Source organism: Corynebacterium lehmanniae (genome assembly GCF_043161975.1).
GTDB classification, from domain to species: domain Bacteria; phylum Actinomycetota; class Actinomycetes; order Mycobacteriales; family Mycobacteriaceae; genus Corynebacterium; species Corynebacterium lehmanniae.
Genome location: NZ_CP170998.1, coordinates 1,415,807 through 1,472,300, shown reverse-complemented (window position 1 = coordinate 1,472,300; position 56,494 = coordinate 1,415,807). Strand labels below are relative to the sequence as shown.

General features: G+C 63.8%; 51 protein-coding genes, 3 rRNA genes and 1 other RNA gene (2 of these 55 cut by a window edge). 34 read left to right on the top strand and 21 right to left on the bottom strand.

Annotation, left to right across the window (positions count from 1 at the left end; genetic code table 11):
- Positions 1–886, bottom strand: partial view of an MFS transporter gene (locus tag ACF3NP_RS07065; RefSeq protein ID WP_392399137.1) — the 5' portion only. 419 nt of this gene lie to the left of the window's left edge; 886 of the gene's 1,305 nt are visible here — the first part of the coding sequence; it begins with the start codon at positions 884–886; the stop codon falls past the left edge of the window.
- A gap of 391 nt (positions 887–1,277) precedes the next feature.
- On the opposite strand from ACF3NP_RS07065, the gene ACF3NP_RS07060 reads away from it, so the two are divergent.
- The 4 genes from ACF3NP_RS07060 to ACF3NP_RS07045 are packed head-to-tail and all read left to right on the top strand — an operon-like array spanning position 1,278 to position 5,711.
- Positions 1,278–2,834 (top strand): pyruvate carboxylase subunit B, encoded by a 1,557-nt coding sequence (locus ACF3NP_RS07060; RefSeq protein ID WP_269951463.1) that lies wholly within the window; start codon positions 1,278–1,280, stop codon positions 2,832–2,834.
- A 3-nt stretch (positions 2,835–2,837) separates the two neighbouring features.
- The gene (accB, locus tag ACF3NP_RS07055; RefSeq protein WP_392398546.1) at positions 2,838–3,392 is read left to right on the top strand and encodes an acetyl-CoA carboxylase biotin carboxyl carrier protein; all 555 of its coding nucleotides are present in this window, start codon (positions 2,838–2,840) and stop codon (positions 3,390–3,392) included.
- Positions 3,393–3,399: 7 nt separating this feature from the next.
- Positions 3,400–4,785: an acetyl-CoA carboxylase biotin carboxylase subunit gene (accC, locus tag ACF3NP_RS07050; RefSeq protein ID WP_181890001.1), complete on the top strand. Its 1,386-nt coding sequence runs from the start codon at positions 3,400–3,402 to the stop codon at positions 4,783–4,785.
- Positions 4,785–5,711 carry a DMT family transporter gene (locus ACF3NP_RS07045; protein ID WP_392398545.1) on the top strand — a complete coding sequence of 309 codons (927 nt, stop codon included), beginning with the start codon at positions 4,785–4,787 and terminating at the stop codon, positions 5,709–5,711. The genes accC and ACF3NP_RS07045 overlap by 1 nt, the downstream gene beginning before the upstream one ends.
- Before the next feature lie 21 nt (positions 5,712–5,732).
- Here the strand turns inward: ACF3NP_RS07045 and ACF3NP_RS07040 are convergent, their stop codons facing one another.
- Positions 5,733–6,857: a PDR/VanB family oxidoreductase gene (locus tag ACF3NP_RS07040; RefSeq protein WP_181890003.1), complete on the bottom strand. Its 1,125-nt coding sequence runs from the start codon at positions 6,855–6,857 to the stop codon at positions 5,733–5,735.
- A gap of 248 nt (positions 6,858–7,105) precedes the next feature.
- Between ACF3NP_RS07040 and ACF3NP_RS07035 the strand changes: the two genes are divergently transcribed.
- The 8 genes from ACF3NP_RS07035 (at position 7,106) to ssrA (ending at position 14,630) form a co-directional block, all read left to right on the top strand.
- Entirely contained in the window at positions 7,106–8,485 is a 1,380-nt protein-coding gene (locus ACF3NP_RS07035) for an oxygenase MpaB family protein (protein WP_236883599.1), read from the top strand.
- 38 nt (positions 8,486–8,523) lie between these two features.
- Positions 8,524–9,750: an oxygenase MpaB family protein gene (locus ACF3NP_RS07030; RefSeq protein WP_181890004.1), complete on the top strand. Its 1,227-nt coding sequence runs from the start codon at positions 8,524–8,526 to the stop codon at positions 9,748–9,750.
- A 46-nt stretch (positions 9,751–9,796) separates the two neighbouring features.
- A complete protein-coding gene (locus tag ACF3NP_RS07025; protein ID WP_181890005.1) occupies positions 9,797–11,170 on the top strand; it encodes an NAD-dependent succinate-semialdehyde dehydrogenase in 1,374 nt (457 codons plus the stop codon).
- A 221-nt stretch (positions 11,171–11,391) separates the two neighbouring features.
- Positions 11,392–12,084: a cell division ATP-binding protein FtsE gene (ftsE, locus tag ACF3NP_RS07020; protein WP_181890006.1), complete on the top strand. Its 693-nt coding sequence runs from the start codon at positions 11,392–11,394 to the stop codon at positions 12,082–12,084.
- Between the two features lie 2 nt (positions 12,085–12,086).
- Entirely contained in the window at positions 12,087–12,989 is a 903-nt protein-coding gene (ftsX, locus tag ACF3NP_RS07015) for a permease-like cell division protein FtsX (protein WP_181890007.1), read from the top strand.
- A gap of 16 nt (positions 12,990–13,005) precedes the next feature.
- Positions 13,006–13,503 (top strand): SsrA-binding protein SmpB, encoded by a 498-nt coding sequence (smpB, locus tag ACF3NP_RS07010; protein ID WP_063937186.1) that lies wholly within the window; start codon positions 13,006–13,008, stop codon positions 13,501–13,503.
- Positions 13,504–13,523: 20 nt separating this feature from the next.
- Positions 13,524–14,174 carry an SDR family oxidoreductase gene (locus ACF3NP_RS07005; protein ID WP_181890008.1) on the top strand — a complete coding sequence of 217 codons (651 nt, stop codon included), beginning with the start codon at positions 13,524–13,526 and terminating at the stop codon, positions 14,172–14,174.
- Between the two features lie 64 nt (positions 14,175–14,238).
- Positions 14,239–14,630: a transfer-messenger RNA gene (ssrA, locus tag ACF3NP_RS07000) on the top strand.
- 49 nt (positions 14,631–14,679) lie between these two features.
- On the opposite strand, the gene rhuM is transcribed toward ssrA, so the two are convergent.
- Positions 14,680–15,747, bottom strand: a complete 1,068-nt coding sequence (rhuM, locus tag ACF3NP_RS06995) for a RhuM family protein (protein ID WP_181890009.1) — start codon at positions 15,745–15,747, stop codon at positions 14,680–14,682.
- Between the two features lie 114 nt (positions 15,748–15,861).
- A complete protein-coding gene (locus ACF3NP_RS06990; protein WP_181890010.1) occupies positions 15,862–16,929 on the bottom strand; it encodes an LLM class flavin-dependent oxidoreductase in 1,068 nt (355 codons plus the stop codon).
- A 231-nt stretch (positions 16,930–17,160) separates the two neighbouring features.
- Here ACF3NP_RS06990 and ACF3NP_RS06985 point away from each other — a divergent pair, with 231 nt between their 5' ends.
- The 4 genes from ACF3NP_RS06985 to ACF3NP_RS06970 all read left to right on the top strand — a co-directional run bounded on the left by ACF3NP_RS06985 (position 17,161) and on the right by ACF3NP_RS06970 (position 19,291).
- Positions 17,161–17,454, top strand: a complete 294-nt coding sequence (locus ACF3NP_RS06985; RefSeq protein ID WP_181890011.1) for a hypothetical protein — start codon at positions 17,161–17,163, stop codon at positions 17,452–17,454.
- Between the two features lie 4 nt (positions 17,455–17,458).
- Entirely contained in the window at positions 17,459–17,827 is a 369-nt protein-coding gene (locus tag ACF3NP_RS06980; protein WP_181890012.1) for a hypothetical protein, read from the top strand.
- 105 nt (positions 17,828–17,932) lie between these two features.
- Positions 17,933–18,490, top strand: a complete 558-nt coding sequence (locus ACF3NP_RS06975) for an META domain-containing protein (protein WP_181890013.1) — start codon at positions 17,933–17,935, stop codon at positions 18,488–18,490.
- Between the two features lie 201 nt (positions 18,491–18,691).
- Complete coding sequence (locus ACF3NP_RS06970; RefSeq protein WP_392398544.1) at positions 18,692–19,291, top strand: META domain-containing protein; 600 nt, start codon at positions 18,692–18,694, stop codon at positions 19,289–19,291.
- A 74-nt stretch (positions 19,292–19,365) separates the two neighbouring features.
- On the opposite strand, the gene ACF3NP_RS06965 is transcribed toward ACF3NP_RS06970, so the two are convergent.
- Together ACF3NP_RS06965 and ACF3NP_RS06960 are read right to left on the bottom strand one after the other, a co-directional pair.
- Positions 19,366–20,004, bottom strand: coding sequence for a CoA transferase subunit B (locus tag ACF3NP_RS06965; RefSeq protein WP_181890015.1), 639 nt, complete (start codon positions 20,002–20,004; stop codon positions 19,366–19,368).
- A complete protein-coding gene (locus ACF3NP_RS06960) occupies positions 20,004–20,747 on the bottom strand; it encodes a CoA transferase subunit A (protein WP_392398543.1) in 744 nt (247 codons plus the stop codon). Before ACF3NP_RS06960 ends, ACF3NP_RS06965 begins: the two co-directional genes overlap by 1 nt.
- A 75-nt stretch (positions 20,748–20,822) precedes the next feature.
- Between ACF3NP_RS06960 and ACF3NP_RS06955 the strand changes: the two genes are divergently transcribed.
- The 10 genes from ACF3NP_RS06955 to ACF3NP_RS06910 all read left to right on the top strand — a co-directional run bounded on the left by ACF3NP_RS06955 (position 20,823) and on the right by ACF3NP_RS06910 (position 33,892).
- The gene (locus tag ACF3NP_RS06955) at positions 20,823–21,608 is read left to right on the top strand and encodes an IclR family transcriptional regulator domain-containing protein (protein WP_392398542.1); all 786 of its coding nucleotides are present in this window, start codon (positions 20,823–20,825) and stop codon (positions 21,606–21,608) included.
- Positions 21,605–22,825, top strand: a complete 1,221-nt coding sequence (locus ACF3NP_RS06950) for an acetyl-CoA C-acetyltransferase (RefSeq protein ID WP_392398541.1) — start codon at positions 21,605–21,607, stop codon at positions 22,823–22,825. Before ACF3NP_RS06955 ends, ACF3NP_RS06950 begins: the two co-directional genes overlap by 4 nt.
- 85 nt (positions 22,826–22,910) lie before the next feature.
- On the top strand, positions 22,911–23,948 hold the full coding sequence (locus tag ACF3NP_RS06945; RefSeq protein ID WP_392398540.1) for a siderophore ABC transporter substrate-binding protein: 1,038 nt from the start codon (positions 22,911–22,913) through the stop codon (positions 23,946–23,948).
- 10 nt (positions 23,949–23,958) lie between these two features.
- On the top strand, positions 23,959–24,933 hold the full coding sequence (locus ACF3NP_RS06940) for an ABC transporter permease (RefSeq protein ID WP_392398539.1): 975 nt from the start codon (positions 23,959–23,961) through the stop codon (positions 24,931–24,933).
- On the top strand, positions 24,926–25,927 hold the full coding sequence (locus tag ACF3NP_RS06935) for an iron chelate uptake ABC transporter family permease subunit (protein ID WP_392398538.1): 1,002 nt from the start codon (positions 24,926–24,928) through the stop codon (positions 25,925–25,927). The genes ACF3NP_RS06940 and ACF3NP_RS06935 overlap by 8 nt, the downstream gene beginning before the upstream one ends.
- Positions 25,924–26,679 (top strand): ATP-binding cassette domain-containing protein, encoded by a 756-nt coding sequence (locus ACF3NP_RS06930; protein WP_181890022.1) that lies wholly within the window; start codon positions 25,924–25,926, stop codon positions 26,677–26,679. The genes ACF3NP_RS06935 and ACF3NP_RS06930 overlap by 4 nt, the downstream gene beginning before the upstream one ends.
- A 590-nt stretch (positions 26,680–27,269) precedes the next feature.
- A 16S ribosomal RNA gene (locus ACF3NP_RS06925) occupies positions 27,270–28,786 on the top strand.
- A 400-nt stretch (positions 28,787–29,186) separates the two neighbouring features.
- Positions 29,187–32,269 (top strand): 23S ribosomal RNA (locus tag ACF3NP_RS06920).
- 171 nt (positions 32,270–32,440) lie between these two features.
- A 5S ribosomal RNA gene (gene rrf, locus ACF3NP_RS06915) occupies positions 32,441–32,558 on the top strand.
- The 16S, 23S and 5S rRNA genes sit together here, the layout of an rRNA operon.
- 617 nt (positions 32,559–33,175) lie before the next feature.
- Positions 33,176–33,892, top strand: coding sequence for a hypothetical protein (locus ACF3NP_RS06910; RefSeq protein WP_392398537.1), 717 nt, complete (start codon positions 33,176–33,178; stop codon positions 33,890–33,892).
- 891 nt (positions 33,893–34,783) lie between these two features.
- Here ACF3NP_RS06910 and ACF3NP_RS06905 read toward each other — a convergent pair.
- Both ACF3NP_RS06905 and ACF3NP_RS06900 read right to left on the bottom strand, forming a co-directional pair.
- The gene (locus tag ACF3NP_RS06905) at positions 34,784–35,437 is read right to left on the bottom strand and encodes a DUF3239 domain-containing protein (RefSeq protein WP_392398536.1); all 654 of its coding nucleotides are present in this window, start codon (positions 35,435–35,437) and stop codon (positions 34,784–34,786) included.
- Between the two features lie 11 nt (positions 35,438–35,448).
- A complete protein-coding gene (locus ACF3NP_RS06900) occupies positions 35,449–37,089 on the bottom strand; it encodes a DNA repair helicase XPB (protein WP_392398535.1) in 1,641 nt (546 codons plus the stop codon).
- Positions 37,090–37,134: 45 nt separating this feature from the next.
- Between ACF3NP_RS06900 and ACF3NP_RS06895 the strand changes: the two genes are divergently transcribed.
- Positions 37,135–37,389 (top strand): type II toxin-antitoxin system ParD family antitoxin, encoded by a 255-nt coding sequence (locus ACF3NP_RS06895; RefSeq protein ID WP_181890024.1) that lies wholly within the window; start codon positions 37,135–37,137, stop codon positions 37,387–37,389.
- Positions 37,373–37,666: a type II toxin-antitoxin system RelE/ParE family toxin gene (locus ACF3NP_RS06890; protein ID WP_181890025.1), complete on the top strand. Its 294-nt coding sequence runs from the start codon at positions 37,373–37,375 to the stop codon at positions 37,664–37,666. Before ACF3NP_RS06895 ends, ACF3NP_RS06890 begins: the two co-directional genes overlap by 17 nt.
- Here the strand turns inward: ACF3NP_RS06890 and ACF3NP_RS06885 are convergent.
- From ACF3NP_RS06885 to ACF3NP_RS06870, 4 genes are read right to left on the bottom strand one after another with little or no spacing between them, the layout of a single operon-like run.
- Positions 37,663–38,865, bottom strand: a complete 1,203-nt coding sequence (locus tag ACF3NP_RS06885) for an ABC transporter permease (protein ID WP_392398534.1) — start codon at positions 38,863–38,865, stop codon at positions 37,663–37,665. The genes ACF3NP_RS06890 and ACF3NP_RS06885 overlap by 4 nt on opposite strands.
- Complete coding sequence (locus tag ACF3NP_RS06880; protein WP_392398533.1) at positions 38,865–39,743, bottom strand: ABC transporter ATP-binding protein; 879 nt, start codon at positions 39,741–39,743, stop codon at positions 38,865–38,867. The genes ACF3NP_RS06885 and ACF3NP_RS06880 overlap by 1 nt, the downstream gene beginning before the upstream one ends.
- Positions 39,740–40,189: a hypothetical protein gene (locus tag ACF3NP_RS06875; protein ID WP_239307654.1), complete on the bottom strand. Its 450-nt coding sequence runs from the start codon at positions 40,187–40,189 to the stop codon at positions 39,740–39,742. Before ACF3NP_RS06875 ends, ACF3NP_RS06880 begins: the two co-directional genes overlap by 4 nt.
- Positions 40,186–40,443, bottom strand: a complete 258-nt coding sequence (locus ACF3NP_RS06870; protein ID WP_239307653.1) for a helix-turn-helix transcriptional regulator — start codon at positions 40,441–40,443, stop codon at positions 40,186–40,188. Before ACF3NP_RS06870 ends, ACF3NP_RS06875 begins: the two co-directional genes overlap by 4 nt.
- An 84-nt stretch (positions 40,444–40,527) precedes the next feature.
- Here ACF3NP_RS06870 and ACF3NP_RS06865 point away from each other — a divergent pair, with 84 nt between their 5' ends.
- Complete coding sequence (locus ACF3NP_RS06865; RefSeq protein ID WP_392398532.1) at positions 40,528–43,344, top strand: FAD-binding and (Fe-S)-binding domain-containing protein; 2,817 nt, start codon at positions 40,528–40,530, stop codon at positions 43,342–43,344.
- 60 nt (positions 43,345–43,404) lie between these two features.
- On the opposite strand, the gene ACF3NP_RS06860 is transcribed toward ACF3NP_RS06865, so the two are convergent.
- From ACF3NP_RS06860 to ACF3NP_RS06850, 3 genes are all read right to left on the bottom strand, one after another.
- Positions 43,405–43,626 carry a hypothetical protein gene (locus tag ACF3NP_RS06860; RefSeq protein WP_392398531.1) on the bottom strand — a complete coding sequence of 74 codons (222 nt, stop codon included), beginning with the start codon at positions 43,624–43,626 and terminating at the stop codon, positions 43,405–43,407.
- Between the two features lie 330 nt (positions 43,627–43,956).
- Complete coding sequence (locus tag ACF3NP_RS06855; protein ID WP_392398530.1) at positions 43,957–45,534, bottom strand: purple acid phosphatase family protein; 1,578 nt, start codon at positions 45,532–45,534, stop codon at positions 43,957–43,959.
- Between the two features lie 100 nt (positions 45,535–45,634).
- Positions 45,635–47,692, bottom strand: a complete 2,058-nt coding sequence (locus ACF3NP_RS06850; RefSeq protein ID WP_392398529.1) for a helicase-associated domain-containing protein — start codon at positions 47,690–47,692, stop codon at positions 45,635–45,637.
- 53 nt (positions 47,693–47,745) lie between these two features.
- Here ACF3NP_RS06850 and ACF3NP_RS06845 point away from each other — a divergent pair, with 53 nt between their 5' ends.
- On the top strand, positions 47,746–47,940 hold the full coding sequence (locus ACF3NP_RS06845; protein WP_034999421.1) for a hypothetical protein: 195 nt from the start codon (positions 47,746–47,748) through the stop codon (positions 47,938–47,940).
- Between the two features lie 126 nt (positions 47,941–48,066).
- On the opposite strand, the gene ACF3NP_RS06840 is transcribed toward ACF3NP_RS06845, so the two are convergent.
- Together ACF3NP_RS06840 and ACF3NP_RS06835 are read right to left on the bottom strand one after the other, a co-directional pair.
- Positions 48,067–49,245 carry an IS1249 family transposase gene (locus ACF3NP_RS06840; protein ID WP_392398528.1) on the bottom strand — a complete coding sequence of 393 codons (1,179 nt, stop codon included), beginning with the start codon at positions 49,243–49,245 and terminating at the stop codon, positions 48,067–48,069.
- Between the two features lie 334 nt (positions 49,246–49,579).
- On the bottom strand, positions 49,580–50,302 hold the full coding sequence (locus ACF3NP_RS06835) for a resuscitation-promoting factor Rpf1 domain-containing protein (RefSeq protein WP_392398527.1): 723 nt from the start codon (positions 50,300–50,302) through the stop codon (positions 49,580–49,582).
- A 253-nt stretch (positions 50,303–50,555) separates the two neighbouring features.
- Here ACF3NP_RS06835 and ACF3NP_RS06830 point away from each other — a divergent pair, with 253 nt between their 5' ends.
- Positions 50,556–50,939 carry a cold-shock protein gene (locus ACF3NP_RS06830; protein ID WP_181890031.1) on the top strand — a complete coding sequence of 128 codons (384 nt, stop codon included), beginning with the start codon at positions 50,556–50,558 and terminating at the stop codon, positions 50,937–50,939.
- On the opposite strand, the gene ACF3NP_RS06825 is transcribed toward ACF3NP_RS06830, so the two are convergent.
- Positions 50,936–51,439 (bottom strand): DUF2771 family protein, encoded by a 504-nt coding sequence (locus tag ACF3NP_RS06825; protein ID WP_392398526.1) that lies wholly within the window; start codon positions 51,437–51,439, stop codon positions 50,936–50,938. The two genes, ACF3NP_RS06830 and ACF3NP_RS06825, sit on opposite strands and share 4 nt — an antisense overlap.
- 11 nt (positions 51,440–51,450) lie before the next feature.
- Positions 51,451–52,245 carry a glutaminyl-peptide cyclotransferase gene (locus ACF3NP_RS06820; protein ID WP_392398525.1) on the bottom strand — a complete coding sequence of 265 codons (795 nt, stop codon included), beginning with the start codon at positions 52,243–52,245 and terminating at the stop codon, positions 51,451–51,453.
- Positions 52,246–52,284: 39 nt separating this feature from the next.
- Here ACF3NP_RS06820 and ACF3NP_RS06815 point away from each other — a divergent pair, with 39 nt between their 5' ends.
- From ACF3NP_RS06815 to ACF3NP_RS06805, 3 genes are read left to right on the top strand one after another with little or no spacing between them, the layout of a single operon-like run.
- Entirely contained in the window at positions 52,285–52,965 is a 681-nt protein-coding gene (locus tag ACF3NP_RS06815) for a DUF3027 domain-containing protein (RefSeq protein ID WP_392398524.1), read from the top strand.
- Between the two features lie 58 nt (positions 52,966–53,023).
- Positions 53,024–54,493: an NCS2 family permease gene (locus ACF3NP_RS06810; RefSeq protein ID WP_392398523.1), complete on the top strand. Its 1,470-nt coding sequence runs from the start codon at positions 53,024–53,026 to the stop codon at positions 54,491–54,493.
- Positions 54,494–55,294 (top strand): TrmH family RNA methyltransferase, encoded by an 801-nt coding sequence (locus ACF3NP_RS06805; RefSeq protein WP_392398522.1) that lies wholly within the window; start codon positions 54,494–54,496, stop codon positions 55,292–55,294.
- Here ACF3NP_RS06805 and ACF3NP_RS06800 read toward each other — a convergent pair.
- A complete protein-coding gene (locus tag ACF3NP_RS06800) occupies positions 55,291–56,136 on the bottom strand; it encodes a DUF6928 family protein (protein ID WP_392398521.1) in 846 nt (281 codons plus the stop codon). The two genes, ACF3NP_RS06805 and ACF3NP_RS06800, sit on opposite strands and share 4 nt — an antisense overlap.
- Before the next feature lie 18 nt (positions 56,137–56,154).
- Positions 56,155–56,494: the end of a septation protein SepH gene (sepH, locus tag ACF3NP_RS06795; RefSeq protein WP_392398520.1), read on the bottom strand. It continues 662 nt past the right edge of the window; only the last 340 of its 1,002 coding nucleotides appear in the window; its start codon lies beyond the right edge, outside the window; it ends in the stop codon at positions 56,155–56,157.

Here is a 56,494-nt window from a genome sequence, read left to right as displayed (position 1 = left end):
TCAGGCCACAGGTCTGCGCGAACACGGAGACCCAGTACGCGCCCTGAGTGGACATGCCGGCGTGCGTGATGGCGTAGGTGGAGACGTAGGACGTCCAGGTGTAGTGCGCGGCAGTGACGCCGGAAACCATGCCGATGACCAGCAGGATGTTCACCCAGTTGGAGCGCACCGGGGTCTGTGGGCGGGTGGCCGACAGGTCGTCGTAGGACTCGGCGCCGCCTTCTTGGATCTCGTTGAAGTGCTCGGACTCCTGCATGTGGCGGCGCAGGTACAGGGCCACGAACGCGGCAGCGGCGCCCAGCCAGAAGGGGATGCGCCAGCCCCATGCGCCGATCTGTTCGTCGCTAAGCACAAGCGAGATGATGCCGCCGAGGGTGTAGGCGATCACTGAGCCGCCGAAGATGGACATGTAGACCATCGAGCCCCACTTGCCGCGGCGGTCGCGCGGGGCGATCTCCGGGATGTAGCTGTTGGCCGTGGCGGATTCGCCGCCGTGGGCGAAGCCCTGGATCACGCGCACGAGCAGGAGGCCTACGGAGGCCCAGATGCCGATCTGTTCGTAGGTGGGCATGACACCGATGACCACGGCGGACAGCGCCATGATGATGATCGTGATCATGAGCACGTTCTTGCGGCCGACGCGGTCAGCGATGCGGCCGAAGACGATGCCGCCGAGCGGGCGGACAAGGAAGCCGACGGCAAAGACGCCGAAGGTGGCCAGCAGCGCTGAGGTGGGGTCGGATTTGTCGAAGAAGGCAGCCGCGATGAACGGGGCAAACACGGCGTATGAGCTCCACTCGAACCATTCGAGCAGCTGGCCGATGAGGCTGGCGCCGAGGGACTTCTTGTCGGCTGGGCGTTCGGCCGTGATATGGGTCGTGCCCATTGTGGAGCGGGGTTTTGTACTCACTGTTCCTCCTTCGGGGACTGTTGTTTGACCGAAAATGTATTGCCTAGATCACGTTGTTGGGTGCGGAATGATCCGAAGCACGTCGTTTTTTAGCGCTCGATTTCTGGGGCACCGGAGAGAAACTGCAGCTCGTTGCGGGTTTCCGGGATGGGTGGCACGGGAGCGGTGTTCGGTATGCGAACGTGCGTGCTTTATGCGCACCCTAGAACGGGGGGAGTGGTTTACCGCGCATAAGTGCACTCAAGGTGCGGTTTCACAAGTTTGAACTGAAATGAGTCGCGCTTCACACTTTTTCGGGCGTACATTGTGCGCAACGGTGGCTAGCCACTCGGCAGTTGCCACGGTCTGGCGTTTCTAAGGAGGAACAATGGCACTTAGCCCAGAAGAGCTGAGCACAGAGAGCCTCGCTGAAATCTTCGCCGCGGGTGGTCGACCAGCGGACAGTGAGCGAGAAATCAAGATCATCGACACCACGCTGCGCGACGCGCACCAGTCCATCTGGGCGACCCGCATGCGCACCGAGCACATCATGGACCTGCTCGACGACGTCACCAACGCCGGCTTTGAGCATGTTGACCTGGTCGCTCCGATCCAGTTCGACGTGCCGGTGCGCTACCTCAGGGAGGACCCCTGGGAGCGCGTGCGCAAGGTGCACGAGGCCGCACCGAACACGAAGTTCCGCTCCATGGTCCGTTCCCGCAACCTCGCGTCCTTCGACTTTCTGCCTGACGACGTCATCCACGCGTGGGTTGAGCGCCTCTACGCCAACGGCTTCCGCGTCATCGGCGCTTTCGACGGTCTCAACGACATCGACAACATCGCCGACACCCTCATCCTGGCCAAGGAGCTCGGCGCCGAGACCTACGGCTGCCTGTCCTACTGCTTGAGCCCGGTGCACACCGACGAGCTCTACATCGACAAGGCCCAGGAGCTGGTGGAGCGCACCGACGTCGACCGCATCATGCTGAAAGACGCCGGCGGCCTGCTTACCCCGGACCGCATGAAGACGCTGATCCCGGCGATCCGCAGCGCCATCGGCAACGACCTGCCGCTGGAGGTCCACACCCACTCGCTGACCGGCCTGTCCCCGCTGACCTACATCTACGCGGCCGAACTCGGCGTGGACTCCATCCACACCTCGATCGCCCCGCTGGCTAACGGCCAGGGCCAGCCCGCCACCCAGGCGCTTGCCCGCGACCTGCGCGCACTGGGCTACACCGTCAACATCGACGACGAGCGCGTGGACAACGCAAGCAAGAAGCTCCAGGAGATCGCGGACCGCGAGGACAAGCCGGTGGGCAAGCCCCGCGCCTTCGACGGCGTGCACTACATGCACCAGCTGCCGGGCGGCATGCTCACCAACTTCGAATCCCAGCTGGCCACCGCCGGCCTGTCGGACCGCTTCGAGGACCTGCTCTACGAAACGGCCCGCGTGCGCGAGGAGCTGGCGTACCCGATCATGATCACCCCGTTCGCCCAGTTCGTGGGCACCCAGGCCGTGATGAACGTGATCTCCGGCGAGCGCTACTCCGTGGTGCCGAACGAGATTAAAAAGTACGCGCTCGGCCACTACGGCGAGCCGCTCGCGCCGATCGACCCGGACGCGCTGGAAAAGATCAAGGCCAACGGATCCTCCGAGATCAAGGAGGGCCGCCCGGAGCTCGAGCCGCGCCTGCCTGGCCTGAAGGAGCAGTACCCGGACGACGACATCGACACGCTGCTGCTGCGCGCCAACATCCCCGGCAACAACGTGGACGAGATGCGCCGCTTCGTCGCCGAAGGCCGCGCAGGCCAGGGCGAAGGCGTGCCGGGCGGCGAGCTAACCAAGCTCGTGCAGAAGATCTACGAGACCACCACCTCCGGCGAATTCCACCTCAAGACCGACGACCTCGAAATCAACCTGACCAAAAAAGGAGAGCAGTAAACCATGTCTGACAACACCAACTTCAACGAACTGAAGTCCCTGCTTGAATGGGTCAACCAGTCCGGCGACATCGAAGAGCTGAGCATCAAGTACGGCGACATCGAACTCGCCCTGTCCAAGACCCCGGGCGGTCTGAGCCACCTCAAGGCGGCCCCGGCTGCCGCCCCGGCACCGGCCCCGGCCGCACCGGAGGCGCCGAAGGCTGAAGCACCGGCACCGGAACCGGCTCCTGCTCCGGCCGCGGCCCCGGCGCCTGCGGAGGCTCCGAAGGAAGATGCCCCGAAGCCGGAAGCTGCTGCTCCGGCAAGCTCCGGCACCGGCATCGAGGTCAAGTCCCCGATGGTGGGCACCTTCTACGCCGCCCCGAAGCCGGGCGCGGACCCGTTTGTGAAGGTCGGCGACACCGTCGAGGTCGGCCAGGTGCTCTGCATCGTCGAAGTGATGAAGCTGATGAACAACATCGAAGCGAAGACCGCCGGCACCGTCACCGAGATCCTCGTGGACAACGAGGACGCCGTCGAGCACGGCCAGCCGCTGATGGTCATCGAGCCGAAGTAGGTACCCCATGGCTAAATCTGAAAAGCTGCTGGACAGCGTCCTCATTGCCAACCGCGGCGAGATCGCGCTGCGCGTCATCCGCGCCTGCAAGGAGCTCGGCATCAAGAGCATCCTCGCGTACTCGGAGGGCGACCGCGACTCCCTGCCGGTCAAGGAAGCCGACCAGGCTGTGTGCATTGGCCCGGCCAACGCCGCCAAGAGCTACAACAGCCCCGAGCTGATCGTCTCCGCCGCGATGGCGTTCAAGGCCGACGCCATCCACCCCGGCTACGGCTTCCTCTCCGAGAAGGCCGATTTTGTCAAGATGGTCGAGGACGAAAACATCGGCTTCGTCGGCCCCTCGTCGGAGCACATCCGCCGCATGGGCGACAAAATCGAGGCGAAGAAAATCGCGCAGGCAGCCGGCGTTCCCACGGTGCCCGGCTCCGACGGTGTGGTGACTGAGTTCGGGGAAGCTTTAGACGTCGCAAAGCAAACTGGCTTCCCGCTTCTGATTAAGGCCGCCGCTGGCGGCGGTGGCCGCGGCATGCGAGTGGTGGAGTCCGAGGACACGCTGGAAAAAGACCTCAACGAGATCATGAACGAGGCGCAGTCCGCGTTCAACGACTCGTCCGTCTACATCGAGCGCTACCTCACCGACATCCGCCACATTGAGATCCAGGTGCTCGCGGACGGCGAGAACGCCATCGCCCTCGGCGAGCGCGACTGCACCTCGCAGCGCCGCAACCAGAAGCTCATCGAGGAAGCGCCCTCGCCTGCAATTGACGACGAACTGCGCGCCGGTCTCCAGGAAGCAGCCATCAACCTCTGTAAAGAGGTGGGCTACAAAAACGCCGGCACCGTCGAGTTCGTTTTCGACAACATCGAGCGCAAGTACTACTTCATCGAGATGAACACGCGCATCCAGGTGGAGCACCCGGTCACCGAGATGATCACCGGTGTGGACCTGATCCAGGAGCAGCTGCGCATCGCCTCCGGGCAGAAGCTGCGCCTGACGCAGGACGACGTCCAGATCCGTGGCCACGCCATCGAGTGCCGTATCAACGCCGAGGACCCGAACGAGAACTTCGCCCCGCGCCCCGGCAAGATCGAGCACTACCGCACCCCGGGCGGCTTCGGTGTGCGCATGGACACCCACATCGAGACCGGCTACACCATCCCGCCGTTCTACGACTCCATGGTGGGCAAGCTGATCTGCTGGGCCGAGACCCGCGACGAGGCCATCAAGCGCACCCTGCGCGCGCTCGACGAGCTCAAGGTCGACGGCGTGGTCACCACCGCGCCGTTCCAGGCCCAGCTGATCAACAGCGACAAGTTCCGCTCCGGCGAGTTCAACACCGGCTACGTGGCCAAGATGCTGGAGAACATGGACACGATCCCGACGGACGAGTAGTGCTGCTGCTCTTCGCCATGCTGGTGGGCGCGATCGTGCCCGTCCAGACCGCGATTAACACCCGGCTGCGGCAAAGCGTCGGCTCGCCGATCGGCGCGACGTTTGTGTCCTTCATCATTGCGGTGGTGGTCGCCTCCGTTATTTCTTGGGGTGCGAGTGGGGCACTGGTGCCAGACTTATCGACGGCCGCCTCGCAACCGTGGTGGGCATGGCTCGGCGGGTTCATGGGCGTGATGTTCATCGCCGGCAACATCGTCCTGTTCCCCAAACTCGGCCCCGTGCAGACCGTGATCCTGCCGATTCTGGGCCAGGTGATCATGGGGCTGTTAATCGACCGGTTCGGGCTGTTCCAGTCGCCGCAGGTGCCGGTGGGGCCACTGCGTCTTCTGGGCGCGCTGATCGTGGTCGGCGGCATCGCCATGGTGCTGGAGATCGGGCGCACGCGAACCATCATCCACGGCACCGCCGAAGGTGCCACGCTGTGGTTGTTGCGCGCCTTCGGCGTGGTCATGGGCATGGGCTCGGCCACCCAAACCGCCGTCAACGGTCACCTCGGCCGCGCGCTGGGTAGCTCGCTGCAGGCCGGCCAAATCTCGCTGGTGGTCGGTCTTGTGCTGCTGGCAGTGATGTCCGTGGTGCTGTCCGGGCCGCGCCGGGCGCTGGCCACCGGGATCGCGCCAGGGCCGTGGTGGATGTGGCTCGGCGGCATGCTCGGTGCGTTCTTCGTGTTCGGCGGCGCTGCGCTGTCGCCGATCCTGGGCACCGGCACCACCGTGATTGCGGCGCTGGTAGGCAACATCATCTGCGGCCAGGTGCTGGAATCGCTCGGCGTGGGCACCGGCGGGCGCCGCAGTGCGCCCACGCCCTACCGCCTCACCGGGCTTGCCATTGTGCTGGCGGGCGTGGTGATGGTGCGGATGCTTTAGACGTCGATAGGCAATGTGCACCTAGCCCCGAAGATTCCTCCACCGCTCCAGGGTGAGGGTGGGGGACAGCGAGCGAGAGACGCACGTGGCAAAGGCGCCGTTTTCGTGCTGCTCCTCGGTGAAGATGCTGTCGCGGTGGTCCGGGGTGCCGTCCACGACGCGCATGATGCACGTGCCGCACGTGCCCTCCGAGCACTGGGACAAAATTGGCACGTCCTCGTCCTCGAAGACTTCCAGGACGCTCTGGCCCTCCGGCACCTTGTAGGTGTCGCCGTTGAGGACGACCTCGAAGGGGCCGTCCGCGTCGTGGTTGCCGGCGAGGGTTTCCTCCGAGGCGCGGAAGGCCTCGAAGTGGATGTTGGCTTTTGGCAGGTGTTGGGATGCGACCTCCATGACGCCGTCCATGAACCCCTGCGGCCCGCACACGTACAGGTGGGTGTCCTCCGGGGCGCTGTCGGATGCGGCGAGGGCTTCCTCGATGTAGCCGGACTGCTTGTCGCGCTCGCCGGTGGCGAAGATGCTCTTGGTCTGTCCATGGAGGTAGGTGTCAATGAGGTGACGCATCAGCGCCCGCTCCTGGCTGGATGCGAAATACAGCACCGAGTAGTCCGCCTGCTGGATCTGCAGCTCGCGCGCCAGCGAGAAAATCGGCGCTATGCCCACGCCTGCGCCCACCAGGATCGAGCGCTTTGCGCCGGGGGCGAGGCCGAAGTTGTTGCGGGGTGGCAGGATGCGCACCGTGTCGCCCGGCTCGATGTTGTGGGCGGCGATGGAGCCGCCGCGCGAATCCGTCTCCAGCTTCACCTCGATGCCGTAGATGGCGCGCTGACCGGAGTCTTCGGCGCTGAGGTGGTGCATGGGAAACAGGGAGAACTGGCGCACCAGCTCCTCGCCCTCGGGGGAGTGCAGCAGGAAGTCCGCGTGGCAGCCTGGCTCGTAGCCGGGGATGGGGGAGCCGTCGCGGGTCTCAAGCGTGATCAGCGCGATGCCGTGGGCGCGTTCGACGTCGACGGCGGTCAGTTCGATGACGTTGGTGGCGTCGCTGGGTTGCTCTGCTCGGCGAGCTTGCCTGCTGGCAAACGCCTCCTCGCGGTCGAGCGCGTTCGGGTCCGTGCCTCTGCTCCTGCCGCCAAAAAGCGTGGTCAAGCTGCTCAATCCCTTGCCGTTTCTCACGTCAACCTCCGTTGCAAAATTTCGCCGCAAAACTGGTTGCCGGCCTTTTGTGTAATGGATAGTATAAGGCCACGCAAAAGTGACCGACACCACAAAATTGTTCGCATATCGCACAAACAACAATTTGTACTGGTCGACAGGGTTGTCGGCGCGTGTTTGCAACAAGGCCCAACATCAGGCGCCCTGAGCTAGGGCCTCTACGTCAAAGGGAAGTGACACGAATGACTGCCAGCACCGATGCTCGCGAGGAGCATCAATACCAACATCCGGTGCACCCGGAAATCCTCCCGATGTCGGACAATCCCTTCGAGGATTTCCGCTACTTCTACCGGGACGGCATGCCGCTTCGCCCGGCGCCAAAGCGCCGCACGCGCCGGCCGGGCTGGGCGACGCTGCGCCACAACTTGTTCGACCGCTGGCACACCGTCGCCGACGAGTGGGAGGGCTACACCAGCTTCCAGACAAAGCTTCTGGACGACCACATGTGGCAAACCGACGAAACCGGAGCCAAACTCGCCGAGGCGTTCAAGCGCGACGGGGCAGAGAAGTCCCGCGCCGACTTTGAAACAGCGCTGAACCAGGGCATTGACAAGGTCGCCGACCCGTCGCCGGAGCTGGTGGAGTTTTTCGCCGAGGTGGACAACATCCCGGACTGGATCGACCTGGAAGCCGCCGAGCGCGGCCGCATTGCCTACTACAACGTCACGCCGTCCGCGGAGCTGCTTTCCATCGGCTTCGCCTACTGGGCCACCACGATGGAGGACCGCACCTCCGCGGCCACCGGCGAGACCGCCATGTTCGAGATCGAGTCCTTCACCCGCATCATCGAGACGGTGAAGTTCTTCGTGGACCTGGGCAAAAAGGGCGTGTTCGACCGCTACAGCGACGGCCTGAAGGCCGCCGTGCGCGTGCGTCTTTTGCACGCCCAGGCCAACCGCGGCCTGGAAAAGCTGTGGGGCCCGGACCACTACAACGAGTTCGGCCGCCCCATCGGCTCGTCCTTCCTCGTCTCCGGCGAGGGCTGGTTCGCGCTCATGCCGATCGGTGTGGACGAGTTCTTCGGCCGCCCGCACACCGGCGAGGAGTGGGACGACGTGGCCATGTACTGGGCGTGGGTGCTCTACCTCATGGGTGCCGAAGAGCGCCTGATCCCGAAGACCGGCGACGAGATGCGCAAGATGACGGACTTCATCTACGCCAACGGCGGCTACTCCTCGGACTACCACGTGCGTGTGGCAACCGCCCTGATGGGCATCTTGGAGGACCTGGACCCGAAGATGCCGGCGCAGGTGCTCGGCGCACTGTCCTTGATCATCGGCGACGAGGACACCAAGTTCATGGTCAAGGGCTCCCGGTTCGAGGGCACTCCGTACCTGCACTGGAAGATCGCTTTCCTGCTCAAGGCGAAGGCCGAGGCCGTGATCTACCGCGTGCGCGACAAGCTGCCCGGCGCCCAGGCCGCGAAGGCGAAGAAGGCCGCGGACGGCAAGCCGCCGTGGTCCGACGTGTTCAAGCAGATCGAGGACTACGTCGCCGAGAAGGCCCCGCACGTCAAGGCCGAGTACAGGCTGCACGACACATCCAAAGAAGGCCTGCGCTAGCCCGCGCGAGCCGGCCCCAACACCCAAGGAGCACGATTATGACTCAGACATTCGTTGACAACCCGCTCGCGCAGGACCACTACAACCGAACTGATTGGCCGGTGGCACGTGGGAGCCGCGAAGCTTTCGTCGAGAAGTTCGGCGAGGAACGCGCGAAGCGATTCGAGCAGGCGTTTTGGGCGATGGACCCGATCGCCGACGCGCTGTACACCAGCGGCAACAAGGCCAAGGACATCATGCCGAACCTGCGCGCGGCACTTGCGCGCGGCGAGGCGGACGCCGATACGCTGCCCGAGGTCAAGGCGCTTATCGACGACATGAATGCCGCCCTCGACGGCGTGGACTGGGAGCGGCTTGAGCGCGGCCAGAAGGCTGCGCTGGCGATCCCGGTGCTGGCGCAGAACCTCTCGCTCGGCCCGGGCGCGCTGATCCACACCTACTCGGCGCCGTCCATCGCCGACATCCTGGTCAACACCGGCGAGCTCACCGAGGGAGCCGTGCACCGCCTGGCATACACCACCAACTGGATCTACTCGGTGTACCTGAAGGACGGGCTCAAGCCGGGCAACGTCAGCTACATCCACACCGGCATGGTCCGCGCGATGCACGCGCACGTGCGCCGCGTGCAGACGCAGCTCGGCCTTGACTACTCCGAGTGGGGCGCGCCGATTTCCGAGCTGGACATGTTCCGCACCTGGTTCGACTTCACCTACATCGCGTTCACCTACCTCCGGAACCTCGGCTACCGCCTTTCCCTGGAGGAGGAGCAGGACCTGTTCTACCTGTGGCGGGTCGTGGGCCTGATGCTGGGCATCCCGGGCGACCTCCTCGAGCCGGAGACGGACATCGACGCCTCCCAGGAGACCATCGACGCGATCCACTTCGTCGACGGCGAGCCGAACGACGCGTCGCACGCACTGGTGGAAGCGCTGTTCAACGGCTTCCGCACCAACGCCAAGGAGCTGCTGCCGTTCCCGGACGAGTCCATCGACGACTGGATGTACACCGCCACCCGCCTCATGCACGGCGACGAGGTGGCCGACATCTACGACGTGCCGCACGCCGTGTCCCGCCCGTTTGCCGAGCTGGACCTCCCGCTCGTGCAGCAACGCTTCGACCTGCTGCGCGCCAACCCGGAGGTGCTGGCGCAGGTTGTGGAGGAAAACCACAAGACGCTTCTCGACGCGCTGACGCAGGAAACCTCTTACATGGGCCAGGACCAAGGCATCAAAATGAGCGACGGCGCTTACAGGCCCGGCGCATAGTGATAGAGTTCACAACCGATATAAACCGAACCCCGAAAGGAACACAATGTCCAACCAGTACCGCGTGCAGAACCCCGTGACCAACGAGGTCGTGGAGACCTTCGAATTCGCCACCGACCAGGAGATCCAGGACATCCTAAACCGCTCCGAGGAAGCGTTCAAGACCTGGCGCAACACCTCCTACGAGGAGCGGGCGGAGATCGTCGGCAAGGCAGCGCAGCTGCTCAAGGAGCGCGCAAACGAGCTGGCGCAGATCGCCGCCGAAGAGATGGGCAAGCCCATTCCGGAGGGCGAGTGGGAGATGAACTTCTCCGGCGACATCCTGCAGTTCTACGCAGATAACGCCGCCGAGCACTCCGCCGACAAAAAGGTCGACGTCCCGGGCGGCAAGGCTGTCGTGCGCCGCCTGCCGCTGGGCACGCTGCTCGGCATCATGCCGTGGAACTACCCGATCTACCAGATCGCGCGTTTCGCCGGTCCGAACCTGATGAACGGCAACTGCATCATCCTCAAGCACGCCGAGATCACCCCGAAGTCCGCTGCCGCCTTCGAGCAGGTGCTCAAGGACGCCGGCCTGCCGGACGGTGTGTACATCAACGTCTACGCCACCCACGAGCAGATCGAGACCATCATCGCGGACCCGCGCGTCCAGGGCGTCTCGCTCACCGGCTCCGAGCGCGCCGGCGCCAAGGTCGCCGAGACCGCGGGCAAGAACCTGAAGAAGGTCGTGCTCGAGCTCGGCGGCACCGACCCGTACGTCATCCTCGACGCCGCCGACGTCAAGGCCGCCGCCCAGGAGGCGTGGGACAAGCGCGTGCACAACGCCGGCCAGGCCTGCACCTCCAACAAGCGCATCATCGTCATGGAGGACATCTACGACCAGTTCGTGAACGAGATGGTGGCAATCGCCGAGGGCTACAAGAAGGGCGATCCGTCCAACCCGGGCGAAAATGAGTACTACCCGATGTCCTCCCGTCGCGCGGCAGAGCTGCTGGATGACCAGGTCAAGCGCGCTGTGGAGAAGGGTGCGAAGCTGCGCACTGGCGGAGAGCTGGAGGACAACTCCGCCTACTACTCCCCGGCGGTGCTGACCGATCTGCCGGTCGGCTCCGACGTCTACTACGAGGAGTTCTTCGGCCCGGTCGCGGAGATCTACAAGGTAGCTTCCGAGGAAGAGGCCGTGGAGCTGGCCAACAACTCCTACCAGGGCCTCGGCGGCGCGGTCTTCTCCGACGACACTGAGCGCGCCATCAAGGTCGCGGACCAGATCGACACTGGCATGATCCACGTCAACCTCGGCCAGTACTTCTCTGCAGTCCTGCCGTTCGGCGGCGTGAAGCGCTCCGGCTTCGGCCGCGAGCTGTCCGTGTTCGCGCTCGACGAGTTTGTGAACAAGCAGTACCTCTACGTCAACGACTAAGACGCTGCCTTAACGGCGCCGGGCAATCCCACCTGTTTTGCAGGTGGGATTTCCCATGGGGCCGGCTCCTGACAGATTGCGGCAGCCTCTTGCATCGACCTGGGGCGATGGGGTCCGTCTGACAGATTCCGCCGCGATGTGTCTTGGGGCGCGCGTCCTCGTCTGCCGGCCCGCCGCCAACCACCACTACAGTCACATCAGTAACAGGTAAGGTGTGTCGCGTGATCCGATTCGACCATGTGACCAAGGCGTACCCGACGTCCACGCGCCCCGCGCTCGACGACGTCACGCTCGACATCCCCGACGGTGAGTTCGTGTTCCTCATCGGCGCGTCCGGCTCCGGCAAGTCCACCTTCCTGCAGCTTTTGATCCGCGAAGAAAACGTCTCTTCGGGCGACATCTTCTTCAACGACTTCCACGTCAACGCCCTGGGCGGCAAGCAGGTGAACAAGCTGCGCCAGTCCATCGGCTACGTGTTCCAGGACTTCCGTCTGCTGCCGAACTTGAGTGTCTACGACAACGTCGCGTTCGCGCTCGAGGTCATCGGCAAGCCGAAAAACCGCATCGCCAAACTCGTCCCTGACGCGCTCGAGCTCGTCGGACTCGGCGCCAAAGCCAACCGCATGCCGCGGGAGCTGTCCGGTGGTGAGCAGCAGCGCGTGGCTATTGCGAGAGCTTTCGTCGATAAGCCAAAGCTCATGCTTTGCGACGAACCGACGGGCAACCTCGACCCCGGCACCGCCGACGAAATCATGGCCTTGCTCGCACGCATTAACCGCATGGGCACCACAGTGATCATGTCCACGCACAACGCGCGAGCGGTGGACGAGATGCGCAAACGCGTGGTTGAGCTGCAGCTGGGCAAGATCGTGCGCGACGAGGAAAACGGCGTGTACGGGGACGTGAGGAGGTAGCCGTGAACTGGGAGTTTATTTTCCGTGAGGGTGTCAAGGGCCTGGGCCGCAACCTCACCATGACCATCGCGCTGATCATCACCACCGCGCTGTCGCTGGTGCTGGTGGGCACCGGCGTGCTGATTTCCAAAGCCACTACGCAGACGAAGGACCTGTACTTAGACCGCGTCGAGGTGATGGTGGAGCTGGACGAGGACATCTCCGCTAACGACCAGGACTGCTCCTCGGACCGCTGCAAGCAGGTCCGCGACACCCTGCAGGCGGACGACCGCGTGGAGCAGGTGACCTTCCGCTCCCGCGAGCAGTCCTACGAGCGATTCAAGGAACTGTTCCAGGAGTCCGAGCCGGAGCTGGTGCGCGAGACCGCCCCAGACGCCCTGCCGGCCGCGCTGCACGTGCGCCTGGCGGACCCGACCGACACCTCGCCGCTGGACAAGATCCGCGACATGGAGCAGGTGGAGGTCATCTCCGACCAGGCGGACACCGTGCGCTCGGCGGCCGGGACGCTGAACACCTTCCGCAACGTGGCGTTCGCCGTGGCTGCGGCGCAGGCGCTGGCTGCGGTGTTCCTCATCTCCAACATGGTGCAGCTGGCCGCCTACAACCGTCGCGAGCAGATCGGCATCATGCGCATGGTGGGCGCCTCGCGCTGGTTCACCCAGGCGCCGTTCGTGCTGGAGGCGGTGCTGTCCGTGCTCATCGGCGCGGTGCTAGCCACCGTCGGCGTGTGGGCCGGCAAGCAGCTCATCGTGGACCCGCTGTTGGGGGACCTCTACGCCAACCAGCTCATCGCGCGCGTGCCGGACAGCACCGTGTGGGTGGTCATGCCGCTGGTGGGCCTGGTCGCCATGGTGCTCGGCGGGCTGGCCGCGCAGGTGGCGCTTCGCTCTTACGTGCGCAAGTAGTACACTTGGCGCTCTTATGTCCAAGAAGAACAAGAAGCAGAAGCTTTCCAACACCGGTGTGCTTGCCACCAACCGGAAAGCTCGCCATGACTACCACATCTTGGACACCTGGGAGTGCGGCCTGGTGCTGCAGGGCACCGAAATCAAGGCGCTGCGCGAGGGCAAGGTGTCGCTGGTGGAGGCATTCGCCACCATCGACAACGGCGAGGTCTGGCTGCGCAACATGCACATCCCGGAGTACTCCCGCGGCCACTGGACCAACCACCCGCCGCGCCGCACCCGCAAGCTGCTTTTGCACCGCCGCGAGATCGACTCGCTGGAGGGCAAGGTCCGCGACGGCAACCGCACCCTGATCCCGCTGTCGCTCTACCTCAAGGACGGCCGCGCGAAGGTCGAGCTGGGGCTTGCGCAGGGTAAGCAGGACTACGACAAGCGCCGCGACATCAAGCGCCGCACCGAGGACCGCGAGATCACCCGCGATCTGGGCCGCAAGCTCAAGGGCATCAAGGCCTAATTTCGCTACGGTGGGTGCCTATGAAGAAGGCACTGATTACTGGAGCATCCCGCGGCATCGGCCGCGCCATCGCTGAGGACCTAGGCAAGGACCACCACGTTTACGCCGGCGCGTCGAAGGACGCCTCCGACATCGTCTCGGCCCTGCCCAGCGCGGAGCCGTTCGAGGCGGACCTCACCGACACCGACGCGATTTTGGAGGCGGCTGCCAAGATCGAGGAGCTGGACGTGCTCGTCCTCGCCGCCGGCGTGATGGATGGCGGCCCGCTCGAAGAGCTCACCGACGACAAGTGGCGCGAGATGATGGAGGTCAACCTCTTCGCCCCCGTCACGCTCACCCGCGCGTTGCTTCCCGCTTTGCGACGCTCCTCCGGCCTGATCATCACCATCAACTCCGGCGCCGGATTCCACGGCATGGCCGAAAACTCCGCCTACTGCGCGTCCAAATTCGCCCTGCGCGGCTTCACCGAATCCCTGGCGCAGGAGGAGGCCGGCAAGGTGCGCGTGACCTCCCTGCACCCGGGGCGCACCGACACCGACATGCTCGCCGGCAGCAACGACCAGCCCAAGATGGCGGCCGACGAGGTGGCCAAGGCGGCGCGCCTCGCTGTCGACGCCGGACCGGACGCCGTCGTGGAGTTCCTCCGGGTGCGTCCGGCGTTTACGTCGTAAAGCCTCTTGTGCATCTTGGGCGCGTGCGGTAAAGTTCCATCTCCTACGTTTCTTCGTAGTTGAAGGGGTCGATTCTGGTTTCGACTTCATCTACTTAGCCAGGGGAAGCGTGCCGGTGCAGGCAGGAGACCACCGTAAGCGTCGCTGTAACTAATAAACGCAGAGAAGAACTCTCAGCGTGACTACGCCCTCGCTGCCTAAATAGAAAGGTTCAGCGACCTGCGTGTCCGTCAGGCCGGGGATGTCCCCGACCCGGTACCTGGCGTCGACTCAGGGGACTTGCCTTCCGGCTCTGTCAGTGGGGCCTTGGAAGGGACACCTTTCACTGACTGGGCCCGTCATCCGGACATGTTCGCCTGATCCGGAGGGTCGATGAGAGACAACGTGCGAACTGCGCACGGAGAAGCCCTGGCGCGGTGATGAAGGACCCGGGTTCAATTCCCGGCGGCTCCACCGAAAGCGGACGTTTTACAAGGTAGAACGTCCGCTTCTTCCGTTTTGTGGCTCAGTCAGATTTTCTGCGTGGCTGGAGACGTTTTCTTTGGGAGATCAGTTTCCGATCCGCTTCTTGAAGTGCCTCGACGAGGCTGCGGTCTGCTTCGCGGAACTCGATTTCTTTGCGCCCCTGGTCATAGAGACCGTAGCGGTCCTCGGCGAGCTTGTCCGCGTCCTTTCGCGAAATGCGACCGTGGTCGTTTAGCGGTTCGTAGTCGTTGAACTCGATGAACTGGTCTGCTTTGGTCAGCCAGTCCGACATGTGGACAACCTTGCGGCGTTCGGCTTGGTCCTGGGCATAGTTCAGGAAACCAGACACGAGGTAGTTCAGCCGGCGCAGTTCATCATCAGTGAGGTAGTTCTTCGCAGTGGTCACGTCACCTTTGCGGACCACTTCGCCCTTCCAGTTGGTCAGACCGAGATTGTCAGCAGACGGGTCGCAGCGCGTCGCGATGATCTCGGCTGCCGTGTTGCCAGTGATGGCGTAGTGGAGCTTGTCCTGGATCTTCGCGAACAGGCGGTGAGTGGTTTTGCTGCTGGCGTCGTAGTCATCAGCGAGGGCAATGATGTTGCGCAGCTCGAGGTAGAGTCGCGCCTCGCTGGAGCGGATATCCCGGATGCGTGCGAGGAGCTCGTCAAAATAGTCCGCGCCGAGGGGGTCTTTCAGCTTCTCGTCGTTTAGGGCGAAGCCTTTAACAAGATATTCCTTGAGGACGGTAGTTGCCCAAGTGCGGAACTGGTTGCCGCGAGGGCCACGTACGCGGAAACCGACGGCCATGATGGTGTCGAGATTGTAATGCTCTAAGGTGCGTCCATACCCTGCGTGACCTGGCTCCTTTCGGAATTTCCGAACAACTTCATCACGGTTAAGTTCGCCAGTGTTGAAGATAGATTTAAGGTGCTCGCTAACACTGGAACGGCTGATATCGAAAAGCTCTGACATTTCGGCCTGGGTCATCCAGACTGAGCCCTCAATGAGGCGTAATTGGACTTTGGTCCGTCCGTCCTCCGTGTTGTAGATGACGAACTCGCCGGTGGAGTCGGTGTGCGTCGTGAGGGGTGCGCTTGGGTCCTTCATTACGTTTTGGGTCCTTGGAGGAGAGCTTTCGGCGGTCAGTGGTAGGGGCGTCGGTAGAAACGAGGATTGTCCTTATCGGCCGTCATGGTAGTCACTGCCGCCGAGGCCCGGGACTTAGTCGATCGAGTAGCCGGTGACCGGGCCCTCGGTGTTCGGCTGCCAGCCCAGCGCGGGGGCGACGTGGGTGGCGAAGTTTTCCAGGATCTTCACGTTGACGTCCACGCCCATGCCGGTGGGGATGGTGATCAGCAGCGTGTCGGCGGCCATGACGGCCGGGTCGGCCTTGAGCTGCTCGATGAGTTTGTCCGGCTCGGCGGCGTAGGTGCGGCCGAAGGTGGAAGCGCCCACGTCAGGCAGCATCCCAACCTGGTCGGAGCCGGAGGCCTGCATGCCGAAGCGCTGCATGTCTGCGCCGTCGACGATGGGGAAGATGGAGCGGGACACGGACACGCGCGGGGTCCAGTCGTGGCCCGCTTCCTTCCAGGCTGCGCGGTAGCGGTTGATCTGGTCCGCCTGGATCTCGCCCAGGGTCTCGGCGGTGGTCTCGGAGACCAGGGTGGACGACATCAGGTTCAGCCCGTCCTTGGCGGTTTGCTCGGCCGAAGTGTGGGTGCCGGAGCCGTAGAAGATGTGCTTGCGCAGCTCGGGCGCCATGGGAAAGACCGGCAGGGCGGAGCCGGGCTGGAACATGTTGGGGTACTGCCGCTCCAGCGGCGCTGCGATGGCGAAGCCGTTGCCGTCCACCGCGGCCATGAAGGTCTCCAGGTGTGCGCGCGCCACGTCCGCGCCGTTGGGGGTTTCGCCCTTGTAGCCGAAGGCCTCCCAGCCGCGCTCGGCAACCTCCGGGGCGCCGCGGGAGACACCCAGGGCCACGCGCCCGCCGGAGAGCTGGTACAGGGAGGCGGCCTCTTCGGCGAGGTAGAGCGGGTTTTCGTAGCGCATGTCGATCACGCCGGTGCCCACCTCGATGTGCTTGGTGGTGGCGGCGACTGCGCCCAGCAGCGGCATTGGTGCGGAGGCCTGCGGCACGAAGTGGTGGACGCGGAAGGACGCGTTGTTCACGCCGATCTCGTCGGCGGCCTGGGCGATCTCCAGGTGGATCTTGGCGATCTTCTCTGCGGACGGGCCGCGCTGGCCGCCGAAGGCGTAGTGCCCGAAGCTCAAGAAACCGAATGCCTTCATTGGTAAACACTCCTTTTGGTGACGTATCAACAATCAGGGTAGTACCTCACCCGCAGATTGTCACGGTCTCAGGCAGACCGCATCACAAACCCCGAGCGAAGGACCCCTATTACGGCCCAAAATCGCGCATACTCGGGAGGGCTTACTCGGGGTTTGCAGGATGGAGGCCGACAGGAACTTTTACGCCTGTGCAAATCGGCACCGAATAATTGGGCCTTAGCCTCCGGTGGCATGAACCGCAACGCCATCGCAGCCCTTACTGCCACGACCTTCCTGGTCGCGGGCTGCAGCGGCGCGCCGGAGCAGGTGACGGTGACCGAAACCGTGGAAGCGCCGGAGGCGACCGAGGCACCAAAAGCAGAGGAAGAGCCGACGAAGCAGGCAAAGCAGGATGCGGCGGGGGAGGCGGAGCACGTCGATAGGCAAAGCGGCATCCCCGACGCCCCGCTGGCGTACCCGGGCGCCGGCGGCCCCGTCCCAGACAACGCGCGTCCCATCCCGGACGATCAAGAGCATCGGCGATAGTCCCGTGCAGAACGCGCTGTTTGTCACCCCGTCCGGCAACATCGGCTGCATGATGAACCTAGCGGACGAGCCGATGTTCGACTGCGGCGTGAAGTCCTTCATGGAAAGCGAGCAATTCGGCATCGGTGAGCTAGGAACGCCGCGATGGATGATGGAGATCCTCGGCGGCTACCCGCGCGAGCAAACTGAGCCACCGCTTTACGACGACTCCGTGTGGCCCGCGGGCAGCGAATCCGCGGAGGTCGTGCAATACGGCGAGGTAGTCAATCACGGACCGTTCGTGTGCGCGGTGGAGGAGACCGGCGTGACCTGTTGGGACTCTGAAAGCGGCAGGGGAGCGTGGCTGGAGCGCGACGAAGTGGTGTTTTTCTAAGCCGCCCTAGCGCTCGCTGGCCGTTGAGTTAAAGCAGCGTCCAGGTTGCGTAAAAGCTTCGTAGAAGTCCTTGAGTGCCGCGAAAAGCCAGGTAGGTTGGCGCTCATGACCTCCAAGACTGTAAAGACGTTGTCCGCAGCAACTGCCCTCGCCGCCCTCGCCGGCGGCTTTTTCGGTGTAGGCACCGCCAATGCGCAGATGTCTTCCAACGGCCCGGCCGACATCGAGGGCTGGACGCAGATGGGTTGGTCTGCCTTTAGCGGTTCCGTGATTAACAAGGGTGGTACTCACATGCTGCTGAAGAACCTGCCGGAGGGTGCGAAGCCGTTGCCGGCAGAGAAGGCGAAGGCTGCTCTGCAGGGGCCGCTGCCGGTGAAGGGCGACGCGTCGATGACGGTCACTTTCGGACCGGACGGCAAGCTGTCCTTCTTCGACGGCTGCAATGCCGGCAGCGCCGGGTACTCCATCGACGGCACCGGTGCCGTGAAGGTTGGGACCATCGCCGAGACGCAGCGCCTGTGCGACCCGACCAAAATGAACAAGGCGGACGAACTGAAGTCGATCCTGCGTTCGAACCCGTCGGTGTACCGCTTCGACGACGAGACCATCGCGCTCGCGGCCCAGGGCAAGGCCATCGAATTCTCCAAGGTTGCTGCAAACTAGTCGACGCCACTTGCGCCCCCGCTGCTCCCACCTGAGCAGCGGGTTTTTGGTTTTCTTGGCGCAACCATTGGGTGTGTCAAATCTATGCGCTGGGTCAACACAAGTTTGGAGTTGCGTTGAAGTTCCTTTGAGCCCCTTGTTCGTCTGGAAGCGCTCGGTAGCATGTGGGCCATGGTTACTTCAACCAAGACCCTAAGGAAATTGTCCACAGCGACCGCAGCCGTCGCGCTCACCGGCGGCCTCCTGGGTGTCGGAACTGCCGACGCCCAGGAGCAGGCCCAGGAGCGTCCCGAAGCCTCCAGCATCGACCAGTTCGTGCAGATGAGTTCGAACCTGTTCGGTGGCCTCGGCGGCACCCCCGCACCCGCACCCGCACCCGCACCGGCCCCGGCGCCAGCACCGGAGAACCCGGCTGGCTCCGAGTTGATCCAGCAGATCCCGGAAGGTGCGGATCACCTCACGGATGACCGCCTCACCGCCGCGCTGGACACCACCCTGCAGGCAAAGAAGAACACCGCCATCACCTTGGACCTCCGCGAGAACGGTGTGCTCCACTTGAACGACGGCTGCAATTCCGGCACCGCCAAGTACCAGATCGACAACACCGGCGCGCTGCACCTCAGCGACTTCACTGAGACCAAGATGGCGTGCGAGCCGGGTGCGCAGAAGGACGCCGACGACCTGAAGATGGTCCTGCAGTCCAACCCGCAGCTGTTCCAGCTCGACGCGTCCACCCTGTTTCTGTCGGGCCAGGGCCACGGCATTGAGCTCCAAAAGATGCACGGCCGCGACTACCAGTAATTTCTGCCCGAGCAACGCGAAAGCCCCAGACCGCCGCTGTGGTCTGGGGCTTTGCGTTGCCTTAAGGGCGCGCCTTACACGGCCACCTCGAACGGGGCCTCGGTGGCTTCGCGGACGGACTCCACCGTCTCGCCCGGGGCAACCTCTGTCAGGGTCAATCCCTGCTTCTCGTCCACGGTGAACACGGCCAGGTTGGTGATGATCTGGTCCACGCACTTCGCGCCGGTCAGCGGCAGGCGGCACTCCGGCAGGACCTTGGAGGCACCTTTCTTGGTGGTGTGCTCCATGAGCAGGATGACCTTCTTGGCGCCGTGGACCAGGTCCATCGCGCCGCCCATGCCCTTGACCATCTTGCCCGGGATCATCCAGTTGGCCAGGTCGCCGTACTGGGAAACCTCCATGGCGCCGAGGACAGCCACGTCGATTGCGCGGGATCGGATCATGCCGAAGGACGTCGAAGAACCGAAGAAGGACCCGCCCGGCGCCACCGTGATGGTTTCCTTGCCGGCGTTGATCAGCTCCGGGTCGACGGCGTCGTCGGTGGGGTAGGGGCCCACGCCGAGGATGCCGTTTTCGGAGTGGAGCACCACCTCAACGTCCTTAGGCAGGTAGCCCGGGATGAGGGTGGGCATGCCGATGCCCAGGTTGACGTACTGGCCGTTTTCCAGCTCCTGGGCTGCACGCGCGGCCATTTCTTGCCTGGTCCAAGCCATTACTCGCTCACCGTCCTAAATTCGATTCCGGTCTCCTGCGGGCCTACTTCCACCACGCGGTCGACGTAGATGCCGGGCAGGTTCACTTCGGCCGCGGGGATCTCGTCCACCACTTCTTCCGCCTGCACGACGGTGATCTTGCCGGCCACGGCCGCGTCCGGGTTGAAGTTCTGCGCGGTCTTGGAGAAGACGAGGTTGCCAAAGCGGTCCGCCTTGTGCGCGTGCACGAACGCGAAGTCCGGGGTGAGTGCGGTTTCCATCACGTACTGCTCGCCGTTGAATTCGCGCAGTTCCTTCGGGCAGGAGTACTCCGCAATGGTGCCGTCCGGGTTGTAGCGGGTGGGGATTTCGCCGGTGGCCAGCGGGGTGCCCACGCCAGCTTTGGTGTAGAACGCCGGGATGCCCGCGCCGCCGGCGCGCATGCGTTCGGCCAAGGTGCCCTGCGGGGTGAACTCCACCGTCAGCTCGCCCTCGAGGTACTGGCGCGCGTACTCCTTGTTCGTGCCCAGGTAGGAGCCGATGGAGCGGGAGATGCGCTTGTCCGCCAGCAGCAGGCCGAGGCCGAAGCCGTCGGTGCCCAGGTTGTTGGAAATGATCGTGAGATCGCCGGCGCCTTGGGCGCGCAGGGCGTCGATGAGCCGTGCGGGGATGCCCACCAGGCCGAAGCCGCCCACGGCGATGGAGGCGCCGTCCGGAATGTCGGCGACCGCCTCCTCCGCTGAAGAAACCACCTTGTTAATCATGTGTGCATGGTAACTGTTGTTCGGCTATTGCACAAGGGTTCACAAAGCGAACCTGTATCGGCTAGGATCACACCCATGTCTGGTAGTGACGTGCAACTCGTACAGAGCCTCTCCCGGGGCTTGGCGGTCATCCGCGCGTTCAGCGGTGCCCGCCCGCGCCAAACGCTCGCCCAGGTTGCGGAAGCCACGGGCCTGCCTCGTGCGACGGTGCGCAGGTTCCTGCACACGCTCGTCGCCGAGGGGTACGCCGCCAGCGACGGCACCGTCTTCTGGCTCACCCCGAAGACGCTTGAGCTGGGCTTTTCGTACCTGTCCAGCCTGGGCCTGCCGGCGATGGCGCAGCCGCACCTGGACGCGCTGTCGCGCTCGCTCAACGAGTCGTGCTCGCTGACTGTCCTCGACGGCCCCGACGTCGTGTACGTCGCCCGCGCCGCCGCGGACCGCATCATGAGCGTGAACATCACCATCGGCACGCGCTTTCCCGCTTACGCGACGTCGATGGGCCGCGTGCTGCTCGCCGACCTCCCGCCCGCGCAGTTGGACGCCTACCTCGCGGACACCGCGCTCGAGCCCATCACCCCCGAGACGGTCACCAGCAAAGATGCGCTCAGGCAATTGCTTATCGACGTCCAAAGGCAGGGCTACTGCATCGTCGACCAAGAACTCGAACTGGGCCTGCGCTCCGTGGCGTGCCCGGTCCGCGGCAGCGACGGCAGGGCCGTCGCCGCGGTGAACCTGTCGGCCCATGCGGGTGCGGTGGGGCACCGGGAGGTCGTCGATAAGCTGCTGCCCCCGCTTAAGGCGACGGCGAGCGCGATCGAGCGCGACCTGCAAACAACCACTCTGAAGGAGACATCATGAGCGACCCGAAAGATATTGTCATCTGCAACCCCAAACGCACCGCGGTGGGGCGCTACGGCGGCGCGTTCGTCGGCGTGCCGGTGCAGGAGCTGGCCGCGACCGTGGTCAAGGCCGTGATCGAGGATGCCGGGATCTCCGGCGACGCGATCGACGACATCATCCTCGGCCAGGCCTCGCCGAACGGCGCCGCACCCGCGCTGGGCCGCGTTGTCGCGCTCGACGCCGAACTGGGGGTGGGCGTGCCCGGCATGCAGCTGGACCGCCGCTGCGGCTCCGGGCTGCAAGCGATCGCCACCGCCGCGGCGCACGTAGCCGCCGGTGCCGCCGACCTGATTGTCGCCGGCGGCGCGGAATCCATGTCCAACACCGAGTACACCGTGGACGGCAAGATCCGCTGGGGCGCGAAGGGCGGAACCATGGAGCTGAAGGACCGCCTGCAGGAAGGCCGCGAGCAGGCGGGCGGCAAGCACCACCCGATCCCGGGCGGAATGATTGAGACCGCGGAGAACCTGCGCGAGGAGTACTCCATCGAGCGCGAACGCCAGGACAAGCTGGCAGTGGCGTCGCACGCGCGCGCAGCGGCGGCGGAGGAGGCCGGCGATTTCGACGCGGAGATCGTGCCGGTGTCGGTGCCGCAGCGCAAGGGCGACCCGGTGGTGGTGGACAAAGACGAGCACATCCGCCCCGGCACCTCCGAGGAGTCGCTGGCTAAGCTGCGCCCGGTGATGGGTAAGTCCCTGGATGGTGCCACGGTGACCGCCGGCAACGCCTCAGGCCAGAACGACGGCGCCGCCGCGATGATCGTGACCACCCGCGCCAAGGCCGAGGAGCTGGGCCTGGACCCCTACGCCGTGCTGCGCGGCTGGGCCGTGGCGGGCGTGGCGCCGGAGACCATGGGCATCGGGCCTGTCGACGCCACGACAAAGGTGTTCGACCGCCTCGGCCTGACCTTCGACGACATCGACCTGATCGAGCTGAACGAGGCGTTTGCCGCCCAGGCGCTCGCGGTGCTGGACGCGTGGGGTATCTCCGAGGACGACCCGCGCGTGAACCCGGTGGGATCCGGCATCTCGCTGGGCCACCCGGTGGGTGCGACCGGCGCGCGCATGGTCGTCACCGCCGCGCATCGGATGCGCCGTACCGACGCCAAGCGCGCGCTGGTGACCATGTGCATCGGCGGTGGTCAAGGGCTTGCCGCGGTAATTGAGAGGGCTTAGAGTGGGGCGGGTTTGGCGCCTAAGTTTGGTTAGCCTAAGGTGGGTCAGGTAACCCTTACCTTATGAACTGAACGGAAGGACGACCGTGACCCGTTTCTCGCGTACCTCTCTCATCGCCCTCGCGGCCGCCGGTGCCCTCACGCTGGGCGCGTGCTCCACCTCCGAATCCGGAACGGACTCTGAGTCCGCCGCTGGTTCGGAAACGGCGGCGACCGGAGGGGCGTCGACAAGCAATGATGCTTCCGACGGCACCGTGACCGTCACCGACAACTACGGCGAGAAGACGGTGCCCAGCCCGCCGAAGCGCGTGGTCGCCCTGGACAACCGCTCCTTCGAGCTGCTGGATTCCTGGGGCATTAAGCCGGTCGCCGCGGCGCGTCAGCTTGTGCCCAACTCGATTCCTGGGATCGCGGACGACGAGGACATCATCGACATCGGCAACCACCGCGAGCCCAACCTGGAGGCCATCGTCGCCGCCGATCCGGACGTGATCGTCTCCGGTCAGCGCTTCGAGCAGTTCGACCAGGACATTGAAAAGCTGGTCCCGGACGCCACGCTGCTGGACTTCGAGCCGCGCGACGACGAGCCGTTCGACCGTGAGCTGATCCGCCAGACCCTGGAGCTGGGCGACGTCTTTGGCAAGCAGGCCGAGGCTGAGCAGGCAGTTCAGGAATTCACCGAGGCTGTCCAGCGCGCCCGCAACGCCTACGACCCAGAGCAGAAGGTCATGGCGCTGAACGTCTCCGGCGGCGAGATCGGCTACGTCGCCCCGGGCGTGGGCCGCGTGTGGGGCCCGCTGTTCGACCTGATTGGTTTCACCCCGGCGCTCGAGGTGGCGAACGCCTCCGACGACCACCAGGGCGACGACATCTCCGTCGAAGCCATCGCTGGCGCGAACCCGGACTGGCTGCTTGTGCTGGACCGCGACGCGGGCGTGAAGTCCATCACGGACTCGCCGGAAGCGCTGTCCGTGATCAACGACTCCGCGCCGCTGAAGAACGTCACCGCAGTGAAGGACGGCCACGTCTACGTCGCCCCGGCGGACACCTACACCAACGAGTCCATCTACACCTACACCGAGATCCTCAACCAGATCTCCGAGCAGCTCGAGGCAGGCAAGTAGTCTGTCTTCGATGACTGACACAACGACCACCACCCGCCCCAAGCTTCTGGACTGGAAGCTCGCGGCGGGTGTCGTCCTTGTTTTAGCGCTCCTTGCCGCGTCGCTGATGGTGGGGCAGTACGACATCCTGGGCACCGAGGACGGCTGGGAAATGTTCCGCGCCACCCGCGTGCCGCGCACGATCGCGCTGGTGCTCGCGGGCGCGGCGATGGCGATGAGCGGGTTGATCATGCAGATGCTCACCCAGAACCGCTTCGTCGAACCCACCACCACCGGCACCACCGAATGGGCCGGGCTGGGGCTGCTTGCGTCGTTTCTGCTGTTCCCGGACGGCTCCGTGATGACGCGCATGCTGTTCGCCGTCGGCGCCGCCTTCATCGGCACCATGGTGTTTTTCGCGTTCCTGCGGCGCGTCACGTTGCGCTCCAGTCTGGTGGTGCCGATCGTGGGCATCATGCTCGGTGCAGTGGTCAGCGCGGTGTCCACCTTCATCGCGCTGCAGACTGATCTTTTGCAGTCCCTCGGCGTGTGGTTCGCGGGCTCGTTCACCAGCGTGATTGCCGGCCAGTACGAGATCCTCTGGGTCGTGTTGCTCGTGGTCGTCGCCGTGTTCTTTTACGCCGACCGCCTCACCGCCGCCGGCCTGGGCGAAGACATCGCCACCAACATCGGGCTGAACTACAACCGCATCGTGCTCGTGGGCACCAGCCTCGTCGCGGTCGCCACCGGCGTGGTCACGGTTGTCGTGGGCAACCTGCCCTTTCTCGGGCTCATCGTCCCCAACATCGTGAGCATGCTGCGTGGCGACGACCTCCGGTCCAACCTGCCCTGGGTCTGCCTCACCGGCATCGGCGTGGTCACGCTGTGCGACCTGCTCGGCCGCATCGTCATCGCGCCGTTCGAGATGCCCGTGTCCGTGATCCTCGGCGTGGTCGGCGCCGCCGTGTTCATCGCGTTGATTGTGAGGCGGGGTAAGAATGCGTGAGGTCGGGGCGTTCCAGACGTCGCAAAGCAAGAGGCGCTACTGGCTGCTCACCGCATCGCTGGTGGTGGCCGCGCTGCTGTTCACCGCGGGCCTGCTGTCCTGGGGAAACCCCATGGAGTTCGGCACCCGCGGCTACTGGCTGATCGCGCAGCGCCGCATGAACTCCGTCATCGCGATGGCGGTGGTGGCGGTCTGCCAAGCCGTGGCGACGGTGGCGTTCCAAACGGTGACCAACAACCGCATCATCACCCCGTCCATCATGGGGTTCGAGTCGCTGTACGTGGCCATTCACACCTCAACCGTGTACTTCCTCGGCGCAGCCGGGCTGAATAACACCCGCACGCTGGAGATGTTTGTCGTGCAGCTGGTCTTGATGGTGGGGCTGAGCCTGATCCTCTACACGTGGCTGCTCGCCGGTGATAACCCAAACATGCACGCCATGCTGCTCGTCGGCATCGTGCTCGGAGGGGGACTGGGCAGCGTATCGACGTTTATGCAGCGCCTGCTCACGCCCAGCGAGTTCGACGTGCTCACCGCCCGGCTGTTCGGCTCCGTGAACAACGCGGACCCGTCCTACTACCCGTTGGCAGTGCCGCTGGTGCTGGTGGCTGCCGGGTTGATGTACGTGAACTCGCGACGCCTCAACGTGCTCGGCCTGGGCCGCGACGTGGCCGTGAATTTGGGCGTGAACCACAAGAAGCACGCGGTGTACGCCCTCGTGCTGGTCTCGGTGCTGATGGCGGTTTCCACCGCGCTGGTCGGGCCGATGACCTTCCTCGGGTTCCTGGTAGCCACCCTTGCGTACCAGTTCGCGGACACCTACGACCACCGCTACGTGTTCCCCATGGCGGCGTTGCTCGGCTACTGCATCCTGGCGGGCGCGTACTTCATCATGAACCACATCTTCTACGCCCAGGGCGTCGTTTCCATCATCATCGAGCTGGTCGGCGGCCTGACGTTCCTCATCGTTGTCCTACGGAAGGGGAGACTGTGATCGAGCTCAACGAGGTGAGCAAGGCCTACGGCGACGACACCGCCATCGGGCCGGTCTCGCTGCAAATCCCGGCGGGCGGCATCACCGCGTTGGTGGGGCCGAACGGCGCCGGCAAGTCGACGCTTCTGACCATGATCGGCAGGCTCTTGGCGCTGGATTCCGGCTCCGTGCACATCGGGCAAATGGACGTTACCTCCTCCAACCCGAAGGACCTGGCCAAAGTGGTCTCCATCCTGCGGCAGGAAAACCACTTTGTCACGCGCCTGACCGTGCGGCAGCTCGTGGGCTTCGGCCGCTTCCCGTACTCGGGCGGACGCTTGACCGAGGCGGATGAGGAGATCATCTCCCGCTACATCGACTTCTTCGGCCTGCGCGAACTCGAGCACCGCTACCTGGACCAGCTTTCCGGCGGCCAGCGCCAGCGCGCATACGTCGCCATGGTGCTTTGCCAGGAAACGGACTACGTGCTTCTCGACGAGCCCCTGAACAACCTGGACATCTCCCACTCCGTGGAAATGATGCAGCACCTGCACTCCGCGGCCCGCGAGTTCGGCCGCACCATCGTGATCGTGCTGCACGACATCAACTTCGCGGCCCGTTACGCGGACTACATCTGCGCAGCGAAGGACGGGCAGGTCTTCGCCTTCGGCACCGTGGAGGAGATCATGCGCGACGACTTGCTCACCGAGATCTTCAATACCCCGGTGCAAGTGATCGATGGCCCGCATGGGCCGATTGCTGCGTACCACTAAAAGGCCGGTTGCGCTGCTGATTTGTGTGCGTTTTGGCTTCGTGGTTATATATCCATCCGTTGCTTCCGAGCGGTTCGGCCGCTTGGAGGGAATGGTTTAAGTGAATAGGGGTTACGTTCTGGTTAACCGGGGTTTAACGTGAGTTTGACTTTTGGTTGGTTGGTTGTGTAGCTTCTGACGAAGCCGCTTTTTCCGGCTGGGATCGTTTTTGGTTCTGGTTGGTGGGTGTGCTGGTGTTGTTTGAGAACTCGATAGTGTGCCAATGTACTTTTGTTGCGTGGGTGTGTTTGCCTGCCTCGTTTTGTGCACTGTGTGGCAGACGCCTTTTGGGTGTGTGCCGGTGGTGGCGTGGTTGAATTCCAATGATGGATCGCGTCATCTGTTTGGTTCAGTGTGCGTGGGGTGTGGTTGAACATGTTTCACGTATTTTTGGCCGACCCCTGTGTTTTCGACCCCGTCGGGTTGGGGGTTGGTTGTTGAACCTTTGTAATTTTTGGATTTTTGCCAGTCACTTGATGCCCTGGTTTTGGGTGTTTGGTTTGTTTTTGGTTGGGTTTGGGCTTTTCACGGCCTGTTTCTTTCTGAAACTTTTTGTGGAGAGTTTGATCCTGGCTCAGGATGAACGCTGGCGGCGTGCTTAACACATGCAAGTCGAACGGAAAGGCTCCTGCTTGCAGGGGTACTCGAGTGGCGAACGGGTGAGTAACACGTGGGTGATCTGCCCTGCACTTCGGGATAAGCCTGGGAAACTGGGTCTAATACCGGATAGGACGATGGTTTGGATGCCATTGTGGAAAGTTTTTTCGGTGTGGGATGAGCTCGCGGCCTATCAGCTTGTTGGTGGGGTAATGGCCTACCAAGGCGTCGACGGGTAGCCGGCCTGAGAGGGTGTACGGCCACATTGGGACTGAGATACGGCCCAGACTCCTACGGGAGGCAGCAGTGGGGAATATTGCACAATGGGCGCAAGCCTGATGCAGCGACGCCGCGTGGGGGATGACGGCCTTCGGGTTGTAAACTCCTTTCGCTAGGGACGAAGCGCAAGTGACGGTACCTGGAGAAGAAGCACCGGCTAACTACGTGCCAGCAGCCGCGGTAATACGTAGGGTGCGAGCGTTGTCCGGAATTACTGGGCGTAAAGAGCTCGTAGGTGGTTTGTCGCGTCGTTTGTGTAAGCCCGCAGCTTAACTGCGGGACTGCAGGCGATACGGGCATAACTTGAGTGCTGTAGGGGAGACTGGAATTCCTGGTGTAGCGGTGGAATGCGCAGATATCAGGAGGAACACCGATGGCGAAGGCAGGTCTCTGGGCAGTAACTGACGCTGAGGAGCGAAAGCATGGGTAGCGAACAGGATTAGATACCCTGGTAGTCCATGCCGTAAACGGTGGGCGCTAGGTGTGAGTCCCTTCCACGGGGTTCGTGCCGTAGCTAACGCATTAAGCGCCCCGCCTGGGGAGTACGGCCGCAAGGCTAAAACTCAAAGGAATTGACGGGGGCCCGCACAAGCGGCGGAGCATGTGGATTAATTCGATGCAACGCGAAGAACCTTACCTGGGCTTGACATACACCAGATCGCTGCAGAGATGTAGCTTCCCTTTGTGGTTGGTGTACAGGTGGTGCATGGTTGTCGTCAGCTCGTGTCGTGAGATGTTGGGTTAAGTCCCGCAACGAGCGCAACCCTTGTCTTATGTTGCCAGCACGTTATGGTGGGGACTCGTGAGAGACTGCCGGGGTTAACTCGGAGGAAGGTGGGGATGACGTCAAATCATCATGCCCCTTATGTCCAGGGCTTCACACATGCTACAATGGTCGGTACAACGCGTCTGCAAGCCCGTGAGGGTGAGCTAATCGCTGTAAAGCCGGTCGTAGTTCGGATTGGGGTCTGCAACTCGACCCCATGAAGTCGGAGTCGCTAGTAATCGCAGATCAGCAACGCTGCGGTGAATACGTTCCCGGGCCTTGTACACACCGCCCGTCACGTCATGAAAGTTGGTAACACCCGAAGCCAGTGGCCTGTCATGGGAGCTGTCGAAGGTGGGATCGGCGATTGGGACGAAGTCGTAACAAGGTAGCCGTACCGGAAGGTGCGGCTGGATCACCTCCTTTCTAAGGAGCTTTTATTTTTCGCCCGCAGTTGTGGGTGTTGTTTTGTGTGGTTGAGTCGCCGAGTGTGCGACTGCCACGAAAGTATTTTGCCGGGTGGAGACACACCTTCAAGGTCATGGTGGCACCGTCTGGATGGTGGTGCGGCTGGGCTGAGAAGGGGTTGTGCTCACATGGTGTTGGTTGGTGGTCACACCGGTTTGCGTGACAAAAGAGTATGCGTTGGTGCACTGTTGGGTGTCTGGGGCAGCACAAGGTTGTTCCTGTTGGGCCCTCATGTCGGCTGGCTGCTTGGTTGTGGTTGGTTGTGTGTGGGGGTTGTGTTGTGTGAGAACTGTATAGTGGACGCGAGTATCTTTCTTTTTTGTGTTTTGGTGTTTGTACCTTGATTGTTTGTGTGTCCGTGTGTTTTGTTACGGGCGTATGGTGGATGCCTTGGCATGCTGAGCCGATGAAGGACGTGTGAGGCTGCGTTATGCCTCGGGGAGTTGCCAACAAAGCGTTGATCCGAGGATGTCCGAATGGGGAAACCCAGCACCAGTTGTGTGGTGTTACCCGCAGGTGAATACATAGTCTGTGTGGGGGTTGACGCGGGGAAGTGAAACATCTCAGTACCCGTAGGAGAAGAAAACAATTGTGATTCCGTGTGTAGTGGCGAGCGATAGCGGATGAGGCTAAACCGTGTGCGTGTGATACCTGGCAGGGGTTGCGTGTGCGGTGTTGTGGGGCGCAAATGGTGCAGGCTGTCAACTGCACGCGCAATGCATATACATCAGCGGAAGCATCTGGGATGGTGCGCCGGAGTAGGTGAAAAGTCCTGTACGTGAAGGTGTGTGTGGTTGTGTGGTTTGTGTTTTCCCCGAGTAGCAGCGGGCTCGTGGAATCTGCTGTGAATCTGCCGGGACCACCCGGTAAGCCTAAATACTCAGTGTGACCGATAGTGGATTAAGTACCGTGAGGGAATGGTGAAAAGTACCCCGGGAGGGGAGTGAAAGAGTTCCTGAAACCATGCGCTTACAATCCGTCAGAGCACCTTGTGTGTGTGATGGCGTGCCTTTTGAAGAATGAGCCTGCGAGTCAGCGGCATGTCGCGAGGTTAACCCGTTTGTGGGGTAGTCGTAGCGAAAGCGAATCCGAATAGGGTGGCAAGTGGCATGTCCTGGACCCGAAGCGGGGTGATCTACCCATGGCCAGTGTGAAGCAGCTGTAAGAGGTTGTGGAGGCGCGAACCCACTTAGGTTGAAAACTGAGGGGATGAGCTGTGGGTAGGGGTGAAAGGCCAATCAAACTCCGTGATAGCTGGTTCTCCCCGAAATGCATTTAGGTGCAGCGTGATGTGAGCTTGCCGGAGGTAGAGCTACTGGTTGGTTGAGCGGGACTATCATCTTAGCGACGTCAGCCAAACTCCGAATACCGGTTTAAGTGGTGCATTGCAGTGAGACTGTGGGGGATAAGCTTCATAGTCGAGAGGGAAACAGCCCAGATCGCCGGTTAAGGCCCCTAAGGGTGTGCTAAGTGGAAAAGGATGTGGGATCGCGAAGACAGCCAGGAGGTTGGCTTAGAAGCAGCCATCCTTGAAAGAGTGCGTAATAGCTCACTGGTCGAGTGGTTCCGCGCCGACAATGTAGTGGGGCTCAAGCACACCGCCGAAGCCGCGGCAAACATTTTTGTTTGGGTAGGGGAGCGTCGTGTGTGGGGTGAAGCCGTACCGGAAGGAGCGGTGGACTGCATGCGAGTGAGAATGCAGGCATGAGTAACGAATGGCAAGTGAGAATCTTGCCCGCCGGATGACTAAGGGTTCCTGGGTCAAGTTCGTCTTCCCAGGGTGAGTCGGGTCCTAAGGCGAGGCCGACAGGCGTAGTCGATGGTTAACGGGTTGATATTCCCGTACCCGTATATGCGCGCCCAGTATCGAAGCGGTGATACTAACCACCCTGACCCGCCGGCCGTTGCCACTTTTCGAAGTGGTTGGTTGGTGGTGATGCGTGGGGCCTGATCCGTTGTAGGTCAGTGATGGGGTGACGCAGTGAGGTAGCCGAGCCGCTGATTGGATTGCGGTGCAAGCGTGTGGCACGACACCACGGTAAATCCTGGTGTTTTTTGTGTGAGGCGTGATGCGTAGCCCTTGCTTGGGTGATGTTGGTGATCCTGGACTGCCGAGAAAAGCCTCTAGCGATGTGCGTATACGGCCCGTACCCATAACCGACACAGGTGGTCAGGTAGAAAATACTGAGGCGAGCGGGTGAACTGTGGTTAAGGAACTCGGCAAAATGCCCCCGTAACTTCGGGAGAAGGGGGACCTGCACTAGTCAAGCACTTCACGTGCGGCAGCTGGTGTGGGTCGCAGAGAAGAGAGGGGAGCGACTGTTTATCAAAAACACAGGTCCGTGCGAAGACGGTTAAGTTGATGTATACGGACTGACGCCTGCCCGGTGCTGGAAGGTTAAGAGGACCTGTTAGACCCTTTTGGGTCGAAGCGGAGAATTTAAGCCCCAGTAAACGGCGGTGGTAACTATAACCATCCTAAGGTAGCGAAATTCCTTGTCGGGTAAGTTCCGACCTGCACGAATGGCGTAACGACTCCCCTGCTGTCTCAACCACAGGCCCGGTGAAATTGCAGTACGAGTAAAGATGCTCGTTTCGCGCGGCAGGACGAAAAGACCCCGGGACCTTCACTATAGCTTGGTATTGGCATTCGGTGCGGTTTGTGTAGGATAGGTGGGAGACGTTGATGCATGCACGCTAGTGTGTGTGGAGTCGTTGTTGAAATACCACTCTGACCGTAGTGGATATCTAACCTTGGCCCATGATCTGGGTTGGGGACAGTGCCTGGTGGGTAGTTTAACTGGGGCGGTTGCCTCCCAAAATGTAACGGAGGCGCCCAAAGGTTCCCTCAGCCTGGTTGGCAATCAGGTGTATAGAGTGTAAGTGCACAAGGGAGCTTGACTGCGAGACTGACTAGTCGAGCAGGGACGAAAGTCGGGACTAGTGATCCGGCACCTACTTGTGGATGTGGTGTCGCTCAACGGATAAAAGGTACCCCGGGGATAACAGGCTGATCTTCCCCAAGAGTCCATATCGACGGGATGGTTTGGCACCTCGATGTCGGCTCGTCGCATCCTGGGGCTGGAGTAGGTCCCAAGGGTTGGGCTGTTCGCCCATTAAAGCGGCACGCGAGCTGGGTTCAGAACGTCGTGAGACAGTTCGGTCTCTATCCGCCGCGCGCGTTGAAACTTGAAGAAGGCTGTCCCTAGTACGAGAGGACCGGGACGGACGTACCTCTAGTGTGCCAGTTGTTCCGCCAGGAGCACGGCTGGTTGGCTACGTACGGAAGGGATAACCGCTGAAAGCATCTAAGCGGGAAGCCTGTTTTAAGATGAGGTTTCATTTGAGGTTCCCAGAAGACGACTGGGTTGATAGGCCGGACCTGGAAGCACAGTAATGTGTGGAGGCGACCGGTACTAATACACCAATAAACACACGCATCGTCGCACACCAACCAAGGGTGTGAACACCGCGAAACGAACACAAACAAGCAAAACACTCGCGTCCACTGTGCAGTCACTGACACAACACACCAACCCGAAGAAGTGGTTGGCCGACAAAAATTGCATACACACGCTGAACACTCAGCGCCGTGCATACCCCACAAGGTGTGTCGGTGGTTGATGGCGGCGGGGAAACGCCCGGTCCCATTCCGAACCCGGAAGCTAAGCCCGCCCGCGCCGATGGTACTGCCCCCGGGAGGGAGTGGGAGAGTAGGTTACCGCCGACCCAACAACTTCACACACAAGCACCCGCCACACAAACACCCCATGTTTGTGCGGCGGGTGCTTTGTCGTATGCCCACAACACCTGCCCCCCTGGGGGGTGCAGACCCTGGGATCTGGACCCTGGCAACGGTGTGATACGGCGGGTTCGGGTTAAGTAGCAAAAAGTGTGTCTGCTATCGGCGTGTCGGAGGGTTAGATGTGGCTCTTTTGTCGCGCTTTCCGCGGGACCGCACATGCAGTAGATACGCCAACGGTCCTACCACGGGTATGAACACCAGAAAGAGCACGATCCAGACATCCGACCATCGTCTGTTAGGTTGCCTGAAAAATACAATGATACTGGCAACTAATAGCACCACAGCCGCCAACGTGAGCAGCATAAGAACGTAATCGACCGGAGATGGTTCTAATGGAGAAACTCCATTGCCTTGCAAAGCGGTTAACTGCATTTGTGAAATTTCCATCACCCCTGGTTCATCACATTGCTTCTGACACGGTGTTTTCGCCCAGGATCCTAACAGGCAGCCACCCTCCGCCATCCCGCGTTAACGCTGTCGCAACACGCCTTCCTGGACACTGAGGTGGTACAGTGCGTACTCACACTCCGAGGAGGAAAATCATGACCAGCACCACCACCCGTATCGCCGCGTACGCAACCGCAGCAGCGCTCGCACTCGGCGCTGTCGCCGCGACCCCGGCGAACGCCGCTACCGTCGCAGCAAAGGGCAAGGACGGTGTGTGCGCCGTGAAGTTTACGCCGGCCGAGAAGCGTTTCATCGAGTCGTGGTTCGACGAGTCCAAGGCGATCGGTGACTACGAGCAGGCTCGAGACCTCATCGCGGCGATTGAGCAGGTCTACCCGGGCGTTGTCGCGGAGAACGAGAAGGCGCTCAAGGGTGAGAAGGCGGAGTTTGGCAAGTTGTTGCCGGAGGGGCTCGTCGCAAAGTATGCGGATGCGCAGAAGACGATGAAGAAGTCGGAGCCGACGGTGCATCGCACGCTGGAGGCGATTGACACGGATTCGTGGCGCGTTGGCCCGGACACAAAACGCATGGAGACGCCGCTGACCGCGAAGGATGGCGACGTGTACAAGGCGTGGGCGCAAACCCCGTCCGGCAAGGTCGCTGCGAAGCGCATGCTTATCGACGACGCCGACGCCACCGCCGCCGAAACCTGCACCAAGGGCATGCGGGCGAATGTGAAATACCCCACCGCCGAGGCTGACGTAAACGTGCCAGCCATTGTCGGTGGGGTGGTTGCGGCGCTGCTGGTCATCGCAGGCCTGTTCTTTGCGCTGCCCCACTTCGGCATCAAACTGCCGATGTTGGGCATGTAGTTCTGGCTAGAACTTAGCGATCGGGCCGAGGGCACGGTCCACAGCGAACGGTGCCAGCAGGGCAATCAAGGAGATCAGACCCGCGATGCCTGCGATGGCCAGGGTGGCGATGTGGGGTCCGTGTTGCGGACAACCACACCCGCACCCATCATTGGTCCGCACCCACGAATTGTACGAACCAACACAACACCCCCACTGTCGGAGAACCCATCTGGGCAAACGCGGACCCGCTGTTGATTAGTGCGCAACCGGTAGCCCACGCGGTGCCGCTGCCACGCCTTGACGCTTGCGGACTTCCGCATTGCGGACAACAATGAGCCCACCAACTATGGGTGCGCACCCACGAACCTGCTGGCTGGGTGTTGGGGGCTCGTAAAACCTGACAACAGCGTTTTGCGACCTGGGGAAACGGCGGGCGAAAACCGGCCGCTCGTCAACTTCTGCGAGAACATCCCAGGCTGCCGGCGACCCTTGCGGACTTCCGCATTGCGGACAACCAGGCCTGCACCCATCATTGGTGCGGATCCCGCGGCCCCGGATGTATGCATTCTTCGGGCCAGCCAACTCCGCATTGCGGACAACCACGGCCCCACCAACAATGGGTCCGCACCCACGAATTGCACGAATCAACGAAACGGGCCCACCGACTCAAAACTCACCTGGGGAAATACAGCATCGCTGTTGATTCGTGCACAACCACTCATCCATGGCCTCGCCGCGGCCACGGCCTGACGCTTGCGGACCTCCGCATTGCGGACAACCACGCCCACACCAACAATGGGTGCCCGCCAACGAAGTCCCGCGAGCATAGACGAACAAAATATGAAACCCGCGGCCGATCCGATGCGGGATCTGCCGCGGGTGCAAGGGTGAGTGCTTTGCTCGAGAACGTTAAAGCTCCACCAGCGAGTTCTTGGACTGCTCGACAAGCTCGGCCTTTTTGCGGGCGCGCTCGAGCGTGGACCACTGGTCCTGGGGGATCGACTTCCGGGCGGAAGCGACAACTGCTTCGTCGGGAGTGCCCCAGGCGATGGGCATGGGGGTGATGGTCTGCCAGTGCTGCTGGTCGCGGGTGGAACGCTGCGCGCCCACCGCGGCGACGGGCACCTTGGTGCCGACCTTGTCGGAGGTGTTCGGGAGTGGCTGCATCACTCGCGAGGTGATGGCCCAGCGCGGCGGCAGGGCAGGGTCCACGTTGAGGTTCACCAGCGCGGTCAGGGTAACTGTCGTGCCGGCGCGCTCGGTGATGATGGCGGGGGCGAGCGGGTTGGAGTCGTAGATCTCCTGGGTTTTGCCAACGCTGCGGGGGATCAGTAGCGCCACCACGAGCATCAATATGCCGAATAGCACGGCGCCAAAGCTGCCGAGCCAGTGCCACGGCGAGGACGGGTCCACAAGGAACCACACGGCGACGCCAACGATCACGGAGATAACAAAGATCGCGATGCCCGAGGCGACGAGGCTGCGGGTGTCGCGCACCATCTCGTTGTGCTGCTTCGCAAAGTCCTCGTCGACGTCGAACTTGAATACCTTCATGCCACTCATGGCATACAAGTTTAAAGGTCGGCGGCGTCCACAAGACGGTACGCGTAGCCCTGTTCGGCGAGGAAGCGCTGTCGGTGCATGGCGTACTCGGAATCGAGGGTGTCGCGGGCGACCACGGTGTAGAACACGGCTTCCGCACCGTCGGATTTGGGCCGCAGCAATCGGCCCAGGCGTTGCGCTTCTTCTTGGCGGGAGCCGAAGGTGCCGGAGACTTGGATGGCTACGGCGGCTTCGGGCAGGTCGATGGAGAAGTTGGCTACCTTGGACACCACCAGGGTGGAGATGTCGCCGTCGCGGAAGGCCTGGAAGGCTGCTTCGCGTTTTTTGGTGGTGGTTTTGCCGTCGACAAGCGGGGCGTCGATACGCATTGCGATCTCCTCGAGCTGCTCCACGTACGCGCCGATGATCAAGGTCTGCTGGCCCTTATGCGTTGCCAGAAGCTTATCGACGACCTCCAGCTTGCCCGCCGAACACGCCGCCAGACGGTAGCGTTCGCGGGTTTCGGCGGTGGCGTAGGTGAGGCGTTCCTCGTCGGTAAGCGTGGTGCGCACCTCGACGCACTCGGCGGTGGCGATGTAGCCGGCCATCTCGAGTTCTTTCCAGGGCGCGTCGTAACGTTTGGGGCCGATGAGTGAGAACACGTCGTCCTCGCGGCCGTCCTCGCGCACGAGCGTGGCGGTAAGTCCCAAGCGGCGGCGGGACTGGAGGTCGGCGGCCATGCGGAAGACGGGGGCGGGGAGGAGGTGGACCTCGTCGTAGATGATCAGGCCCCAGTCGCGGGAGTCGAAAAGTTCGAGCGCGCGGTATTCGCTCTTGGTCTTGCGGGTGACCACCTGGTAGGTGGCGATGGTCACGGGGCGGATTTCCTTCTTCTCGCCGGAGTACTCGCCGATCTCCTCGGGAGTGAGGGTGGTGCGGCGCAACAGTTCGTCGCGCCACTGACGGCCGGCGACGGTGTTGGTGACCAGGATCAACGTGGTGGTCTGCGCCTGCGCCATCGATGCGGCGCCGACGATGGTTTTGCCGGCGCCGCAGGGCAGCACCACCACGCCGGAGCCGCCCTCCCAGAAGGATTCGGCGGCGTACTGCTGGTAGTCGCGCAGCTCCCAGCCGTCGTGGTTCAACGCGATCGGGTGGGACTCGCCGTCGACGTAGCCGGCCAGGTCCTCCACCGGCCAGCCGAGCTTGGTCAGCTCCTGCTTGATCTGGCCCCGGGCGGAGGGGTGGACGGGGGCGGTGGTGTCGTCGATAGGCTTCGCTATGAGCGGCTGGATCTTCTTGCTGCGGGTGACCTCGGTGAGGATCGCGGCGTCGTCCGCCTCCAGGATCAGCCCGTGGGCGGGGTGTTTGACCAGCTTGAGGCGGCCGTAGCGGGCCATGGTTTCGGCGATGTCGACGAGCAGCGCCTGCGGCACCGGGAAGCGGGAGTAGCGCTCGAGCACGTCCACGGCCTGCTCGGCGTCGAAGCCGGCCGCGCGGGCGTTCCACAGCGCCAGGGGTGTGATGCGGTAGGTGTGGATGTGCTCGGGCGCGCGCTCGAGCTCCGCGAACGGGGCGAGCGCGGCGCGGGCCTTGGGCGCATCCGGGTGCGCGACTTCGAGCAGGACGGTCTTGTCCGACTGGACGATCAGGGGGCCGTCGCCGAGAGCCATGCGATCTACTCCTTCGTGTTAGTAGGACTTGGTAGTCTACGGTGCATGGCTGCGAAAAACACATCCGTTGTACTCGGCGAACGCTACGACAAATTCATTGCAGAGCTGCTTCACGACGGCCGCTACGCCTCCGCCAGCGAAGTCCTGCGCGAGGGCCTGCGGCTGGTGGAGGAGCGAGAGAGGAAATTCGCTCTTCTTAACGCCGCGCTTGAAAAGGGGGAAAACAGCGAAGTCGTCCAGGACTTTGACCCGGGAGCGTTTATAGAGCGAATGAAGAACGAGCATGAAATATCGGCTTAGGCGCCAGGCAGAGGTCGATCTCGAAGAAATTTGGTCCTACACGGCCACACGATGGGGGCTGGATCAAGCTGAACGATATGTTGGCGGGATTCTCCAGATGCTGGACTTCATCAGCGAAAATCCACGGCTCGGGCGATGGGCGGACGAAGTGCGCCCTGGCTACCGGAAGAAAGCGATAGGAAGCCACATCATCTTCTACCGTGAACAGGACGCTGCGATCGATGTGGTCCGTGTGCTTCACCAAAGTATGGATCTAGTGATGCACATCGACCCCTAGCCCCTGCGCAGCAGCTGCGACCACTTGGTCACGCTGCCGTTATTCAGGATCGTGCGCTTGTAGATGCGGGCGGCGGCCCACACGGCCAACGCCGTCGCCACAGCCGCGAGGGCGAACGAGCCGACTAGCTGCAGCGCGGTGAAGTCCCCGGCAGCGTACGACAGCGGCGCGGCGAAGATGGAAAACGGCGGGATCCAACTCATCACCTGCATCCAGGTGGCCTCGGTGTTCATCCAGCCGAAGCCGGGGATGTAGGCGGAAGCCATGATGAGCAACAGGATCGGCATCTGGGTGGACTGCAGGTCCTCGGTGCGCTGCACCATCGCGCCGGCGGCGGCGTAGAGGGCGCCGAAAAACAGCATGGCCAGAAGCCACGCGATCAGCAGGACGGGGAGGACGGACCAGTCGAACGCGATGTCGTCCACGAGCCCGGAAACCTTCAGCCCAACGCCGCCGACGATCAGCAGCACGGCGGTGGCGAGGAAGCCCAGCACGAGCGTGCCCAGCAGCTTGCCCGCCAGGAAATCCAGCGGGCGCACGGAGGCCAGCACGAGCTCAACCACGCGGGAGGACTTCTCCTCGGTCACGCGGCTTCCCACCTGGGCGGCGAAGGTGATCACGGTGAAGATCACCACCATCAGCGCCACGAACGTGGTGAGCAGGCGGAGCAGTTGCTGCTCGAAGTCTTCGCCGCTGGCCTCGTCCACGTCCACCGGCACGATGTCGATGCTGCGGGACGCCGCCTCGTAATCCGCGGGCGAAATGCCCAGCGTGTTCAACGTTTCGGCGCGGGTGTAGCTGTCGGCGAGCGCCTCCATCCCCTCCATGAGGCCCGCCGACGGGGTGCCGTCCGAGATCACTTCCCACTGGTCGCCCTCGGCCACTAGCGCGGCCTTGACGTCGCCGTCGCGCACCAACTGCACTGCGTCGTCGCGGCTCGCAGTTTCGCGGGCGTCGTACCCGGCGCCGTCGAGCAGTTGCTTATCGACGCCTACGGTCGCCACCGCAGTCTTTGCATCGCCGCCGTCAGCGTCGTCCTTGCTCTTCTGCCAAGAGGCGAAGCCGATGAAGCCGACCATGGCCAGAAGCAGGATGACGAAGGTGATGACCACGCCCTTCTTCAGCAGCAAGATCTGGATCTCGCGCGCCGCGGTGGTGGTGATCGTGTGCATGGGTGAGTAGGCGTTTTGGGTAGCCATTACTGCACAACCTCCTTGAACAGGTCGGCCAGGTCGGGCACGACCCGGGTGAACTCGTGGACGGGGCCTGCGGCCATGGCGGCCTGCAGGATGCGCTGGTCGTCCTGGACGCTCGGGGCTTCGAGGATGACGTGGGTGGCGGAGTCGTCGATAAGCTTCATGCCCTCCGGGATCCAGCCGCGGGCTTGGGTGCCCACCTTGAAGCGGATGGGGCCGTGGGCGCGCAGCTCGTCGACGGTGCCTTCGGCCACCATGCGGCCGCGGGTGACGATGCCGATGCGGTCGCACAGCCGCTGCACCAGATCCAGCTGGTGGGAGGAGAAGATGACGGGCACGCCGGCGCGGGCGCGGTCGGTGAGCATCGTGCTCATCACGTCCACGGCGACGGGGTCGAGGCCGGAGAACGGCTCGTCAAGGATGAGGATGTCGGGGTCGTGGATGAGGCTGGCGGCGAGCTGGACGCGCTGCTGGTTGCCCAGGGAGAGGTCGTCGAGCTTGTCGTTCACACGCTCGCCCAGGCCGAGTTCCTCGAGCAGCTCGGTGCCGCGCTGCTTGGCGGCTTTGCCGTCGACGCCGTGCAGCTTGGCCAGAAAGACCAGCTGCTCCAGGATCTTCTCTTTGCCGTACAGGCCGCGCTCCTCGGGCATGTAGCCGATGCGGCGGCGGGTGTCGTCGTCAAGCGGGCGGCCGTCCAGGAGCACCTCGCCGGAGTCTGCGGCGAGCACCCCGAGCGCGATGCGCATGGTGGTGGACTTGCCGGCGCCGTTGGAGCCGACGAAGCCGTACATTTCGCCGTCGCGGACGGTGAAACTCATGCCGTCGAGGGCGTGGACGTCGCCGAAGCGCTTGTTCAGGTCGCGGATTTCGATTGTGGTCACTTGTCCTCCTTGCGGTTAAACGTAACAGCGAAGCCGACCATGGGCAGCGGGTAGACGATGAGGAAGGTGAACAGCATGAAGTACCCGGCGGCTACCAAGGCAGTGCTGCCAGGTCCGTCAAGCAGCTCACCGGTAAGCATGAAAGCGAAACCGCCGATGCCATTGAGCAGAGCGAATGCTTTCATCGCACGCTTGCGCCAGGTGTCCAGCACGCTGCGCTCGTACTCGTCGAGCTGGTCCTCTGGAATGGTGTCGGCGTTGCCGTTCTCCGCTCTGATCTGTGCCAATGCGAGCACGCTGATTATGACGGAAGCGAGCGACAAGGTCGATAGCCACCACTGGCTCAGCGTTAGCTGGAGTGCGGTGCAGACGATGAAAAAGAGCATGGCTAAGAAGAAAATGGCAATGAGCGCTTTTGTTTTTCTCTCACGGTCCATGCGGTTCATTTGGTGTACAGCTCCTTCGACATAGGGGGAAACTCGGTGCGGGAGAACACGGCCTCGACGGGGAGGTCGAAGACCTCGCAGACGCGGAAGGCCAGGTCCAGGCTGGGGGAGTGGTCGCCGCGCTCGAGCGCGCCGACGGTTTGCGGGTTGACGTTGATCAGTTCTGCGAGCTGGGTCCGTGTCATGTCGCGTTCGGCGCGGAGGACACGGACCCGGTTATATATCGGGTCCTTCGGTAGCTTCTTCGGCGACATGCAATGAAGTGTTGTATAAACCCAACGCTTTGTCAACAGTTGTGAAATGCATTCTGCGAATTCACAGGGGGCTAGCATGGATTCATGACCACAACCATTTCCTCCCCCGCAGAGCATCTGTCCCGCGAACTCGGCTCCGACCAGGCGCTTTCCACCCGCCCGATCGACCGGATCAAGTACGCCCACGACGCGTCGCACTTCCTCTACACCCCGGACGTGGTGGTGGAGGCCCGCACCGCCCACGACGTCGCGGCGGCCTTCCGCGCGTCGGCGGCATCCGGCGCCCCGGTGGTGCTGCGCGGCGGCGGCACCTCCCTGTCCGGCCAGGCCGGCGGCGCGGGCATGCTGGTGGACGTGCGCAAGCACTTCCGCGGCGTGGAAGTCCTCGACGGCGGCGCGCGGGTGCGCGTCCAGCCCGGCTCTACGGTGCGGCAGGTCAACGCCCACCTCGCCCCGTACGGCCGCAAGATCGGACCGGACCCGGCGTCCGAAGGCGCGGCGACGATGGGCGGCGTGATCGCGAACAACTCCTCCGGCATGGCGTGCGGCACCGAGTTCAACACCTACAACACCATCGAATCGATGACGTTCGTGCTGCCGTCCGGCACCGTCATCAACACGGCGCATAAGGACGCGGAGGCGCAGTTTGCGCGGGAAGAGGCGGAGCTCGTCGCAAAGCTGGAGCGCCTCAAGCGGCGCGTGCGGGAGAACAAGGAATCCGTGGACACCATCGAGCGCCACTTCGCGCTGAAGAACACGATGGGCTACTCGTTGAATGCGTTCCTGGACTACGAGTCGCCCCTGGACATTTTCATGCACCTGCTGGTCGCGTCCGAGGGCACGCTCGCGTTCATCGCGGAGGCCGTGCTGCGCACCATCGAGGTGCCGAAGCTGAAGACCACCACCATCGCGGTGTACCCGACGCTGGACGCGGCGACGCGCTCGCTGCCGGCCCTGTTTGACTCGAAGGCCGCCACGCTGGAGCTGATGGACTCGCGCTCCATCAAGGTCGGCCGCACCTTCGACTCGGTGCCGGAGCAGATCACCGGCTTCGAGCTGTCCGGCCAGGCGGCGCTGCTCATCGAGTACCACGCCAACGAGGCCGATGAGCTGCGCGAATACGAAGCCGCCGGCGCGAAGCTGCTGGAAGGCTTCGACCTGCAGACCCCGGCGGCATTTACCACCGACGCCGCCGAGGCCGCCAAGGCCTGGGCCTTCCGCAAGGGCCTCTACGCCCAGGTCGCGGAGGCGCGCCCGTCCGGCACCACCGCGCTGCTCGAGGACATCGCCGTGCCCGTGGGCGACCTCGCCGACACCTGCGGCGGGTTGCAGCAGCTTTTCGACGCCTACCGCTACGACGATGCCGTCATCTTCGGCCACGCCAAAGACGGCAACATCCACTTCCTCATCACCGACCGCTTCGAAGGCGACGAGAACCTCTCCCGCTATGACGGCTTCAACGAAGAGATGGTCGACCTCGTGCTCGGCGCCGGCGGCAACCTGAAGGCCGAGCACGGCACCGGGCGCGTGATGGCGCCGTACGTGCGCCGCCAGTACGGCGACGAACTCTACGAGGTCATGGTGGAGCTCAAGCGGGCCGCCGACCCGCGCGGGGTGATGAACCCGGGCGTGATCATCACCGACGACGAGCGCGAGCACATGAAGAACTTCAAGCTCAACCCGCAGGTGGAAGATGAGATCGACTCGTGCGTGGAGTGCGGCTACTGCGAGCCTGTGTGCCCCTCGCGCGACATCACCATGACCCCGCGCCAGCGCATCGTTGTGCGCCGCGCCCGCGCGAAGGCGATCCAGGACGGCGACACCGAGCTGGTCAAGCACCTCGACGAGGCCTACCAGTACGACGGCATCGACACCTGCGCCGTGGACTCGATGTGCGTGACCGCCTGCCCGGTGAAGATCGATACCGGCAAGTTCATCAAATCCCTGCGTCGCGGCCAAGCGGGCGCTACGGAATCCGCCGGCTGGGCGGCCGCGGCAAAGGCGTGGGGCCCGGGCAACACGCTGGCCTCGGCGGCGTTGACCGGCGCCTACTACATGCCGACCAAACTGGTGCAGAAGGTCACCGACGTCGCCCGTGGGCTGGTGGGCGATGACACGGTGCCGCAGTACCGCCCCGAGCTGTCCAAGGGCGGGGTGAAGCGCTCCAAGGCGTTCGGCACCCGCATCGGCGCGCCGGGCGCGGAGCCGGCGGGCGTGTTTGTCCCCGCCTGCGTGAACTCCATGTTCGGGCCGCAGGGCGAGGGCGTGGGCGCCTCCGAGGCGTTCGCGAAGCTGGTGGAGCGCGCCGGGCTCGCGCTGACCGTCCCGGAGGGCATCGACGGGATGTGCTGCGGGACCCCGTGGGCGTCGAAAGGCATGAGCACGGGCCACGACATCATGCAGCGCCGCGTCAACGACCAGCTCATCGCCGCCACTGACGGTGGGCGCCTGCCGGTGGTCGTGGACGCGTCCAGCTGCACCCACGGTTTCCGCGACATGGCCGAGGGCATCGGCATCAAGGTCATCGACGCCATCGAATTCGTCGAAGACCAGGTGCTCGAGCGCCTCGAGGTGAAGCAGAAGGTGGACTCTGTGACGTTGCACCCGACGTGTTCGGCGACGCACCTTGGGATCGTCGATACGCTGGAGCGCGTCGCTGGCGCTGCGGCCGAAGACGTGCGCGTGCCCGCCGAGTGGAACTGCTGCGGCTACGCGGGCGACCGCGGCATGCTGCACCCGGAGCTGACCCACGCGGCGACGAAGCGCGAGGCGGCGCAGGCGGCCGAGCTGGGGTCGGCCTGCCATGCGTCGTCCAACCGCACCTGCGAGCTGGGCCTGACCGCGGCGACCGGTAAGGACTACGAGCACATCCTGGAAATCCTGGAGCGCGTCAGCCGCTAGGGACGCAACAACCCCCGGGCGCGAAGTTCAGGGTTCGCGCCCGGGGGATTGGGCCGATCGTTAAAGGTAGTTGTGGAGCCAATCTGGCATCGCCGGATCATCCAAGGCCCAGGAATCAACCATGTCTTCGGATCGGTCCCAGTTGTTTTCTTTCCCATCAAAGAACTTGGAACGATTGCACTTGTACTTAACCACGCGATCGCCCTCGAGTCGGTACTCATTCCAGTAGTAGTTTTGCTTGCCGTAGCCTTTCCACTCGTTGGTGGTATAAATCGTCTTCATACTTGCGAATTTAGCACGGAGGAGATCATTCATGACTTGGCGCTGGGATGTGGACCCTAGGGAAAGTAAAGACGTGGCTTGTCCTTATTGTGCTGCAGGTATCGGAGAGCCCTGTGTTTTTCAAGCGGAGCAACCGCCACATCAACTCACGTTGACCGTATGCGGTTGTCTAATACGGACTATGAGCCGATATGTCGCTATTGCAAGCGACCTCAGTCGGAACATCTTGGTTCAGAGGAAGAGACTTGCCCTTGAAGCAATAGCAACCCCCGGGCGCGAGGTTCAGGTTTCGCGCCCGGGGGGTTGTGCGTTCGGGATTAGCACCCGGGACTAGAACTTCGGCAGCTCAACGCCCGGGATCAGGCCCATGTAGGCGGCGCCGCCCGCTGCGGCGAGAGCGGCGACGATCGCTGCGATGATACCGACGATGGCGCCGGTGGAGGAGCCGTCCTCGGTGCTGTTAGCGGAACCGGAAGACTGCTCCGCCGGCTGCTCTGCGGAGTCCTCGCCTTGCGCGCGCTTCAGCGTGAACGCGTCGACGACCTCGCCGTCGCCGGTGTCGTAGGTGGTCACGGTCAAACCCTCCGGGGTGACCTCGACGTTGGTGTAGTCCGGAACCCCGTTCTGGTTCCACACCGCGGTGTAGTCGCGGATGGTCTTTTCCTTGACGGTCTGGTCGAAGGTTTCCTTGACGTCTTCGTTGCGCTCGCCCGTCTTGAAGTCGAAGAACTGGTAGTACTTCGAGCCGGAGGCGGAGTTGGTGGTGACGTACTGGGTCTCGCCCTTCTTCTTCTCCAGCGTCTCGCCCTTTTCAGCCACGCGGCCGGAGTCCACCGGGGTGTAGCCGTTCATCAGATGAGAGCGGGTGTAGATGTGATCGTGGCCGCCCAGCACCAGGTCCACGTCCAGCTCGGAGATGACCGGGGTCATGCGCTCGCGCCAGTACTGGATGCCGCGGTCTTCCTGGTGGTACGCCTGCGAGAACGTGGAGTGGTGGTAGGTAAGGATGACCCAGTCTTTGTCAGCACCCTGCTCCTTGACCACCTTGCGCAGGAACGCGGCGTCGTCGTCGAAGTCCTCCCAGTCGTTGGTGTCCATGTTGATCACCAGCGCATTGTTGTAGGTGAACCAGTAGTTCTCATCCTCAACGTTGGGGCGGTTGTACATCGCCTCGTAGCTGGGCGCGTGGTAGTAATCGTGGTTGCCCATGGTCACCACGGTGCGGTACTTGCGCAGGGCTTCTGGGGAGATGAAGCCGCCGTGCTCCTGCAACGCGGAGTGGTTAGCCTGGTCGCCCGCGGAGTAGAGGAACGAGGTCTCCGGGAAACGCTTGGTGGCCTGCGTGACGGTGTTGTTCCAGCCAGCGGTCTGCTCGGCCAAGTCCTTGGTGCTGTAAAGCTGCGGGTCGCCGAAGACCAGGAAGTTCCACTTGTCGCCGAAGGTACCGGTGTTGAAGGTGTGCTCCTCGGACCAGCCGGTCTTTTCGGAGCCTACCGAGTAGGTGTACTCGGTGTTTTCCTTCAGCCCCTCGATGGTGGCCTTGTGATTGGCAACGGTGGCCCACACCGGCTCAACCTCGGGGTTCTTGATCTTGCCTTCGGTGACGGTGACCTTGGAGTCGGTGGACTTCGCCTCGATGGTCTTTGCCTCGCCGCCCTTTTCCTGGATGCGCACGGACTGGCCGGTGACGCCCTTGGCGGTGATCCAGTTCAGCAGCACGGAAGACTCGTTGGCGCCGGCCTGCAGCACAACGTCCTGCGGCTTTTCGGTGGGAAGCTCGAACGGGTTCTTGAAGTTCGCGGCGATGTACTCGTTGGTGGCGTCGACATCGGCGAAGGCGGCGGGGGCGACGACTGCGGTTGCAGCCATCGACACGGCAGCGGTCAGTGCGAGGAAGCGGGAGCGCATGGAAATCCTTCCAAGGTGCGTGAAACGTGACGGCGGGAATGTCGTCCTTTCCAAAACCTTAAAGAACTTTGAGAGCCCCGCAACCGGAGCGCGTCAGCCGCTAGGCCAGCACCACTTTGGTGATGCGCGGCAGTGCGATGCGCACCACGCGATCGGCGGCCTCGTCGAGTGCGTCGACCTGCCCCGCGCTCACGCTCAGCGGCAGCACGGTGAGCGTGCGACCGCGCCCTTGCTTATCCACGAAACCTACGGCCACATGCCGCCTCGCCCGAGCCGCCGCTCGCAGCGTTTCGAAGATGTCGCCGGCCCCGGCGTCCGCGTCGGAGCCGGAATCGGCGCGCAGCTTGGCCACGATGTCCTCGACCTGCTCCTCGGTGGCCTTTGGAGTCCGCGGCAGGGTGGACGGGGTTGCGGCGACCAGCGCAGGTTCGGGCGCCATGTTCAGCGTCGCGCCGGTGTTGTCCTCCGCGGTGGGCTGCATCCCGGCAGCACGCAGCTGCGCCATGAGCTTGGACAGCGGCTGGTCCGACACCGCGACGGTGGGCGCGAGGACGCGTAAGTTGCAGCGCTCGGCGGCGGTGGCCATCAGCGCCGGGTCCGCGGAGCGGATGTAGCTCAGCGCGCTGCCTGCGCGGATGGCGCCGTGGGTGCGGGCGGTGTCGTCGATAAGAAACGCGATTGCCTGCGGCACCTCGCCCAGGACGTGCCGGCCCAGCCAGGCGTGGACCTCCTCGGCGGTGAGCCCGCCGTCCAGGCCGCGGCGCACCGACGCCTCCGTGACCCGCCACACGCTGGCCAGGCCTGGGGATTCGAGCGCGGCGATGCGCTCCAAAAACGACGCCATGTCCGGCTCGAGCGGGCCCGGAGCCAGCATGGTCATGTCGCCCTGGGCAATCAGCGTGTCCACGGAAGGCGGCACGAGCTCTTTGGCCGCTGCGGCGACGTCCTCGCCATCGCGGCCGTCCAGCAACGCCAGCAGGGGAGAGGACTGCGCCGGCTGCGGGGTGCCGGCGAGCGCGCCGACGAACTCCGCCTCGTCCACCACAGCCTGGATGAGCCGCGGGGAGAAACCGCTGGCCTCCAGCGGGGCGTGGAACAGCAGCTGGTCGACGTTGCCCGCGTGGCGCAGGATGGTCGTGCGGGCGTGGCGCACCGCGGGCGCGTGCATGTCCGTGGACAAAAGCTTTGCGGCGGTGTCGGCGCGCCACGGGGAGGCGGCCCAGGCGACCATGAGGATTGCCCACTGGTCCGAAAGTGTCGCGTCGATCCACGTCAACGCGTCGCGGGTGGCGGCGAGCACGTCCTCGTCGTCGACGTTGCCTCGGCCGATTAGGCCCGCCGCCTCGCCGATGGTGATCAATAGCCTCGGGTCGAAGCCGAGTTCCTTTTTCAGGTTCGCCGCGGCGCGCACGCCGACGGTGCCGTCCTTGTTCAGCGCGACCGGGTGGTCCATGAGCGCCATGACCAGCTGGCGCATTTGGCGCACGGCGTCCAAGCCCGCCGAGGTCGCGGCCTCGTCCACCGCAGCCTGGTCCACCTCGTCCACCGCGGGCGCCTCCAGCGGGAACTCACGCGGCTGGATCCCGCGCATCGCGTCGCGCACAGGCCGCGGTAGCCGCACGGTGTTCGCGTCCACCCGCACCAGCAAACCCGCCGCGAGCAGCTTCGCCACCGGCGCCGATGGGTCCGCGTCGGGCCCGGCCGCCGAGGTGGTGCCCACCCCGCCCGAGGAGGCCAGGGTCTCCAACACCTTGCGCTCGCGGGCGGGCAGCGCCTCCAGCGCTTCGTCCGCGCCCGCCGGCAGGCTGTCGCTCACGCGCCAGCCTGGGGGCAGCGCGGTGAGCGTGCCGGGGGAGATCTGCAGCTCCTCATCGGGCCCGAAGACCAAAGCGAGTTCCCGCAGGTGCGTCACCTCGCCGAGCTCGCCCGCGTCCACCGGGTCCAGCTCCGCGCCGGCGTCGGCGAGACGCTCCAGCACCGCCAGGTCAGCGGCCGTGAGCTGGCGCAACGCCCGCGACGCGGAGCCGGGCAAGCCCAGGCGCGTGGCCAACGACCCAGCCGAGGGCGGGGTGGGGAAGAAGGCATCTGGCCGGGTGCGGATGAGCAGGCGGAGCTGATCGTCGCTAAGCGATTGCAAGAATTCGGGGAAGGTAGACATTGCGGGGGTGAGTTTACGTGCGTTTTCGTGCCCGGCGTGAAAGAATGAGGAGCATGGCTAAAGATGTAGAGAAGATCGGTCGCGCGAACCCGGCGTGGCCCACGCACACCCCTGGTAACGGTCACCCGGTCACCGAGATTTCCTCCAAGCTCACCGGCGCCGCGAGCCCGTTCGGCGACGAGCTGATCCTGCCGCTGAAGGCGGAGGAGACCGGCTACGTCCACCCGACCACGCGCATCAACCGCTAACTTTCGCTTAGCGACGACACCAAAGGTGGCCCCAGTGGTGGGGCCACCTTTTTCGTGTGTTTGAGAGTTTGGGCAACTAGCGGGTTAAACGACAAAATGTGTGTCTGGCTCCGGCGTGTCGCGGGGTTAGATGTGGCCTTTTTGGATGCCGATTGAGTGTGTGTAGTCGGTGTCGATAGCGTTGTCGTAGAGGGCTGGGCGTCCAGTTTCGTGGTCGGCTTGGTTCTCGTTTCGGGTCAGGGTGGATACTTTGGCGAGTTGGCCCTGGCCCCAGTCGGACTGCCTGGCGATTCGTATTGAATCGTCAGGCAGCTCCGTTTTGAGGTAGAGCCACCAATCCAGCATGCGGCGTTGTCGTTCGCCGGATCTGCCGCGGTGGGTTCTGGCGAGCAGTTTGAGCTGGGCGTTGATGCCGCCTTCCAGGCTGTTGGTGGTGGATTTGATCCGGTCAGGCTGAAGGACTGCTGCTGGTGGGGTGAGGTAGACAAACAGCATCTCGGACCGGAAGAGGTGGTTGAGGCTGTTGTAGGCCTTGCGCACGTTGTGGTGTGTCCACACGCGGGTGAGCGCACCGGTTTTGGGGTCTTTGATCAGGGGTTTCTCGTCCATCCATGACCGGTAGATCGTGGAGAATTCGTGCAGTTGCGCACCCCATGCGGCTGCTTCGTCCAGGGTGGTGATCCGGGTCAGTTTCAGCGCAAGTCGGTAGATGGTGCGCCCGGCATCGGTGCGTGGGTTGCTGGTGGTGTAGCGGCGCACCACGCGTTGGGCGTGGACGAGGCAGCGTTGGATTTTCGTGGTGGGCCAGCACTTTTTGATCGCGCTGTAGGCTCCCTGGCCGCCGTCGATGACGGCGATAAGTGGGGCTTCGATGCGTTCAAGCAACAGTTGGTAGTCGCGGGTAGTTTCGTGTGTGCACCAGTGCCAAGCGATGACGTGGTCGATGGTCGCTGCGACGATCAAGCAGCCGCCGGCGGTGTAGGTGCCGTCAAGGAAGATCTGGTCGTAGACCCGTTTGTCGTGGCCGACGGTGGGGTCAGGCACATCAACGAGCCAGAACGGTTCGAAGCGGCGCTGCAGCGTGCGTGGTGAGCATCCCACACGGCGGGCGACAGTATCGAGGCTGGCGCCGGTGGTGAGGTGGTCGATGAAGGCGGTGAACACTGCCGTGTTGGTGATGTCGCTTCGGCGTTTCACGCTGGAGGCGCCGCATTGTTTACATCGCCATCTGGTGGTGCCCTTGCTGGTGGTGCCGTTGCGTTTCATTTCACCGCCGCAGTAGCAGCGTGGTCGGTTCTTTGACATTGCGACACAACACCACGTCGCGCATAGCACATCACGGCTGCCACACCGAGGATTTCCCGGCCGAGGCCAGATATATGCCCCGGGAGCATATACTTTCCTGAAACCTACAGGTCACGACCCGGAAATCGCCGTTTCCAGACACACATTTTGTCGTTTAACCCCAACTAGCAGATCAAGGGTCCAACTTTCCGTTTGCCCAGGTGGTATTGAAAACTGATTCCAACTGTGGGCTCATCTGCTAGTTCGGTGCCGTTGCCGGGCTGGGCGAACTAGCAGATCAGCGATGTGGGCAAAAAGAAAACCCGCCCGGAGGCGGGGTTTCGGCGCGTAGCTCTTAGCGCGGCAGGTAGGTCTGCTGCAGGGAAGCCAGGGTGTCGTTGACCTGGGTGCCGAAGTTGGAGCCAATGAGCTGGGCGACCTTGGCGTAGTCGCCGGCCAGGGCGGCGTCCACCAGCGGCTGGTTAGCTGCGTAGAACGCGTTGTAGTCGTTGCGGTTTGCGGCGTAGTTGTCCTGGACAGTAGCCGGGACCTGGAAGCCGAGGTCGTTGACAGCGGTGCGCAGCTTCGCGTACAGCGCGTCGGTCTCGTTGCCGGTGGAGGAGGTCTGGGCGGCCGGAGCCGGGGCAGCCTGTGCGGGGGCCGGAGCCGGCTTCGGTGCCGGAGCCGCCTGGGCTGCCTGCGCGTCGCGGTTGGTCGGCGCGGAGTTCAGGCCGTAGCGCGCGGAGCAGGCCGGCCATGCGCCCCAGCCCTGCTTGGCCAGGGTGCGCTCGGCGACGATGATCTGCTGCTCGCGGGTGGCCAGGTTCGCGGTCGGGGCGAACTCGCCGCCGCCGTAGGCCTGCCAGGTGCCGTAGTTGAACTGCAGACCGCCGTAGTAGCCGTTGCCGGTGTTGATTGACCAGTTGCCGCCGGATTCGCACTGTGCGAGCTTGTCCCAGTCGGAATCCGGTGCTGCGGTTGCCTGCGGGGCGATGATGCCTGCCAGTGCTGCAACTGCTGCGGTACCTGCCAGAGCCTTCTTGCCCGTGGAGGTGGTCTTCTTGGAGTGGCGTCCCATGATTCGTTTCCTCTCGTCGTTGACCGCCAATTCTCGGGACAGCCTAACCATTTGTAACGATTGTGTCACGCAAGCGGCACGGAATGGTGTTCATGTGACAGCCGAGCTCAACGTTTCCGCAGGTTGCGCACCGCCCGGCGAGTTTTGGTGTTCTGCGACACAGTCGCGGTTTTCGGGGCGGAGGTGTAGTGTAAAGCCTTTATTTTGGCCTGCAATGGGCGGGCCATGTACCGGAACCTTAAAGGAGGATGCCATGCCTATTGGAAAGGTGAAGTGGTACGACACCGAAAAGGGCTTCGGCTTCGCGTCCAACCCGGGCGACGACGACGTCTTCATCGGCAAGTCCGTGCTCCCCGACGGCGTGGACGAGCTGGTCGCAGGCCAGCGCATCGAGTTTGATTTCGCCGCCGGCCGCCGCGGCCCGCAGGCGCTGCGCGTGAAGGTGCTCGATGAGCCGAAACGCCGCCCTGTGCACCGTCGCAAGCCGGAGGAGCTGGGCAGCATGCTGGCCGATGTGATGACCCTGATTGAAACGCAGGTCCAGCCCGCGCTGACCAACGGTCGCTACCCGGACCGCAAGGAGGGCCGACAGGTGGCGGAGATCCTGCGGGCGGTGGCCAGGGAGCTGGATGCTTAGTCGAAGCCGACAGACCACGTGGCGATGACGGGAGTTTCTTCCCCGTCATCGCCTTTTTCAATGTCCAGGGTGGTGATCTCGGCGACGACGAGCTTCGCGCCGGATTCGGTCACGGCCGGGGCGGTTTCCTCGCCGGACTCGCCGGAGGTGAACACGCGCTCGGTGTTGGCGGCTGGATCGTCGTAGATGAGCAGCAGGCGCCAGCTGTTGCGCTCGATCTCGCCGGGCACGGTGAAGGTCACGTCCCCCTGATCCGGCAGGCGCATGCTCGGCGGCTCGCCGCCGGGGCACTCCACGTCCAGCTCGCACACTGTATATACGGGCACCTGTTCGGTCTGCCCGCCGGCGGCCACGGCGACCTCGAGGTCGCGCACCGGGGTGCCCGGCTTGTTCTGCTGGTAGCTCATGAAGGCGTAGACCGCCCCCACCAGCACCACCACGCCCACCAAGGCGATGGCCAGGACTTTCCACTGCTGAGTTGCTGCGCGTTTGCGTGCCATGGCGCAAGATCCTACTTGGTGCCGCTCTCGGGCTTAAACGTCACGCGGTACATGTCGGGCCAGCGCTTGCCGGCGAGGTAGAACTCGTCCGTGCCGGGGATGTGCGCGATGCCGTTGAGCACGTGGTTCGGGTCGGGCGCGGCGTTGTTGTCCAGCCCGGAGGCGTCGATGACGGCGGTGACCTTCCCCGAGTCGGCGTCGATGCGCATGATGTTGGTGGTGGTGAAGACGTTGGCGTACACCTCGTCGCCAACGCACTCGAGTTCGTTGAGGCCCTCCACGGGCTGGCCGTCCATGGTGACGGTGAAGCGCTCGCGCTCCTCGAACGTGTCCGGGTCCATGCGGCGCAGCTCGGCCGTGCCGTCGGAGAAGATCAGCTCGTCCTCGTCGGCGCGGGAGCACAGGCCCCAGCCCTCGCCGGCGAAGTCTGCCCGGCCGGTCTCTTCCAAAGTCGCGGCATCCCGCTTGATCGCGGTGCCGTTTTGCCAGGTCAGTTGCCACAGGATGCCGTCGTGAAGCGTGATGCCCTCGCCGAAAAACTGCGGATCCAAATCAACGGAGCGCAATTCCTCGCCCCCGGGCGTGCGCGTGTACAGACGCGATTCGCCCACCTGGCCGGTACCGACGTAGATGGTGCCGTCCTTGGCGACCTCCAGGCCCTGGGTGAAGCTGGTGTCGTCGAAAGGCAGGCGCTCCTCCACGTGCGCGGTGAGGCGCTGCGTGTCCGGCCCAGCGGTCTCGGGGGAGGAACAGCCCGACAAGACAGCGAGCGCGGAACAGACGGCGGCAAGCGTGAATCGACCCATGGCAACCATCCTGCACCACGTGGGCAATAATGGGGAACCGTGTCACGATCCAACAACCGATCCCGCAACCCCCGAAAGCGTAGCCCCCTGCTGTCCACCGACGCAGTCGCCACTGCACGGGAGGCGCTGGCCGAAATCGCCGACGGGGAAGTCGGCGAGCACATCGGCGTGACGGGGCTCGGCCGCAACGTGGCCACCCACCGTTTCGCCGCCGACGTGCCCGGCTACGCAGGCTGGGAGTGGAACGCAGTGGTGGCCTGCGCCGACGGCGCAGACTGGGTTACCGTCAACGAGGTCGCGCTCGTGCCGTCGCAAGGCGCGCTCGAAGCACCGGACTGGGTGCCGTACTCCGACCGCCTGCGCCCCGGCGACCTGGGCCCGGGCGACATCATGGAGCTTTCGCCTGACGACGAGCGCGTCACCGACGACTCCTTTTCCCGCGAGGCCGTCACGTTTACCGGCCGCGAAACTAAGCGCTACCTCACCACCACCGGCCTGGAGGACGCGAAGAAGCGCTGGCGCACCGGCGAGTTCGGCCCCAACAGCGAGTTCGCCGAAAAGGCCGCGCTGTCGTGCCGCTCCTGCGCGTTTTATATTCCGCTGGACCAGCCTGTGGGCGAGAACTTCGGCATCTGCGCCAACGAGTACTCCGCGGACGGGCACGTGGTGGCCTCTTCCTACGGCTGCGGGGCACACTCGGACACCACCGTGCGGGAATAATCGTTGGTGTGCCCCAACGATTGGTGTTTTCGCAGGCAGGGTGCGACACTAATGCGACGTGAGTACCACCACCGGAGCAAAACTGCATAAGGACCAGCCGCAGCCGCGCGGCGCGCTGGACACCTTCTTCCACATCAGCGAGCGCGGATCCACGGTCGGCACCGAGGTGCGCGCCGGGGTAGTGACGTTCTTCGCGATGGCCTACATCGTGCTGCTCAACCCGCTGATCATCGGCACCAGCCCGGACCGCGAAGGCGTTGTCTTGGGCATCCCGCAGGTCGCCGCCGCAACGGCGCTCGCCGCTGGCGTGATGAGCATCCTGTTCGGCGTGATTGCCAAGTACCCGTTCGGCATCGCCACCGGCCTGGGCATCAACACCCTGGTCGCGGTGACGATGGTGGGTCAGCAGGGCCTGACCTGGCCCGAGGCCATGGGCCTGGTGGTCATCGACGGCATCATCATCGTGCTGCTGGCCGTCTCCGGCTTCCGCACCGCCGTGTTCAACGCCATCCCCGATTCCATGAAGGTGGCCATGAGCGTGGGCATCGGCATGTTCATCGCCACCATCGGGCTTGTGGACGCCGGCTTTGTCCGCCGCATCCCCGACGCCGCCATGACCACCGTGCCGGTGCAGCTGGGCACCGGCGGCTCCATCTCGTCCTGGCCCACGTTCGTGTTCGTCATCGGCCTGTTCATCTGCGGCTTCATGGTCGCGCGCAACATCCGCGGCGGGTTGTTCATCGGCATCTTGCTCACCACCGTCATCGCCATGGTGGTCGAGGCGCTGACTGGCACCGGCTCCTCCGCAGACAACCCGGAGGGGTGGGGCATGGCGGTGCCGGGCCTGCCGGACAGCTTCGGCGGCATCCCGGACCTGTCCATCGTGGGCAACGTGGACCTGTTTGGCGCGTTTGTGAACCTCGGAGTGATCTCCGCGTCGCTGCTCGTGTTCACCCTCGTGCTGGCCAACTTCTTCGACGCCATGGGCACCATGACCGCACTTGGCCGCCAGGCCGGGCTTACCGACGAACACGCCGTGCTGCCGGACATGAAGCGCGCCCTGGTCGTCGAAGGCTTCGGCGCTGTCGTCGGCGGCGCGACCTCGGCATCGTCGAATACCGTGTTCGTCGATTCCTCCGCCGGTATCGCGGACGGTGCGCGCACCGGCCTGGCCAACGTGGTCACCGGCGTTCTGTTCCTCGCCGCGATGTTTTTCACCCCGCTCTACGAGATCGTGCCCATCGAGGCCGCAGCCCCCGTGCTCGTGGTCGTCGGTGCGCTAATGATGATGCAGGTCGGGCAGATTGAGTGGTCCGAGTTCACGATCGCCCTGCCGGCGTTTCTGACCATCGTGACCATGCCGCTGACCTACTCCATCGCCAACGGCATCGGCGTCGGCTTCATCTCCTTTACCCTGATGAGCCTGTTCGCCGGAAAGGCGAAGGAGATCCACTGGATCATGTGGCTCATCTCCGCCCTGTTCGTGGTGTACTTCGCCCAGGGCCCGATCATGGCGGCGCTGAGCTAAATGCTTGTGCCTATCGACGACCCGTCGGACCCCCGCCTCGACGACATCCGCGACCTGAAACATTCGGACAAGGAAAAAGGGCTCGTCTTCGCCGAGGGGCCGCTCGTGGCCGGCCGGTTGGTGGAATCCCGCTTCCCGGTGCGCGCCGTGTTCGGCTTCGGCGGGCGGCTGGAATCCTTCATGGCCGATTACGGCGACGAGCTCGAGCGCCGCGGCGTGCCCGTCTACCAGATCACCCGTGCCATCATGGGTGAGGTCGCAGGCTACGACATGCACCGCGGGCTGCTGGTCTCCGCTGACAAGCCGGAGCCGCTTTCCGTCGCGGAGGTGCTCGACAGCGCGCGCACCCTCGTGATCTTGGAGGGCGTGGGCGACCACGAGAACATCGGGTCGATCTTCCGCAACGCCGCCGGCATGGGCGTCGACGGCGTGCTCTTCGGCGCCGCCACCGCTGACCCGCTGTACCGCCGTAGCGTGCGCGTGTCCATGGGGCACGTGCTGCGCACCCCGTTCGCGCACCTCGACGGCACGCCGACGACGTGGCAGCGTTCGTTGGATGAGTTGCGCGAGGCGGGCTGGTGGCTCATCTCGCTCACCCCGGCGGACGACGCCGTCGAGCTCAAAGACGCGATCCAGGGCCACGACAAGGTGGCGTTCCTGGTCGGCGGGGAGGGCCCCGGCCTGACTCCGCACGCGATGCGCGCCACTGACGTGCGCGCCAAGATCCCCATGGCGCCGGGCACGGACTCGCTCAACGTGGCGACGTCCGCCGCGATCGCGTTTTACGAAAAAAATCGCTAGCGGTCGAAGTGGCGGATGCGCTCAGAAAGCGCCTTCCACAGCTCCGCCGCGCGTGCGCGCAGGCCTCGGCCGACGCGCTTGGCGGCGGCCACGGAGGCGTCGGCAAGCTCGGCGAACTCGTCGCCGCGCTGCTCATCGGGGGCGTCCTCGTAGTCGTCGTACGCCTTCGACTTCTCCGCGAACCTGGCGGCCACCGCGTCCACTGACTTCACAGCGGGCGTCTTCTTTTCCTCGATTTTCGGCTCGGGGCGGCCGTCCACCGCGTAGCCGACAACGTTGATGTCGGGGCCATCCTCGCCGATGTCCACGCCTAGCCAGTGTCGCTCTGCAGACAGCGCGAGGTCGCGCGGCTCGAACGGCAGCGAGATGCCGCCGGCCTCCTCGGCGCGCTCGCCGGCCCAGTAGGGCGCCTCGAACGGCTCGGGCAGGCCCATATCCTCGATGACCTGGGTGCGGGTGGCGCTGAAGCTGCGCACCACCGTCTCGCCGGTGAAGTGCGCGAACCCGCCGTAGTCGCTGTCCGTGCCGGTCGCGACGACAAACACGTCAGAGGCGGGAAGAGCCGAAAGCCACGGGGTGGTGGTGGACAGGGCCGAGCAATCGTCGACAAGCATCCGCACCACAGAGACCCCGGGGAAGCCCGCGATGTAGAACTCGTCGCGGCCCGGCACCGAGGAGCGGTTCAGCGGGAACGAGCCGATCGGGGTGATCGGCCACGCCGGGTTGACCTGGGAAAGCAGCTTGCGGCCGAACCCGCGGTCGGCCTTCGGCTCGCGCTCGAGCACGCCAGCCGGATCGGCGGTGTTGACAAACCAAAGCGTAAGAACCGCTGGGAAACTCATGCACACATCCTAAGGTGCTCAGCGCTTCGGGCGCTTGGTGTTCGTGCGAACCCCCAGCAGCACGTCCTCCCAGTGCGGGGTGACAGCCTTGCGGCGGCGCTTCTTCGGCTGCTCGTCCTCGTCCGGGTGGCGCAGGAAGTCGCCCTCGAGCACATCGTCTCGCGTATCGACGACCTCCGGGTTGCCCTCCACCGGCAACTCCGTGACATCAGCTTCGGGAGCGTCATCGGCCACGTCCTCGTCACTGACGTCGGCACGGTCAGCGCGCACCGCGGACAGCGAGCGCACCGGCTGCGCGAAATCCGGGTCCGTCAGGTCCGCGGCCATGGCGTTGCGCGCCTCCGTCTGGGCGGCGGAG

Coding starts and splice junctions, on each gene's coding strand:
- ACF3NP_RS07060 (WP_269951463.1), top strand. CDS start 1,278: ATGGCACTTAGCCCAGAAGAGCTGAGCACAGAGAGCCTCGCTGAAATC.
- accB (WP_392398546.1), top strand. CDS start 2,838: ATGTCTGACAACACCAACTTCAACGAACTGAAGTCCCTGCTTGAATGG.
- accC (WP_181890001.1), top strand. CDS start 3,400: ATGGCTAAATCTGAAAAGCTGCTGGACAGCGTCCTCATTGCCAACCGC.
- ACF3NP_RS07035 (WP_236883599.1), top strand. CDS start 7,106: ATGACTGCCAGCACCGATGCTCGCGAGGAGCATCAATACCAACATCCG.
- ACF3NP_RS07030 (WP_181890004.1), top strand. CDS start 8,524: ATGACTCAGACATTCGTTGACAACCCGCTCGCGCAGGACCACTACAAC.
- ACF3NP_RS07025 (WP_181890005.1), top strand. CDS start 9,797: ATGTCCAACCAGTACCGCGTGCAGAACCCCGTGACCAACGAGGTCGTG.
- smpB (WP_063937186.1), top strand. CDS start 13,006: ATGTCCAAGAAGAACAAGAAGCAGAAGCTTTCCAACACCGGTGTGCTT.
- ACF3NP_RS07005 (WP_181890008.1), top strand. CDS start 13,524: ATGAAGAAGGCACTGATTACTGGAGCATCCCGCGGCATCGGCCGCGCC.
- rhuM (WP_181890009.1), bottom strand. CDS start 15,747: ATGAAGGACCCAAGCGCACCCCTCACGACGCACACCGACTCCACCGGC.
- ACF3NP_RS06990 (WP_181890010.1), bottom strand. CDS start 16,929: ATGAAGGCATTCGGTTTCTTGAGCTTCGGGCACTACGCCTTCGGCGGC.
- ACF3NP_RS06985 (WP_181890011.1), top strand. CDS start 17,161: ATGAACCGCAACGCCATCGCAGCCCTTACTGCCACGACCTTCCTGGTC.
- ACF3NP_RS06975 (WP_181890013.1), top strand. CDS start 17,933: ATGACCTCCAAGACTGTAAAGACGTTGTCCGCAGCAACTGCCCTCGCC.
- ACF3NP_RS06965 (WP_181890015.1), bottom strand. CDS start 20,004: ATGGCTTGGACCAGGCAAGAAATGGCCGCGCGTGCAGCCCAGGAGCTG.
- ACF3NP_RS06960 (WP_392398543.1), bottom strand. CDS start 20,747: ATGATTAACAAGGTGGTTTCTTCAGCGGAGGAGGCGGTCGCCGACATT.
- ACF3NP_RS06955 (WP_392398542.1), top strand. CDS start 20,823: ATGTCTGGTAGTGACGTGCAACTCGTACAGAGCCTCTCCCGGGGCTTG.
- ACF3NP_RS06950 (WP_392398541.1), top strand. CDS start 21,605: ATGAGCGACCCGAAAGATATTGTCATCTGCAACCCCAAACGCACCGCG.
- ACF3NP_RS06940 (WP_392398539.1), top strand. CDS start 23,959: ATGACTGACACAACGACCACCACCCGCCCCAAGCTTCTGGACTGGAAG.
- ACF3NP_RS06935 (WP_392398538.1), top strand. CDS start 24,926: ATGCGTGAGGTCGGGGCGTTCCAGACGTCGCAAAGCAAGAGGCGCTAC.
- ACF3NP_RS06910 (WP_392398537.1), top strand. CDS start 33,176: ATGACCAGCACCACCACCCGTATCGCCGCGTACGCAACCGCAGCAGCG.
- ACF3NP_RS06905 (WP_392398536.1), bottom strand. CDS start 35,437: ATGAGTGGCATGAAGGTATTCAAGTTCGACGTCGACGAGGACTTTGCG.
- ACF3NP_RS06900 (WP_392398535.1), bottom strand. CDS start 37,089: ATGGCTCTCGGCGACGGCCCCCTGATCGTCCAGTCGGACAAGACCGTC.
- ACF3NP_RS06895 (WP_181890024.1), top strand. CDS start 37,135: ATGGCTGCGAAAAACACATCCGTTGTACTCGGCGAACGCTACGACAAA.
- ACF3NP_RS06890 (WP_181890025.1), top strand. CDS start 37,373: ATGAAATATCGGCTTAGGCGCCAGGCAGAGGTCGATCTCGAAGAAATT.
- ACF3NP_RS06885 (WP_392398534.1), bottom strand. CDS start 38,865: ATGGCTACCCAAAACGCCTACTCACCCATGCACACGATCACCACCACC.
- ACF3NP_RS06875 (WP_239307654.1), bottom strand. CDS start 40,189: ATGAACCGCATGGACCGTGAGAGAAAAACAAAAGCGCTCATTGCCATT.
- ACF3NP_RS06870 (WP_239307653.1), bottom strand. CDS start 40,443: ATGTCGCCGAAGAAGCTACCGAAGGACCCGATATATAACCGGGTCCGT.
- ACF3NP_RS06865 (WP_392398532.1), top strand. CDS start 40,528: ATGACCACAACCATTTCCTCCCCCGCAGAGCATCTGTCCCGCGAACTC.
- ACF3NP_RS06860 (WP_392398531.1), bottom strand. CDS start 43,626: ATGAAGACGATTTATACCACCAACGAGTGGAAAGGCTACGGCAAGCAA.
- ACF3NP_RS06855 (WP_392398530.1), bottom strand. CDS start 45,534: ATGCGCTCCCGCTTCCTCGCACTGACCGCTGCCGTGTCGATGGCTGCA.
- ACF3NP_RS06850 (WP_392398529.1), bottom strand. CDS start 47,692: ATGTCTACCTTCCCCGAATTCTTGCAATCGCTTAGCGACGATCAGCTC.
- ACF3NP_RS06845 (WP_034999421.1), top strand. CDS start 47,746: ATGGCTAAAGATGTAGAGAAGATCGGTCGCGCGAACCCGGCGTGGCCC.
- ACF3NP_RS06840 (WP_392398528.1), bottom strand. CDS start 49,245: ATGTCAAAGAACCGACCACGCTGCTACTGCGGCGGTGAAATGAAACGC.
- ACF3NP_RS06835 (WP_392398527.1), bottom strand. CDS start 50,302: ATGGGACGCCACTCCAAGAAGACCACCTCCACGGGCAAGAAGGCTCTG.
- ACF3NP_RS06830 (WP_181890031.1), top strand. CDS start 50,556: ATGCCTATTGGAAAGGTGAAGTGGTACGACACCGAAAAGGGCTTCGGC.
- ACF3NP_RS06825 (WP_392398526.1), bottom strand. CDS start 51,439: ATGGCACGCAAACGCGCAGCAACTCAGCAGTGGAAAGTCCTGGCCATC.
- ACF3NP_RS06820 (WP_392398525.1), bottom strand. CDS start 52,245: ATGGGTCGATTCACGCTTGCCGCCGTCTGTTCCGCGCTCGCTGTCTTG.
- ACF3NP_RS06805 (WP_392398522.1), top strand. CDS start 54,494: ATGCTTGTGCCTATCGACGACCCGTCGGACCCCCGCCTCGACGACATC.
- ACF3NP_RS06800 (WP_392398521.1), bottom strand. CDS start 56,136: ATGAGTTTCCCAGCGGTTCTTACGCTTTGGTTTGTCAACACCGCCGAT.